At 43.9% G+C, this 57,671-nt stretch carries 63 protein-coding genes (1 of these 63 running past the window's edge); 51 read left to right on the plus strand and 12 right to left on the minus strand.

The window, feature by feature from the left end; all coding sequences use genetic code 11:
• The first annotated feature begins 491 nt into the window (after positions 1-491).
• The 6 genes from J7E35_RS12155 (at position 492) to J7E35_RS12180 (ending at position 6,546) form a co-directional block, all read left to right on the plus strand.
• Complete coding sequence (locus tag J7E35_RS12155) at positions 492-1,442, plus strand: ABC transporter permease (RefSeq protein ID WP_214780098.1); 951 nt, start codon at positions 492-494, stop codon at positions 1,440-1,442.
• Complete coding sequence (locus J7E35_RS12160) at positions 1,435-2,385, plus strand: iron chelate uptake ABC transporter family permease subunit (protein ID WP_214780100.1); 951 nt, start codon at positions 1,435-1,437, stop codon at positions 2,383-2,385. Before J7E35_RS12155 ends, J7E35_RS12160 begins: the two co-directional genes overlap by 8 nt.
• Entirely contained in the window at positions 2,382-3,143 is a 762-nt protein-coding gene (locus J7E35_RS12165; RefSeq protein WP_214780102.1) for an iron ABC transporter ATP-binding protein, read from the plus strand. The genes J7E35_RS12160 and J7E35_RS12165 overlap by 4 nt, the downstream gene beginning before the upstream one ends.
• 18 nt (positions 3,144-3,161) lie before the next feature.
• Entirely contained in the window at positions 3,162-4,106 is a 945-nt protein-coding gene (locus J7E35_RS12170) for a siderophore ABC transporter substrate-binding protein (protein WP_214780104.1), read from the plus strand.
• Positions 4,106-4,408: an antibiotic biosynthesis monooxygenase family protein gene (locus J7E35_RS12175; protein ID WP_214780106.1), complete on the plus strand. Its 303-nt coding sequence runs from the start codon at positions 4,106-4,108 to the stop codon at positions 4,406-4,408. The genes J7E35_RS12170 and J7E35_RS12175 overlap by 1 nt, the downstream gene beginning before the upstream one ends.
• A gap of 539 nt (positions 4,409-4,947) precedes the next feature.
• The gene (locus tag J7E35_RS12180; RefSeq protein WP_353050367.1) at positions 4,948-6,546 is read left to right on the plus strand and encodes an aspartate:alanine exchanger family transporter; all 1,599 of its coding nucleotides are present in this window, start codon (positions 4,948-4,950) and stop codon (positions 6,544-6,546) included.
• A 118-nt stretch (positions 6,547-6,664) separates the two neighbouring features.
• On the opposite strand, the gene J7E35_RS12185 is transcribed toward J7E35_RS12180, so the two are convergent.
• A complete protein-coding gene (locus J7E35_RS12185) occupies positions 6,665-7,105 on the minus strand; it encodes an Lrp/AsnC family transcriptional regulator (RefSeq protein WP_214780108.1) in 441 nt (146 codons plus the stop codon).
• A 121-nt stretch (positions 7,106-7,226) separates the two neighbouring features.
• Here J7E35_RS12185 and J7E35_RS12190 point away from each other — a divergent pair, with 121 nt between their 5' ends.
• Positions 7,227-7,646, plus strand: coding sequence for a carboxymuconolactone decarboxylase family protein (locus J7E35_RS12190; protein WP_214780109.1), 420 nt, complete (start codon positions 7,227-7,229; stop codon positions 7,644-7,646).
• Positions 7,647-7,712: 66 nt separating this feature from the next.
• Here the strand turns inward: J7E35_RS12190 and J7E35_RS12195 are convergent, their stop codons facing one another.
• The gene (locus J7E35_RS12195) at positions 7,713-8,162 is read right to left on the minus strand and encodes an Lrp/AsnC family transcriptional regulator (RefSeq protein WP_214780110.1); all 450 of its coding nucleotides are present in this window, start codon (positions 8,160-8,162) and stop codon (positions 7,713-7,715) included.
• Between the two features lie 281 nt (positions 8,163-8,443).
• Between J7E35_RS12195 and J7E35_RS12200 the strand changes: the two genes are divergently transcribed.
• From J7E35_RS12200 to J7E35_RS12235, 8 genes are all read left to right on the plus strand, one after another.
• Positions 8,444-10,003, plus strand: a complete 1,560-nt coding sequence (locus tag J7E35_RS12200; protein ID WP_353050368.1) for an ABC transporter substrate-binding protein — start codon at positions 8,444-8,446, stop codon at positions 10,001-10,003.
• Between the two features lie 77 nt (positions 10,004-10,080).
• Positions 10,081-11,034, plus strand: a complete 954-nt coding sequence (gene nikB, locus J7E35_RS12205) for a nickel ABC transporter permease (protein ID WP_192469712.1) — start codon at positions 10,081-10,083, stop codon at positions 11,032-11,034.
• 59 nt (positions 11,035-11,093) lie between these two features.
• Positions 11,094-11,924 carry an ABC transporter permease gene (locus J7E35_RS12210; RefSeq protein WP_214780618.1) on the plus strand — a complete coding sequence of 277 codons (831 nt, stop codon included), beginning with the start codon at positions 11,094-11,096 and terminating at the stop codon, positions 11,922-11,924.
• 63 nt (positions 11,925-11,987) lie between these two features.
• A complete protein-coding gene (locus J7E35_RS12215; RefSeq protein ID WP_214780112.1) occupies positions 11,988-13,022 on the plus strand; it encodes an ABC transporter ATP-binding protein in 1,035 nt (344 codons plus the stop codon).
• Positions 12,979-13,968, plus strand: coding sequence for an ABC transporter ATP-binding protein (locus J7E35_RS12220; protein WP_214780113.1), 990 nt, complete (start codon positions 12,979-12,981; stop codon positions 13,966-13,968). Before J7E35_RS12215 ends, J7E35_RS12220 begins: the two co-directional genes overlap by 44 nt.
• Positions 13,969-14,278: 310 nt before the next feature.
• Complete coding sequence (locus J7E35_RS12225) at positions 14,279-15,889, plus strand: gamma-glutamyltransferase family protein (protein WP_214780114.1); 1,611 nt, start codon at positions 14,279-14,281, stop codon at positions 15,887-15,889.
• A gap of 24 nt (positions 15,890-15,913) precedes the next feature.
• A complete protein-coding gene (locus tag J7E35_RS12230; protein WP_214780619.1) occupies positions 15,914-16,486 on the plus strand; it encodes a chromate transporter in 573 nt (190 codons plus the stop codon).
• Positions 16,486-17,013: a chromate transporter gene (locus J7E35_RS12235; protein ID WP_214780116.1), complete on the plus strand. Its 528-nt coding sequence runs from the start codon at positions 16,486-16,488 to the stop codon at positions 17,011-17,013. The genes J7E35_RS12230 and J7E35_RS12235 overlap by 1 nt, the downstream gene beginning before the upstream one ends.
• 380 nt (positions 17,014-17,393) lie before the next feature.
• Here J7E35_RS12235 and J7E35_RS12240 read toward each other — a convergent pair whose 3' ends face one another.
• The gene (locus J7E35_RS12240; protein ID WP_214780118.1) at positions 17,394-18,248 is read right to left on the minus strand and encodes an amidohydrolase family protein; all 855 of its coding nucleotides are present in this window, start codon (positions 18,246-18,248) and stop codon (positions 17,394-17,396) included.
• Positions 18,249-18,259: 11 nt separating this feature from the next.
• Positions 18,260-21,301: a GNAT family N-acetyltransferase gene (locus J7E35_RS12245; RefSeq protein WP_214780119.1), complete on the minus strand. Its 3,042-nt coding sequence runs from the start codon at positions 21,299-21,301 to the stop codon at positions 18,260-18,262.
• A gap of 253 nt (positions 21,302-21,554) precedes the next feature.
• Here J7E35_RS12245 and J7E35_RS12250 point away from each other — a divergent pair, with 253 nt between their 5' ends.
• The 4 genes from J7E35_RS12250 to J7E35_RS12265 all read left to right on the plus strand — a co-directional run bounded on the left by J7E35_RS12250 (position 21,555) and on the right by J7E35_RS12265 (position 24,870).
• A complete protein-coding gene (locus tag J7E35_RS12250; protein ID WP_353050034.1) occupies positions 21,555-22,058 on the plus strand; it encodes a methylated-DNA--[protein]-cysteine S-methyltransferase in 504 nt (167 codons plus the stop codon).
• Positions 22,059-22,332: 274 nt separating this feature from the next.
• Positions 22,333-22,833: a flavodoxin domain-containing protein gene (locus J7E35_RS12255; protein WP_214780121.1), complete on the plus strand. Its 501-nt coding sequence runs from the start codon at positions 22,333-22,335 to the stop codon at positions 22,831-22,833.
• Between the two features lie 98 nt (positions 22,834-22,931).
• Positions 22,932-23,483, plus strand: a complete 552-nt coding sequence (locus J7E35_RS12260) for an undecaprenyl-diphosphatase (RefSeq protein WP_214780122.1) — start codon at positions 22,932-22,934, stop codon at positions 23,481-23,483.
• 166 nt (positions 23,484-23,649) lie between these two features.
• Entirely contained in the window at positions 23,650-24,870 is a 1,221-nt protein-coding gene (locus J7E35_RS12265) for a hemolysin family protein (RefSeq protein WP_251040926.1), read from the plus strand.
• 222 nt (positions 24,871-25,092) lie between these two features.
• Here J7E35_RS12265 and J7E35_RS23485 read toward each other — a convergent pair whose 3' ends face one another.
• The 4 genes from J7E35_RS23485 to J7E35_RS12280 all read right to left on the minus strand — a co-directional run bounded on the left by J7E35_RS23485 (position 25,093) and on the right by J7E35_RS12280 (position 26,806).
• On the minus strand, positions 25,093-25,224 hold the full coding sequence (locus J7E35_RS23485; protein WP_285290787.1) for a hypothetical protein: 132 nt from the start codon (positions 25,222-25,224) through the stop codon (positions 25,093-25,095).
• Between the two features lie 36 nt (positions 25,225-25,260).
• Positions 25,261-26,124, minus strand: coding sequence for a permease (locus J7E35_RS12270; RefSeq protein WP_214780124.1), 864 nt, complete (start codon positions 26,122-26,124; stop codon positions 25,261-25,263).
• A 19-nt stretch (positions 26,125-26,143) separates the two neighbouring features.
• The gene (locus J7E35_RS12275) at positions 26,144-26,314 is read right to left on the minus strand and encodes a hypothetical protein (protein WP_214780126.1); all 171 of its coding nucleotides are present in this window, start codon (positions 26,312-26,314) and stop codon (positions 26,144-26,146) included.
• Positions 26,315-26,473: 159 nt separating this feature from the next.
• A complete protein-coding gene (locus J7E35_RS12280; protein WP_214780620.1) occupies positions 26,474-26,806 on the minus strand; it encodes an ArsR/SmtB family transcription factor in 333 nt (110 codons plus the stop codon).
• A gap of 203 nt (positions 26,807-27,009) precedes the next feature.
• Here J7E35_RS12280 and J7E35_RS12285 point away from each other — a divergent pair, with 203 nt between their 5' ends.
• From J7E35_RS12285 to J7E35_RS12340, 12 genes are all read left to right on the plus strand, one after another.
• The gene (locus J7E35_RS12285) at positions 27,010-27,381 is read left to right on the plus strand and encodes an ArsR/SmtB family transcription factor (protein WP_214780128.1); all 372 of its coding nucleotides are present in this window, start codon (positions 27,010-27,012) and stop codon (positions 27,379-27,381) included.
• A complete protein-coding gene (locus J7E35_RS12290; protein WP_214780130.1) occupies positions 27,374-28,375 on the plus strand; it encodes a permease in 1,002 nt (333 codons plus the stop codon). The genes J7E35_RS12285 and J7E35_RS12290 overlap by 8 nt, the downstream gene beginning before the upstream one ends.
• A gap of 19 nt (positions 28,376-28,394) precedes the next feature.
• A complete protein-coding gene (locus J7E35_RS12295) occupies positions 28,395-28,625 on the plus strand; it encodes a thioredoxin family protein (protein ID WP_214780132.1) in 231 nt (76 codons plus the stop codon).
• A gap of 189 nt (positions 28,626-28,814) precedes the next feature.
• Positions 28,815-29,159, plus strand: a complete 345-nt coding sequence (locus J7E35_RS12300) for an ArsR/SmtB family transcription factor (protein ID WP_214780134.1) — start codon at positions 28,815-28,817, stop codon at positions 29,157-29,159.
• 15 nt (positions 29,160-29,174) lie between these two features.
• On the plus strand, positions 29,175-30,470 hold the full coding sequence (locus J7E35_RS12305; protein WP_214780136.1) for an arsenic transporter: 1,296 nt from the start codon (positions 29,175-29,177) through the stop codon (positions 30,468-30,470).
• 19 nt (positions 30,471-30,489) lie between these two features.
• The gene (arsC, locus tag J7E35_RS12310; RefSeq protein ID WP_214780138.1) at positions 30,490-30,912 is read left to right on the plus strand and encodes an arsenate reductase (thioredoxin); all 423 of its coding nucleotides are present in this window, start codon (positions 30,490-30,492) and stop codon (positions 30,910-30,912) included.
• A gap of 59 nt (positions 30,913-30,971) precedes the next feature.
• Entirely contained in the window at positions 30,972-31,319 is a 348-nt protein-coding gene (gene arsD / locus J7E35_RS12315; RefSeq protein ID WP_214780141.1) for an arsenite efflux transporter metallochaperone ArsD, read from the plus strand.
• A gap of 14 nt (positions 31,320-31,333) precedes the next feature.
• Positions 31,334-33,106: an arsenical pump-driving ATPase gene (arsA, locus tag J7E35_RS12320; RefSeq protein ID WP_214780143.1), complete on the plus strand. Its 1,773-nt coding sequence runs from the start codon at positions 31,334-31,336 to the stop codon at positions 33,104-33,106.
• A 15-nt stretch (positions 33,107-33,121) separates the two neighbouring features.
• Complete coding sequence (locus tag J7E35_RS12325) at positions 33,122-33,544, plus strand: protein-tyrosine phosphatase family protein (RefSeq protein ID WP_214780146.1); 423 nt, start codon at positions 33,122-33,124, stop codon at positions 33,542-33,544.
• 400 nt (positions 33,545-33,944) lie between these two features.
• Entirely contained in the window at positions 33,945-34,295 is a 351-nt protein-coding gene (locus J7E35_RS12330; protein ID WP_214780148.1) for a MerR family DNA-binding transcriptional regulator, read from the plus strand.
• Positions 34,288-34,749, plus strand: coding sequence for an SRPBCC family protein (locus J7E35_RS12335; protein ID WP_214780150.1), 462 nt, complete (start codon positions 34,288-34,290; stop codon positions 34,747-34,749). Before J7E35_RS12330 ends, J7E35_RS12335 begins: the two co-directional genes overlap by 8 nt.
• Before the next feature lie 97 nt (positions 34,750-34,846).
• On the plus strand, positions 34,847-35,101 hold the full coding sequence (locus tag J7E35_RS12340) for a hypothetical protein (protein ID WP_214780153.1): 255 nt from the start codon (positions 34,847-34,849) through the stop codon (positions 35,099-35,101).
• 214 nt (positions 35,102-35,315) lie between these two features.
• Here the strand turns inward: J7E35_RS12340 and J7E35_RS12345 are convergent, their stop codons facing one another.
• From J7E35_RS12345 to J7E35_RS12355, 3 genes are all read right to left on the minus strand, one after another.
• On the minus strand, positions 35,316-35,756 hold the full coding sequence (locus J7E35_RS12345) for a hypothetical protein (protein ID WP_214780155.1): 441 nt from the start codon (positions 35,754-35,756) through the stop codon (positions 35,316-35,318).
• 3 nt (positions 35,757-35,759) lie between these two features.
• On the minus strand, positions 35,760-36,104 hold the full coding sequence (locus tag J7E35_RS12350; protein ID WP_214780156.1) for an ASCH domain-containing protein: 345 nt from the start codon (positions 36,102-36,104) through the stop codon (positions 35,760-35,762).
• Between the two features lie 212 nt (positions 36,105-36,316).
• A complete protein-coding gene (locus tag J7E35_RS12355) occupies positions 36,317-36,472 on the minus strand; it encodes a hypothetical protein (RefSeq protein WP_214780158.1) in 156 nt (51 codons plus the stop codon).
• A 207-nt stretch (positions 36,473-36,679) separates the two neighbouring features.
• Between J7E35_RS12355 and J7E35_RS12360 the strand changes: the two genes are divergently transcribed.
• The 5 genes from J7E35_RS12360 to sdaAA all read left to right on the plus strand — a co-directional run bounded on the left by J7E35_RS12360 (position 36,680) and on the right by sdaAA (position 41,269).
• Positions 36,680-37,225 carry a sigma-70 family RNA polymerase sigma factor gene (locus tag J7E35_RS12360; protein WP_214780160.1) on the plus strand — a complete coding sequence of 182 codons (546 nt, stop codon included), beginning with the start codon at positions 36,680-36,682 and terminating at the stop codon, positions 37,223-37,225.
• Positions 37,212-38,207 (plus strand): anti-sigma factor, encoded by a 996-nt coding sequence (locus J7E35_RS12365; protein ID WP_251009531.1) that lies wholly within the window; start codon positions 37,212-37,214, stop codon positions 38,205-38,207. Before J7E35_RS12360 ends, J7E35_RS12365 begins: the two co-directional genes overlap by 14 nt.
• Before the next feature lie 288 nt (positions 38,208-38,495).
• Complete coding sequence (locus J7E35_RS12370; RefSeq protein ID WP_214780163.1) at positions 38,496-39,521, plus strand: GGDEF domain-containing protein; 1,026 nt, start codon at positions 38,496-38,498, stop codon at positions 39,519-39,521.
• 149 nt (positions 39,522-39,670) lie between these two features.
• Positions 39,671-40,336 (plus strand): L-serine ammonia-lyase, iron-sulfur-dependent subunit beta, encoded by a 666-nt coding sequence (gene sdaAB, locus J7E35_RS12375; protein WP_214780165.1) that lies wholly within the window; start codon positions 39,671-39,673, stop codon positions 40,334-40,336.
• A gap of 27 nt (positions 40,337-40,363) precedes the next feature.
• Positions 40,364-41,269, plus strand: a complete 906-nt coding sequence (gene sdaAA, locus J7E35_RS12380; protein WP_214780167.1) for an L-serine ammonia-lyase, iron-sulfur-dependent, subunit alpha — start codon at positions 40,364-40,366, stop codon at positions 41,267-41,269.
• Between the two features lie 33 nt (positions 41,270-41,302).
• Here the strand turns inward: sdaAA and asnA are convergent, their stop codons facing one another.
• On the minus strand, positions 41,303-42,292 hold the full coding sequence (gene asnA / locus J7E35_RS12385; RefSeq protein ID WP_214780621.1) for an aspartate--ammonia ligase: 990 nt from the start codon (positions 42,290-42,292) through the stop codon (positions 41,303-41,305).
• A 205-nt stretch (positions 42,293-42,497) separates the two neighbouring features.
• Between asnA and J7E35_RS12390 the strand changes: the two genes are divergently transcribed.
• The 15 genes from J7E35_RS12390 to J7E35_RS12460 form a co-directional block, all read left to right on the plus strand.
• Positions 42,498-43,655, plus strand: coding sequence for a murein hydrolase activator EnvC family protein (locus tag J7E35_RS12390; protein WP_214780169.1), 1,158 nt, complete (start codon positions 42,498-42,500; stop codon positions 43,653-43,655).
• 95 nt (positions 43,656-43,750) lie between these two features.
• Positions 43,751-44,116, plus strand: a complete 366-nt coding sequence (locus J7E35_RS12395; RefSeq protein ID WP_251040929.1) for a MerR family transcriptional regulator — start codon at positions 43,751-43,753, stop codon at positions 44,114-44,116.
• Positions 44,113-45,780 (plus strand): acyl-CoA dehydrogenase family protein, encoded by a 1,668-nt coding sequence (locus J7E35_RS12400; protein WP_214780173.1) that lies wholly within the window; start codon positions 44,113-44,115, stop codon positions 45,778-45,780. Before J7E35_RS12395 ends, J7E35_RS12400 begins: the two co-directional genes overlap by 4 nt.
• Before the next feature lie 256 nt (positions 45,781-46,036).
• The gene (gene tapA, locus J7E35_RS12405) at positions 46,037-47,290 is read left to right on the plus strand and encodes an amyloid fiber anchoring/assembly protein TapA (RefSeq protein ID WP_214780174.1); all 1,254 of its coding nucleotides are present in this window, start codon (positions 46,037-46,039) and stop codon (positions 47,288-47,290) included.
• A 28-nt stretch (positions 47,291-47,318) separates the two neighbouring features.
• Positions 47,319-47,900 (plus strand): signal peptidase I SipW, encoded by a 582-nt coding sequence (gene sipW, locus J7E35_RS12410; RefSeq protein ID WP_251040932.1) that lies wholly within the window; start codon positions 47,319-47,321, stop codon positions 47,898-47,900.
• 75 nt (positions 47,901-47,975) lie between these two features.
• Positions 47,976-48,794 (plus strand): TasA family protein, encoded by an 819-nt coding sequence (locus J7E35_RS12415; RefSeq protein ID WP_214780175.1) that lies wholly within the window; start codon positions 47,976-47,978, stop codon positions 48,792-48,794.
• A gap of 91 nt (positions 48,795-48,885) precedes the next feature.
• A complete protein-coding gene (locus J7E35_RS23490) occupies positions 48,886-49,869 on the plus strand; it encodes an LPXTG cell wall anchor domain-containing protein (protein ID WP_214780176.1) in 984 nt (327 codons plus the stop codon).
• Between the two features lie 133 nt (positions 49,870-50,002).
• Positions 50,003-50,299, plus strand: a complete 297-nt coding sequence (locus J7E35_RS12425; protein ID WP_214780177.1) for a DUF5658 family protein — start codon at positions 50,003-50,005, stop codon at positions 50,297-50,299.
• Between the two features lie 82 nt (positions 50,300-50,381).
• Positions 50,382-51,944, plus strand: coding sequence for a SulP family inorganic anion transporter (locus J7E35_RS12430; protein WP_214780178.1), 1,563 nt, complete (start codon positions 50,382-50,384; stop codon positions 51,942-51,944).
• A gap of 276 nt (positions 51,945-52,220) precedes the next feature.
• Positions 52,221-53,219, plus strand: a complete 999-nt coding sequence (locus J7E35_RS12435; RefSeq protein WP_214780625.1) for an ABC transporter ATP-binding protein — start codon at positions 52,221-52,223, stop codon at positions 53,217-53,219.
• Between the two features lies 1 nt (position 53,220).
• Positions 53,221-54,009, plus strand: coding sequence for an ABC transporter permease (locus tag J7E35_RS12440; RefSeq protein ID WP_214780179.1), 789 nt, complete (start codon positions 53,221-53,223; stop codon positions 54,007-54,009).
• 11 nt (positions 54,010-54,020) lie between these two features.
• Complete coding sequence (locus J7E35_RS12445; RefSeq protein ID WP_214780181.1) at positions 54,021-54,812, plus strand: ABC transporter permease; 792 nt, start codon at positions 54,021-54,023, stop codon at positions 54,810-54,812.
• Positions 54,813-54,929: 117 nt separating this feature from the next.
• On the plus strand, positions 54,930-55,286 hold the full coding sequence (locus J7E35_RS12450) for an SCP2 sterol-binding domain-containing protein (RefSeq protein WP_251040936.1): 357 nt from the start codon (positions 54,930-54,932) through the stop codon (positions 55,284-55,286).
• Between the two features lie 172 nt (positions 55,287-55,458).
• The gene (locus tag J7E35_RS12455; RefSeq protein WP_214780185.1) at positions 55,459-56,688 is read left to right on the plus strand and encodes an ATP-binding protein; all 1,230 of its coding nucleotides are present in this window, start codon (positions 55,459-55,461) and stop codon (positions 56,686-56,688) included.
• 218 nt (positions 56,689-56,906) lie between these two features.
• Positions 56,907-57,671: the 5' portion of an HD-GYP domain-containing protein gene (locus J7E35_RS12460; protein ID WP_214780187.1), read on the plus strand. Its footprint extends 426 nt past the window's final position; only the first 765 of its 1,191 coding nucleotides appear in the window; its start codon is at positions 56,907-56,909; its stop codon lies beyond the right edge, outside the window.

The following is a 57,671-nucleotide window of genomic DNA, read 5'->3' on the forward strand; positions in this document are numbered from 1 at the left end:
AAGGCAGGTTTGGTGGAAAAAGCAGAAAAGCTGTCAGAAGTAGGCTCAACTTAAGACAGGTTTGCTGGGAAAAGAAGAAAAGCTGTCAAAAGAAAGCCCAACTTAAGGCAGGTTTGGTGGAAAAAGCAGAAAAGCTGTCAAAAGAAAGCCCAACTTCAGACAGGTTTGGATGAAAAAGTAGAAAAGCTGTCAAAAGAAAGCCCAACTTAAGACAGGTTTGGTGGACAAAGCAGAAAAGCTGTCAGAACATCGGTCGAGTTCTAATACTGCTAATCTGTTGGAGCTAATGATGAAAAATTTTCTACCACAAACCCATAGATTATATAAACCCCAAATCAAAGATATCATGACATTCTCCCACAACTTTCCAATCTAATTGAAATGAATTCTCAATTAACTATTGACTTTATTTATATAGACGATTTAATATTTAAATAGGTTAATTGATAATGATTTTCATTATCTATCGATACAGAGTAGGAGTACAGAAAATGAAAAAGCGTTACTTGATTACCTCTTTGATCATACTTTCATTGCTTTCCCTCTTTGTAGGAGTAAGCAGCATAACGCCGATGGAACTGCTTGATTTTCAATCGGAAGAAACGGAAATTTTCCTGATCAGCAGGGTACCGCGGCTGATTGCAATCCTGCTTGCCGGGGCGGGGATGAGCATAGCCGGACTGATCATGCAGCAGCTTAGCCGCAATAAGTTCGTGTCACCGACAACGGCGGGCACGCTCGATGCGACGAGGTTGGGCATTCTCGTTTCGATGCTTTTTTTTGCAAATGCGTCCACAATCGAGAAAATGCTGATTGCGTTTATGTTCGCATTGGCGGGTACATTCTTGTTCATGCAAATCCTTGACCGGATTAAGTTCAAGGACGCGATTTTCATTCCGCTTGTCGGTATGATGCTGGGTAATATCCTATCATCCATATCGACATTCTTTGCTTACAAAGCCGATGTTATCCAGAATATGTCCGCGTGGCTGCAGGGTGATTTTTCGATGATCATGAAGGGGCGCTATGAGCTGCTGTACATAAGCATTCCCATCCTGGTGATTGCCTATCTGTTCGCCAATCGCTTTACGGTGGCAGGAATGGGAGAAGATTTTTCGAAGAATCTTGGGCTCGCCTACAAACGGGTCGTCAATATTGGATTGGTCCTTGTCGCTCTGATTACGGCCACAGTCGTGCTTACGGTCGGAATGATTCCGTTCCTCGGGCTGATTATCCCGAACATCGTCTCGATTTTCAAAGGCGACCATCTGCAAAAAACATTGCCGCATACGGCTTTGCTAGGAACGAATTTTCTCCTGGTTACAGACATCCTGGGACGCGTGCTGATCTACCCTTACGAGATTTCGATCTCCCTGATGGTCGGCGTCATCGGCAGCGGAATTTTCTTGTACCTGTTATTTAGGAGGAAGGCATATGCGTAACTCAACAAAATTAATCCTCCTTGCTTTAATCGCAACTGGTGCAAGCATGCTGTATTTATTCCATGACCTGAATGGCAGCTTCGATTATGCTCTGCCAAAGAGGGCGATGAAGGTGGCAGCGATGGTGATCACCGGAGTGGCCATCGCCTATTCAACCGTCGTTTTTCAGACGATCAGCCACAACCGCATCCTGACACCGAGCATCATCGGACTAGATTCGCTTTACATGCTGCTGCAGACCGTGCTGATATTCTTCCTCGGTTCTGGCCATGTGACAGTCGTCAATAAACAGGTGAACTTCATTTTAACTGTTGCCATCATGGTTGTATTCGCCTTGCTGCTTTACCGGCTTCTTTTTAAAAAAGGAAACCAGCCAATCTACTTTTTGCTGCTGGTGGGAATCATCGTTGGAACCTTTTTCTCCAGCATTTCCACGTTCCTGCAGGTGCTGATCGACCCGAATGAGTTCCAGATGGTCCAGGACAGAATGTTCGCAAGCTTTAATAATATCAACACTGACCTGGTGTGGCTGGCGATAGGCCTGATTGTCCTGCTGATCTTTTATGCCTGGAGGTTTACAGCCTATCTCGATGTGCTGTCACTCGGCAGGGAAAATGCGATCAACCTTGGAGTTTCCTATGATTCTATTGTAAAAAAAATGCTGGTGCTCGTTGCCGTATTCATTTCGATTTCCACCGCCCTTGTCGGACCGCTGACTTTTTTAGGCTTGATTGTCGCCAATCTATCCTATCAAGCTTTCAAAACCTACAAACATAGCATCCTGATCAGCGGAGCGATTTTAATCAGCGTGATATCGCTAGTCGGTGGCCAATGGGTTGTGGAAAGGGTCTTCACATTCTCCACCACGCTTAGTGTCATCATCAACTTCGTAGGTGGCGTATATTTCATCTACTTACTGCTGAAGGAGAGTCGATCAACATGATCACAGTTCGTTCACTGTCCAAATTTTACGGAAAAAAGAGTGTCGTTGAAGATGTGACTGTCAACATACAGAGAGGGCAGATCACTTCCTTCATTGGACCAAATGGTGCCGGGAAATCGACGCTGCTCTCGATGGTCAGCAGGCTGCTCGATGCTGACTCCGGAGAAGTGCTCATCGACCAGACCGATGTCTGGAAGATGAAGTCGAATGAATTTTCCAAGGTTGTTTCCATCCTGAAACAGTCGAATTATATGAATGTTCGCCTGACGATTCGCGAGCTCGTTTCCTTTGGCCGGTTCCCTTATTCAAAGGGAAGGCTGACGGAGGAGGATGAGAAGTTCGTCGACCAGGCGATCGAGTACATGCATCTGACCGAGATGCAGGACAGTTATCTTGACGAACTGTCAGGCGGTCAGAAGCAGCGGGCATTCATCGCGATGGTCATTGCCCAGGATACAGAGTATATCCTGCTTGATGAACCGCTGAACAACCTGGACATGAAGCATTCGGTCCAGATCATGAAAATCCTCCGCCAGCTTGTTGATGACCTGGGGAAAACCGTCGTCATCGTCCTGCATGACATCAACTTTGCTTCCGTCTATTCGGACCGCATCGTCGCACTGAAGGATGGGAAGGTCGTCAGGGATGGCCCAACAAGGGAGATCATCCAGTCAGACGCGCTAAAAGAAATCTACGATATGGATATCCCAATCCAGGAAATGAACAATTGCAGGATTTGTGTGTACTTTAATTCTTAGTAAAAGGGGAGTTTAACCATGAAAAAACTTAGTTTACTAGCACTTGTATTAGCGATGGTATTTGCATTGGCAGCATGTGTCTCTGAGGAAAAAGCAGAAACGACAGCAGCAGCAGGAAAAGACGAAGCGAAGGAAATGACGATCAAGCATGAGTATGGGGAAGCGACTGTCAAAAAGAGTCCAGAAAAAGTTGTCGTGTTTGATTTTGGTGTATTGGATACACTTGATGAGCTAGGCGTAGAGGTTACAGGTGTACCACAGGCAATCGTTCCTGAATACCTGGAAAAATACGCGGGTAAGGAATACACAAATGTCGGCAGCTTGAAGGAACCAGATTTTGAAGCAATCCATGCAATGAAGCCAGACGTCATTTTCATTTCCGCTAGACAGGCTGAACTGTACGACCAGTTCGAGGAAATCGCACCCACCGTGTTTGTTGGCTTGGACTATACAAAATACATGGAATCCTTTGAAAAGAACATGAAACTGATCGGTGAGATTTTTGAAAAAGAAGATGTTGTGACTGAAAAATTAGCGGAAGTCAATAAGAGTATAGATGAAATCAATACAGAAGCTTCCGCAGCAGATGAGAAAGCATTGCTTATGCTGGCGAATGAAGGCAAGGTCAGCGCTTATGGTGCCGGTTCCCGTTACGGTTTTATCCACGATGTATTCGGATTCAAGGCGGCAGATGAAAAAATCGAAGCATCCACCCACGGCCAGAGTATCACATTTGAATATGTCCTCGAGAAAAACCCTGGAATCTTGTTCGTCATTGACCGTACCGCAGCGGTAGGTGGCGAAGTCGGTGCGAAGGAAACAATCGAAAATGAACTTGTGAAAAAGACTGACGCCTTCAAAAACGGCAAGATTATTTACCTTGACGGTACGAACTGGTACTTGAGCGGCGGCGGTTTGCAGTCCATGCAGTCAATGATCGATGAAGTGAGGTCTGCATTATAATGTTCTATCAAATCAAAAGATTGGTCGTCAAAGAGGGACATTCCAGCCAGGTCATTGAGCGCTTTTCGAAAAGAGGCATGCTGATCGAGCAGCAGCCAGGTTTCCTCGATAAACAGGTCCTCGTAAAAAAGAGCCGTAGAGGAAACGAAGAAGTCATGGTCATGATCAGCTGGCAAACCGAACAGGATTGGAAGAACTGGGAGAAGCATCCTGATCATATCGCCGGCCACAAAGCCAAAATCGGCCAGCCAAAATCTGATTATATTTTAGAATCCTCCCAGGATATCTATGATGTGATTTAAACTGCAAGAGACTCAGCGATGGGTCTCTTTTTCGATTGGTAAAAAAGAGCGATATTTTCCAATTCGCTATAAAAAAGGAGAAGTCGCTATAAAAAAGAAAAAGTCGCTATAAAAAGTGAAAAATCGCTATATAAATGAGAAACTCGCTATAAAAACAAAAAAGTCGCTATAAAAAAGTTTTTTCGCGCTGGTATTGCTATAAAAAAGCTATTGCATCAAGTTTTCGCCGCTAAATAATTCGAAAACTCCTAAAATCTAATCTTCGGTCGCCCCAATAACCGTTTATACATTCATTCTTTGAGGAAAACGCATAAAAAGCATTCTTTTTAAAGATAAGAAAACGTTTTCACCAGCAAGGTGTTGTTTTGTACTAAATTCGTCACTGACTGGTTAAAAATAATTTAGGCATCATGATATTCTAAGTTGTGTAGATTTTCACAATCGCAATCATAGTAAGGATCGCAATCACATTGCATTCGCAATTGTAATCATAATTACAATCAATCAACAAACTATTGCAATCATTGGAGGAATCATTTGTGGACGGCATAATAGGTTTGCTGGAGGAACCGTTAATTTTATTATTCGTCATTTTATTTCTTGGCTCAGCGCTGGGGGAAATCAAAATACGGGGGCTTAGTCTGGGGACATCCGGGGTGCTCCTGGCTGCTATGGTGTTCGGCCATTTCGGCTATCAGGTGTCCCCGGTCATCCAGCAGCTGGGTCTCGGTTTATTTATCGTGGCAGTTGGCTTATCCGCAGGGCCGCGCTTTTTCCGGATGATGAAAACGAGCGGTGCAGTTTTCGGCATTATTAGCCTGCTGATCGTTCTCGTCGCATCTGTTACGACAATCGCTGTGTCCAAGCTGTTGAATCTATCTCCGGCATTAAGCATTGGAATTATGACTGGAGCACTTACGAGTACACCCGGACTTGCGGCAGCCCTCCAGGCAACCGGCGACCCGCTGGCGTCTGTCGGTTACGGAATTGCCTATCCATTCGGCGTCCTCGCGGTTGTGCTGTTCGTACAGCTTTTGCCCCGCGTGCTCAAGGTGGATTTAGCGGAGGATTTAGTAAAGAAATCTGGCCCCGTACGAAATGATGAATCGCCAGAAGTCATCACCATCGAGGTGACGGATCCATCGATCAATAAAAGAACCTTAAAAGAACTGGAGTTCAATCGATATAATACTGTCGTGATCAGCCGCGTCATCCGCGGGGACCGGAATATCATCGCTCTCAATGATACGGTCATCCTTGTTGGGGACAGGCTTGTTGCTGTTGGTCTCCGGAATGATTTGACTAAACTTTGCGAAGACATCGGCAAAGAAGTCGAAACAAATGTCCAGAACCATGACAATGTGGAGCTTCGCAAGGTGACCGTGGATTCACTTGAATTGATCGGGAAGACGATCAGGGAGCTTGAATTAAGACGGACATATGGTGTCACGATTACGAGGATTGAACGAGGGGGATTTGAATTCAACCAGAACTCGAAATGGCGGCTGGAACGCGGTGACGTCCTGACACTTGTCAGCAGTGAAGACCGGTTGGATGACGTCGAAAAGCTGTTCAACAGGAAAAAGCTGACGGTTACCAATATCCATATCCTGTCGCTCAGTCTGGTATTGCTGCTGGGTGTGCTGGCCGGTATGATACCATTCCACTTTCCGAAGCTCGGCACGATTACATTCGGCGTCGCCGGCGGTCCGCTGTTCATCGCTTTGATCATCGGACATTTCGGGAAGCTTGGTCCCATTCATGCGCGCTATTACCAGCCGTCGAACCAAGTCATTCGCGACATCGGTCTCGTTTTATTCCTGGCTGGTGCCGGTACTACAGCTGGAAAAGGAATTGTTCAGGTCATCCAGCAGGAGGGCTTCAATCTTGTCATCGGCGGTGCGATTATTACAATCCTGCCAGTCGTTGCCGGTTTTTTCATCGCAAGGAAGCTTTTCCGGTTAAGCATCATTCACTCATTAGGAGCACTGTGCGGCGGAATGACAAGTACACCTGGACTCGGGGCAACCAACCAGTTGATGGATTCCGAAGACCCAGCGATCGCCTACGCTGCCGCCTATCCATTTGCGCTCATATCGGTTGCGGTGGCATCACAGATTTTGGTGTTCTTTTTATAAAAATTCAAAAAAACAATGACCAGACTTGTAAGCACTTTGTTTCTGGTAAAAAAAGGGGTCATATATTGAGGAAAGTTCGTCATAATATCTTGACGAACTTTTTTTATGTGAAATGGAATCATTGAGAATCAATTCTCAAACTTGTCTGGACTTCTGAAAAGATAAAGTGTGTAACAGTTGAAGCATATGGATTTACAGTGTTAATGAATTCTTCTGCCTTGGAAAAACTCTCAAATTGCATTTTAAGCATATAGCAAGCATTACCTGCTATTCGGTAACAAAAATCAACATTAGGAAGACTTTCTATGTAATTCTTAAATCGTTTATAATCCCCATTTTTAACTGTTGCCTCTATTATGCATTGAATAGGCAGTCCTAACTTTTCGTAGTCAATTTCTAAAGTATACTTTTTAATGATTCCAAATGACTCCATTCGTCTTACTCGTTCCGTTACGGATGGAGAGGATAAATTAATTCTTCTTCCGAGTTCGCTCATTGATAAACGACTATTTTTAGAGAGTTCAACTATAATTTTTTTATCAATATCGTCTGTTTTCATTTTTAAATAAATTCCTCTCTTTTTTATTAAATTTTAAAGGAGATAAGGAAATATCGTTTTATACTTAATGTGATTAAGACGCTGCATCCTTTATATTTAAAATAACAAGGAGGTAGGATAAATGGCAAGAATTAATCAATCAAATTTCGGGGAAACACCCTTTCAAAAGCTGCTGGGTCATAACATAAAGGTTATGAAGGTGTGGTCTGAGTTAGGAGAAGTATTAGGACAAGACGGGCTATTGTCGTCCAAATTAAAAGAGCAAGTAAGAAGAACATTGGCACAAAATAATGGATGTGAGTATTGCAAAGCAAAAGGAAAGCCTGAGTCCGATACGTTTGATGAAAAAACATCTGTTGCAGTAGGTTTTGCGGAGGTGTTTTTGAACTACCCGAAAGGAATGGTCCCGGATTTCGCATTTGATATATTAAACGAGTATTTTTCTGAGAATGAAATTAGTGAACTCTGTGCTTTCATTTGTTTTACCGCAGCTCAACAATATTTTGGGGCAGTAATGAAATTAGAACCAAACAGGGGCTAACTTAAGAAAAGGAAACATAAAAAACACTTGGATAATTATTCCGAGTGTTTTTTGTTTTTGGCGAATTTACAATTTCAAACCAGTACGGCTCTTGAATCTCCTGAGTAAAATATGGCTTTCCACTCTGGTGATTCCTTCCAAACTGTAGAGTTCCTCGTTGATGAAATTTTCCAATCTAATAAAATCCTCTACCAGGACATGCATATGTAGTGTGCTTGGACCAGTCATCTGGTAGCAGCTTGCTACACTTGGATTATTCGCAAGTGTCTCAGCAACCTTTACAAGGGATGAAGGCTCGCAATCCACTTCGAAGAATGCGGAAACAGCTTTCCCCACTTTTTCCGAATTGATGACAACAGAAAATTTCTCGATCACACCACCTTCAATTAATTGATTGACTCTTTCCCTGATTGATACCCTTGATAAATTCAACTGTTTGCCGATGTCCACATAAGACATCCTGCCGTTTTCGGATAATAGTTGAAGGATAAGGCGATCAGTTTCATCGATTACCATTTAAACACCACTCTTTTATAAATGTATGTAAATGTATCTTAGCTTACAATTGATAACATTTTCAACGAAAATTGGAAAAACCAAACAGAAAATTATACCAGTAAAAAATATTTTAATATTTTCTGAATATTGTATAGATTTTTTAAATTGAATATAATATAATAATACGAAATTCGAAATGATATTAAATTTAGTGAAACGCTTTCATAAAGTAGTCTGATGTTACCTTTAGCCTACTTATGTTAGGAGAGTTGTTTTGCGAAAAAGGGGGACAAGCAAAGGTGAGTAAGAAAGTAAAAGTATTTGCAGCAGTATTTATGAGTTTATTATTAATTTTGACTGGATGTAACAATAGTAATTCTTCCGGTACGGAAGGAGAGAAATCGGCAACGGCCAGCGCTCCTGCGAAAACGGACAACACAGAATTAGTAGTTGGACTGGATGATGATCCGCCGCAGCTGGATCCTCATTTCTCAACAGCAGCAGTTGACCGACAAGTATTCCATAGTATCTATGACAAGCTGGTTGACGTGGATGAAGAGCTTAACTTCGTTCCTATGCTTGCGGAAAAATGGGATATCTCAGAAGACGGTAAAACATATACCTTCACTTTACAAAAGGGAGTTACATTCCATGATGGAACTCCGTTCAATGCAGAAGCAGTAAAATTCAACTTTGAGCGCATGATGGATCCAAATTCAGGTTCACCTCGTGCATCCGAATTATCATCCATTGAAAAAATTGAAGTGGTTGACGAAACGACATTGAAGGTTGTGCTTTCAGAGCCGTACAGCCCATTCCTGGCAGCATTGTCTGACCGTGCCGGCATGATGGTTTCTCCTAAAGCTGTACAAGAAAAAGGCAAGGATTTTGCCAACTCACCTGTAGGTACAGGTCCTTTCAAGTTTGTATCACGAGTGAAGCAAGACAAGATCGAAGTCGAAAAAAATGCAGAGTATTGGAACGGGGCACCAAAGTTTGAAAAAATCGTCTATCGCCCATATTCAGATGAAAACGTCAGGCTGACAAACCTTACATCAGGCGATGTTGACATTATCAGCAAGGTTCCGCCAAAAGATGTCGAGAAGCTGAAGAAAGATTCAAACCTAACATTATCTGAGACAGGAGCTCTTGGCTTCCAGGGTCTATATTTGAACCACAATAGTGAGCCATTCAATAACAAAGCGCTTCGCCAGGCATTGGACATGGTCATTGACCGTGAAGCCATTATAAAGGTTGCGCTTCGTGATACTGGTGTACAAGCTGCGGGAGCTATTCCTCCTGGAACTTGGGCATATGACGATTCCATTAAACCAACTAAGAAGGATGTAGAAAAAGCCAAGAAAATCATGGCTGAAGCAGGGTATCCTGATGGATTTGAATTTACATTGCAGCTTTCTCCTAAGCCAGTGGAAGAGCAAATCTCGCAAATGATCCAATCAATGGCTGCGGAAGCGGGTATCAAGGTTAAGCTTGAAATCGTCGAGTTCGGAACGATGCTTGATAACATGGATAACTCTAAATTTGATGCAGTCCGCTTAGGCTGGAGCGGAAGAACAGATCCAGATGGAAACATCTACGCCCTGTTCCACACTGACGGCTCTATTAACTACGGTTATTCTAACCCGGAAATGGACGAGCTGCTGGAACAGGCACGTGTTGAAACCGATCAAAAAGAACGTAAGAAAATTTACAGCAAAGCAACTGAACTTGGCAAGGAAGAAGTACCGTTCATATTCATCTACCACGAAAAGGATTACAAGGCATACAAAAACAACTTACAGGGCTATAAACACATCTCGGATCAAATGATGCGCTTCCACGACGTTTCATTTAAATAAGCATTCTACTTGATTCGGCTTGGAGATCCATCTCCAAGCCGATGTATTTTAAAAGCTGGAGAAAGGGAGGGAGCAGCGTGGTAAAATTTTTAATTCGCAGATTGGGACTTATGGTCGTTATTTTATTCTTAGTAAGCATCATCGTTTTTTCTTTAGTCCATCTTACTCCAGGCGACCCTGCAAGGATGATTCTAGGACAAGAGGCTACAGAGGAGTCGCTGCAGGCATTGCGTGAACAAATGGGATTGAATGACCCTTTATACGTGCAATATTTTTCATGGGTCACGAATGTCCTCCAGGGAGACCTGGGAAATTCCCTGAAGGATAACACGCCAGTTCTTACCGTGCTGCTGCAAAAGCTGCCGGTCACGATCCAGCTGTCAATCATGTCATTTTTCATAGCGATGCTGATTGCCATCCCGGCTGGCATTATTTCAGCGACAAGAAAAGGAACGTTCTGGGACTACTTTGGCACAACCTTTGCCTTATCCGGAGTATCAGTTCCCCCATTTTTCTTAGGTATTTTGCTCATTTTCATTTTTTCTATCTCGTTAGGGTGGCTGGCACCTTCAGGTTATGTCGAGCCATGGAAGGACTTTAAACAAAGTATGCTGTTAATGATCTTGCCTGCACTGGCAGTTGGTGTCCGATTGAGTGCTGAAATTACGAGGATGCTGCGTTCGAGCATGCTGGAAGTGCTGGAGGCGGATTATATCCGGACGGCCTATGCAAAAGGTGTATTAGAAAGAGGAGTCGTTATTGGCCATGCTTTGAAAAATGCACTTATACCGGTTGTAACCGTTAGTGGATTGCAGTTAGCTACCTTCCTCGGCGGTGCGGTCATCACAGAAACGATTTTTGCGATACCAGGGATTGGGCGATTAGTAATTGATGCGATCTTGACAAGGGATTTCCCGGTGGTGCAAGGAGCCGTTCTCTTCATGGCAATCGCTGTTGTCGTCGTTAACTTCTTTATTGATGTCCTATATTCCATTCTTGATCCAAGAATCAAGCTGACAGGGGGGCAGTGACCATGGAAGCACAGTTAGAACAAAAAGTCATCGTCGTTGAGAGCCCAAGAAAACGCAGGATGAAAGAAATGGGCTCCCGTTTCTTCCAGAATAAATTAGCCGTTGTTGGCGGTGCCTTTACACTTCTCCTTATTCTTATGGCTGTGTTCGCACCGCTCGTTGCGCCTTATAATCCAACGGAGCAGAATTATGCAAAGTTCCTCCAGAGTCCCAATTCAGAGAATCTGCTGGGCACGGATGAACTTGGCCGCGACATTTTCAGCCGGATCATCTTTGGAGCAAGAGTTTCAATCCAGGCTGGGATTATATCGGTAGGAATCGCACTATTGATCGGTATTCCGATTGGCCTTTTCTCAGGATATTACAGAGGCGTTTTAGATGAGTTCGTTGTCATGCGTTTTACGGATGCATTGCTTTCATTCCCGCCGCTGGTACTGGCACTTTCACTGGCAGCGGTGCTCGGAGCTGGATTGCAGAATGCGATGATTGCAATCGGGATTATATTCACGCCAAACTTTATCCGGCTGGTAAGGGGAGAGGTGCTGAGCCAGAGGGAGCGTGAATATGTTACAGCGGCAAAAGCTTCTGGAATCAGTGACCTTAAAATCATCTTCAGGCATATCCTGCCGAACTGTATGCCACCGATATTAGTCCAGGCAACACTCGCGATTGCGGCAGCGATCATATCGGAAGCTTCTTTAAGTTATCTTGGGCTGGGGACTCAGCCGCCAACACCTAGCTGGGGAGCAATGTTATCTATGGGACAGGGCTACCTTGGAGACGCACCCTGGATTTCTCTATTCCCGGGCCTGTTTATTTTTATGACTGTCCTATCCATCAACTTATTTGGTGATGGACTGCGTGATGCATTGGATCCCAAGCTGAAGTGAGGTTATTAGAATGACATTTCCATACACTGCTAATCTAGTAAAACGAAAGGAGGAGGCAATCAAATGACACAGCCGTTATTGGAAGTTAAGAATCTGAAGGTCAGTTTTGCAGGGAAAAAGAAGAGTACAAATATAGTAGCGGGATTATCCTTTAATGTGGAAAAAGGGAAAACCCTTTGTATTGTTGGGGAATCAGGCTGTGGAAAAAGTATGACTTCCCTTTCGGTCATGGGCCTGCTTCCTAAGACCGGGGAAGCGGAAGGGGAAATTTTATTAAAAGGCGAAAACCTGACAGATAAGTCGATGAAACAGATGAGCAAGATTAGGGGCAACCAGATTTCGATGATTTTCCAGGAACCTATGACTTCGCTTAATCCCGTACAGACAGTTGGAAAGCAGATTGCCGAGACCATTATTCTCCACCAGAATGTAACCAAGAAGGAAGCGCGCCAGAAAGCGATTGAGATGCTTCAGCTAGTCGGCATCCCTTCACCGGAAAAACGGATCGATGCCTATCCCCACGAACTGAGCGGCGGAATGAGACAGAGGGTCATGATTGCGATCGCCCTTAGCTGCAATCCGGAACTGCTGATTGCGGATGAACCGACCACAGCTCTTGATGTAACGATCCAGGCACAGATTCTTGACCTGATGAAGAACCTGCAAAAAGACCTGGATATGGGAATTATCATGATCACCCATGACCTGGCGGTTGTTTCTGAGATGGCGGATACAGTACTGGTCATGTATGCGGGAAAAGCGGTTGAATATGGCACCCGAAAATCCATTTTCAACAATCCGATGCATCCCTATACACAGGGGTTGATGAAGTGCATCCCCGATGTAGATGCTGAAGAAGATGTGGAGGAACTTTTTGTGATAAAAGGTTCTGTGCCATCTCCGGATGCCATGCCAGCAGGCTGCAGATTTGCCGATCGCTGTCCGCATGTACAGGAAATCTGCAGGGCAAAATCCCCGGGTCTTGAGCAAGTCGATTTAGATCACACCGTAAGCTGCTGGAAATACACTGATTTATGGAAGGAAGGTGAGGCAAATGGGCCAGCCATTAGCGAAGTTGCCGTCGGAAAATCTTCTTGATGTACAGGACTTGAAGAAACACTTTCCTGTCGGTGATCAAGGATTCTTTGGAGAAAAACAGGTGGTAAAGGCATTGGATGGTATCACCTTTACTCTAAAAAGAGGCGAAACGCTGGGCATCGTAGGCGAATCTGGATGTGGCAAATCTACGATGGGCCGGGCCATCCTCAGGCTTCACGAACCAAGCTCAGGAACAATCGTTTATGACGGAAAGGATATCACCAATGTTTCCAAGCGGCAGATGCGTGATAACCGGAAGGATATGCAGATTATTTTCCAGGATCCATATGGTTCCCTGAATCCAAGGATGACTGTGGGCACGATGCTGTCAGAAATCGTTGAAACCCATAAAATTGTTTCGAGAAAAGAGCTGTATGATTATGTTTGCAATCTGCTCGTAGAAGTTGGGCTTTCGGAACAACATTATTACCGCTTCCCGCATGAGTTTTCCGGCGGGCAACGCCAGAGGGTGAGTATCGCGCGCGCGCTATGCACGAATCCGAAGCTGATAGTTTGCGATGAAGCGGTCTCCGCGTTGGATGTATCAGTCCAGTCACAGATCCTGAACCTGCTGCAGCGCTTAAAAAAGGAGCATCAGCTGACCTATCTGTTTATATCCCACGACCTTAGCGTAGTGAAGCATGTAAGCGATCGTGTTGCCGTCATGTACTTAGGGAAAATGGTCGAACTGGCTGATAAGAAAGATCTTTATGATAATCCGCTGCACCCTTATACAAAGGCCTTACTTTCTGCCATTCCTTCAACCAAGGAAGAGAAGAAACGGGAAAGGGTTATTTTAAAAGGGGATGTACCAAGCCCGATCAATGTTCCGAGTGGCTGCCGTTTCCATACAAGATGCCCGCTTGCTACCGATCGATGCAGGGCAGAAGAGCCGGCATTCAGAGAAGTTAGCGAGAACCATTTTGCATCCTGCCATTATGCATAACTTGGGAAAGTCCTTGCCTAGTTGGTAAGGACGTTTCTTTCGAGATAAAAAAGGAACGCGGTTATAAAGAAGCTCTTTTCGGATTGGTTGTTGCTTTTCGGACATATTTCCGGGGCTCTTTTCGAAGGTGCTTCAACAACTGATATGCGAAAACATTCGTGAAAACCCAGAAGCCGGTTTTTACTTTGGATGTGAAAGCTACAAGGTTTACGAAAAGAGCTTAACAAAAAGAGAATATTTCATTTGTAAGGCTAATAAGTTAAATTGACTTACAAATGAAAGTTACCATCTTTGAGGGGGAGATCCATTCATGAACGTAGATTATCTAAATTATCCATACCAATCACAAAGAACCGTAACCTTTGCCAGGAATGGCATGGTTGCCACTTCTCAGCCGCTGGCAGCTCAAGCGGGACTGGACATTTTAAAAAAGGGCGGAAATGCCATTGATGCAGCGATTGCGACAGCAGCATGCCTGACAGTTGTTGAGCCAACTTCCAACGGAATCGGCGGCGATGCCTTCGCATTAGTGTGGGTAAAAGGGGAACTACATGGCCTGAACGCCAGCGGCCCGGCACCAAAAAGCATCTCGATTGATGCGGTCAAGGAAAAGGGGCATGAAAAAATGCCGACCTTCGGATTGGTTCCTGTTACCGTTCCAGGTGTACCGGCAGCATGGGCTGAGCTGTCGAAACGATTTGGCAAACTGCCTTTAACAGAGGTATTACAGCCGGCGATCGACTATGCAGAAAAGGGATATCCTCTGTCACCGGTTCTCGGCAAGTACTGGAATATTGCTTATGAAAAGTTTAAAGAAATTTTTACGGGTGATGAATACAAAGGCTGGTTTGAAACATTTGCACCTGACGGTAAGGCGCCTCAGATAGGGGAGGTCTGGAAATCTGAAGGCCATGCAAGCACCTTGCGCCAGATTGCCGAAACAAACGGAGAAAGCTTTTACCGTGGGGAACTGGCAGAAAAAATTGATGAGTTTTCAAAACAGCATGGCGGCTTTATCTCAAAAGAGGATTTAGCTGCATACAAGCCAGAATGGGTACAGCCGATTAAGGTCAATTACAGAGGCTATGATGTCTGGGAAATCCCGCCGAATGGGCAGGGCATTGTTGCCTTGATGGCGCTGAATATGCTGAAGGGCTATGAACTGAATGGAAAAGAGTCTGTAGATACATACCACAAGCAAATCGAAGCGATGAAGCTTGCATTCACGGATGCAAAGAAATATGTAACCGACCCCGAGAGAATGACAGTCACATCTGAGCAGCTTTTATCTGAGGAGTATGCAGAAGCAAGAAGAAGCTTGATTGGTGAAAACGCCCGCCTGCCAGAGCCTGGAACACCTCCAAAGGGCGGAACCGTTTATCTGGCTGCAGCGGATGGTGAAGGAAATATGATTTCATTCATCCAGAGTAATTATATGGGCTTTGGCTCCGGAATTGTCATTCCTGGAACAGGTATTGGCCTGCAAAACCGCGGAGCTGATTTTTCACTGGATCCGTCTCATGATAATCGCCTTGAGCCAGGCAAAAAGACGTACCATACGATCATTCCAGGATTCTTGACAAAGGATAATGAAGCAGTTGGTCCATTCGGAGTAATGGGCGGCTACATGCAGCCACAGGGCCATGCTCAGGTGATCATGAACACAATTGACTTCAGCCTGAACCCGCAGGCTGCGCTGGATTCGCCTCGCTGGCAATGGATGGAGGGCAATAAGGTAGTTGTTGAGAATACTTTCCCTGCTCACATTGCCCAGGCGCTGGCCAGGAAAGGTCACGATATCCAATTTGCATTGGATGGAGGCGGATTCGGCAGAGGCCAGATTATCTGGAGAGACCCTGTAACCGGAGTGCTTTCCGGCGGCACAGAGTCAAGGACGGATGGGGCAATCGCAGCTTGGTAATCTCAAAAAAGGTGTTGAATGAAAATGAAACAGCTTGATCTATTCCTGGCATTTTTCCGAGTTGGAATGCTGGGGTATGGCGGCGGCCCATCATCGATCCCGCTCGTTCATAAAGAAGTAGTCGAGAAATATAAGTGGATGAATGATGATGAGTTTGCTGATGTTTTAGCCCTGGGCAATACCCTTCCAGGACCGATTGCCACCAAGATGGCGGGTTATATCGGGTACAGGGTTGCAGGTTTTACAGGAATGGTGAATGCCGTGATGGCAACAATTGTCCCGACCATACTGTTGATGATTGTTTTACTGACCTCGATTTCTTCATTTAAAGATCTGCCCTGGGTTGCTGGCATGACAAAAGCAGTCGTTCCAGTCGTAGGTGTCATGCTCGCAACCTTGACTTGGGATTTCTTTAAGAAATCAAATGAAACGCTGGGAAAGGTGAACGCGGGTTTAATGGTTGTTGGCGGACTTATCCTGATGGAAGTATTGAATGTCCATCCAGCCATCCTGATCCTCGTGCTGTTAATTCTGGCTATAGCTAAAAAAGATAAGACTCCTAAGGTGGAGAAAAAGATTGAAAGAGGTGTAGGCTGATGATTTATTGGCAGATATTCCTCGCCTTTTTCATCCCGGGAATCGTTGGTTACGGGGGAGGTCCTGCATCGATTCCCCTGGTGGAAAATGAAGTGGTCGACCGCTATGGATGGATGACGGTACCCGAATTCAGCGAAGTGCTGGCGATTGGAAATGCATTGCCTGGACCAATCGCGACAAAAATGGCAGGTTATATAGGATATGAGCAGGGCGGGATACTAGGTGCTGTTGTCGGCATTTTCGCAACGGTTGCTCCTTCACTGATCTTAATGATTTTCCTCCTTGGAGTATTGTACCGTTTTAAAGATTCGCCAAAAGTCAAAAGAATGACGAATTATATCAGGCCGATCATTGCCGTATTGCTCGGTGTCATGACTTTCAACTTTTTCTTTAACTCTTATTTAGACACAGGCATTATACAAACGATCTTTTTGATTGTTGCCAGCTACCTGCTGCTTGAAAAATGGAAGGTTCATCCTGCCTATGTCATCACAGCTTCGTTAGCGTATGGCGGTTTATTTTTATAATGGTAAAGAGCCCATCCAGGGAAAGGATGGGCTTTTACTGTATATGAAACTCCGACATAAGGGTACGATTCGGGTCTAAAGGTACCCTTATAGAAAGGGTAGCTCCGACATAAGGATACGATTCGGGTCTAAAGGTACCCTTATAGAAAGGGAAACTCCGACATAAGGGTACGATTCGGGTCTAAAGGTACCCTTATGGGAAGAAAAGCTCCGTCATAAGGGTACGATTCGGGTCTAAATGTGCCCTTATGAGAAGAAAAGCTCCGGCATTAGGATACGATTCAAGCTTAAAGGTACCCTTATGGGAAGGTAATCTCCCTTATAAGGGTACTTTTAGTGTCAACTTTTGATGTGCAAGAAAGAAAATTTCCGGCAAGAACCTACTCCAAAAACGTCTTGATCTTCGGAAACACCTTCAGAGCTGTATTGTAAAATACATCCTCATGGTGCTCGGGAGGAATCAGGTCTTTGATGAACTCGATATACGGACCGACAGGAATCAGCGGCCAGTCTGTGCCGAACAACAGCTTGTCGTACGAGTCGGCAAACTCAAGCGCATGGCGCAGGTGGTCAAGAAAACGTCCCTGGCTGCGTTTATCCAGTTCTGACTTCGTGCCGACAATCAACCCTGACAGATCAGCGAATACATTCGGATTTTTATAGATGATCTCCGCTCCGGTCAATGTCCATGGATCCCCAAAGTGGGCCATCATGAAATTTACATCCCGATGGTTGACCGCGACCTCGTCAATCGCCATCGGATGGGAATATTTCAAATAGCCGCGTTCCGAATAGGTGTCGCCGGTATGGAAAACGACAGGAAGCTGGTATTTTGCGGCCAGCTTGTAGACCGGTTTGTACACTTCGTCATACGCATAAAAAGGATAGTACCCCAGATAGATTTTGATACCGACTGTCTTCGGATTTTGCAGTTCTCTTTCAAGGCGGGCAAGGGCTGCTTCATCCAGGTTATATGGATTGACCCCGGCACAGCAAAAAATGTTGGCCGGGAGCTCGGCTTCCATATCGAGCCCCATCGGCGTCCGGGCTTCGTAATCAGGGAACCCCATTTTATCGGTTTCCGTCAGGCCCATTCCGATTCCGAGCACCACATTGGCTTCCTTGAACTCCTTTAGGATGCCGGCTGTGGAATAGTCAACGAATGACAGCTTCTCGGCCGTTTCATAAAAGGATTTAATATTTGATAGATGTATATGGGCATCGATGATTTTCATGTTTTCTCCTTTTAAAATTGGACTTTTCTCAGCTTTTTCAGCAGGTTGCCTGTAAGTTTTCGCTCATCGAAAAGCAGGAAAAGCGGAGTGCTTTTTTCGAATTCGCCTTTGTGCCTTGAGACAAGCTGCAAAACTTCTTTATTTGTATAAGCTTCGGTTGGCCCAGCATCATTGTTTGCAATTACGTAAAACTTATCCTCTGAACTGTTGTTGCTAAAATATGAATCTTCATCCATAAGCAATGGAATTTCCTCGCTGCCTGCGTGATAAGTATGTGCCTGTTGGCTGCCACTGACTGAAATCCGCACATCGGTCAGCTCGCTATCACCGACGAACAGGTCTGTGACCCAAACCTCATCGACAAGGTTTTTCCCGCCAGCATCCTTCACTTCTGCAAACGATGCGACAACCGGCACGCCTGGAAGCATCAAATAATATTGCGTGTACCGAACGCCGTTCCACTGCTTATGTTCTTTAAACTCGGTTGTGATCGCCAGTCCGGCCCACTTATTGCCTTCTCTGTCCTTCTTTTCAACCACTTCAGCATGGCTGGTTTCTTTTAACAGTGAGAAGGTGTTGATTCCATTTGGTGCGGTCTTCATTCCGCCTGCCCATGGATTCCACCAGCTCTTCGCTGTCAACTCTGGATAGCAGTGGTCGAGCCATTCGTGCCCATTCACTTCCATTGAATAGATTCCAGGATAGAAGTTTGGGTCTGCCTTCAGTGTGATGGCTCCGTTATCGATGATGAAATTGCCATCTGCCGTTGAGGAAGTAACTGTTCCAGATTGAAAGAGCAGCAATTCTTTGAATCTAGCTTCCGTCCCATTGCCTTTGTATGAGGCTTCGACAATGGACAGTGGTTTTAGGGCAGGAAATGGCACTGTCATAGAATGAGAGGTTTTCTCCATTTTTGCGGGAATTTCATGGACCTCATTCCCAATCTTTAATGTCCCATCCAGGTAGCTGTTACGGTACGTTTTCAAAGTGAAATCCAGGTCAGCATCAGGCTTGATTACGAGCTGACCAGCTTTAAAGCTTAGCTCACTGCCCTTTTCAGGGTTCTTATCGACCGGCACTTGCTCTGCATAGGCGATGAACTCCTCAACATTCTGGAAAGCTCCAAGTGACAGGGTAATGGTTCCTGACACAGCTTTTGCTCCTGGCCCAAGCTTTCCGAATTGGTCCTCGATGATAAACTGCCAGCTCTCAGGCCCGGCGCTGCTATCCTTAGACCAGGCCAATCCAATCGGACCGTACTGCCCTTCGGAAAAATACCAGTTCCCAGTGATTCTCTCAGAATCCAGCTCGCCAATCTCCATAAGTCGATTTTCGGTAAAATGAACAACCTCGCCGTCGAGCGGGAAATAAACCTTCTCGAGTTCATGGTAGACAGGCTGGCTGAAAGCGACCTCAGGGTGAATGCTTCCGCCTTTATTCTCAACCTCTGCCCATGTGTGGATGATTCCATCACCGAACAAGCGGTACGTCTGCATTAAAAACAGGCCCTCCAACTCAGCCGATTCCAGGCTGATCTTCATATCAATCGAGGATTCATTAATCTCCCAGGTGACAGAGGAAGGCTTTTTCTTGGTGAACTCCAGTGAATATGGCTTTCCAAGCTTAGGTGTCATAAAGGCAAAAGGCTGATTTTTTTTGTTGTTTCTGGCAGCTGACGTCAGCAGGTCCCGTTTACGGACATTGATCTGACCCAGTCCGTTGAAAATATGCCAGAAATCCTTCGATTCACCGCCGAACTTTTCGCCAAGACCTTTGAAAGCAACCGAGATGTCCTGCTCGAAGGTCAGCTTTTGTCCGTCCGCTTTTGTTGCTGTAGTCATAAGCTCAGGATTGTAAAATCCATGCTGTTTTACCGTTAAAGGCACAGACACCGTCTTCCGTCCGCGGGCAGGAACTTCCACGGTGAATGTTTGTCTTGCTAAAACGACCAGCTCATTTACAGGGAAGTCCAATTGGAACTCCGCATTCTCTCTCAAGTTATTGGTAATTTCAACATCAATAGAGGTCTCTTTTTCCAGGAAAGAGAGATTGCCAGAATAGCTGGCTTCTATCTTTGCCGGATTGATCGGAAAGACGCCAAGCTTCAGCTCGCATTCAAGCCCATTGATCGATACGATGGCCTTGATGCCAGGGTGCGTCCGCCAGTGGCTTGGTTCCTCCCCTTTTTCAACGGTAAAAGTGCCAGATATAGTAGATTCATTATCTACTAATTTTTCGGCGGCGAAATCATACTTAATACGCCCATTACTGATGCCGCTTGCTTTGAAGTTGAGTGGTGCTCCGCCCTTGTTCACGACCGTTATTTTAAATTCCCGTTCTTCCTTCTGGATGACTTCATGGTCAGCCAATTTCATTTGCAGGATGAACTCATCCGTTTCAATCAAGCTGATGCCGCGGCTTGTTCGTTCGAATTGGACCCTTGCACGCGTGTCGGCATTCTGCCAGCTATATTCATAGAATGTAAAGCCATTTTCCTTTACGCCGTCCGGCTTCACTTCTATCAATCTAGTGCTGTCCTCGTACCAATCTAATTTTTCAAAGACGGGTTTTAATAGCGGTGTGTTCAGGACCTGCGGAATGAAATTCATCAAATGGGTCGAGTCATCCCGGTCCTCCCAGAAAAAGCCACACTTTTTATAAAGCGGAACGGCCTTCGTGTTCCCGGCCCAGGTGTAAAGGTCAAGCCGCGGCCAGCCCAGCTGCACCGTTTTTTCCAGCGCCTGAAGCACGAGCTTTTTGCCGATCTTATGCCCATGGTAATCAGGCCTGACATTGAGCAGCGGGATATACAAAGATCCCGTATCCTCCTTATACTCAGACAAGCCGCAGTAACCGACGACTTCTTCACCGTCCAGCGCCAGATAAAGCTCAATGTTGTCAGAGTTGGCTTCCTTCTTTTTCACCTGCTCCTCCGTCATGACGCGCGTATCTCCACCCCAGCCGTCACGACTCAGATTCCACATTTTGGCGACCCCACCCGCCAATCCTTCATGATATTTCTCGATTTGAATAACCTTGTTCAATTGTGCCATTACCCTTCTCCTCCTTGGCTATGGGCCATCTTCCTTTTTAGTTAAAATAAGCTTCTTTTTTGAATTGTCCATCCTACTGAACCTCCTTTGATTTAATGGGAGTGTTTTGGCACTCCATATCCATCGTAAAGGGAAATTTTACTAGTGTAAAGAAAATTTAGAATTCAATATTTTTTAAAAATATCCCTTATAAATATAGTGGTTTCCATTCTTTAGTTATAATGAGGAAAAGACCGTAAAAGGAGTGGGAGTTGTGGAGCAGAAAATCTATTATGACATCCTTTATTTTAATGGAGACGAAATTTTTATTTCGGCGACCGACAAAGGCGTATGCTATGTCGGGTCACCAGAAGAAGATTATGAAGTTATGGCTAAACGTTTTCCCGCTGCTGTATTTGAAAGGAATCCGGAAGCCTTAAAACCATACAGGGATGAGTTGGCTGAGTATCTTGAAGGGAAGCTCAGACAATTTTCCTTGCCGGCCGATGTAAAAGGAACAGCATTCCAGGAAGCAGTCTGGACAGCCTTGAGGGAAATCCCTTATGGCGAAACCTGTACATATTCAGATATTGCAGAAAAAATCGGCAAGCCCTCGGCAGTGAGAGCAGTCGGAACCGCGATCGGCGCCAATCCAGTCCTGATTTCTGTCCCCTGCCACCGGGTTATCGGCAAAAATGGCTCCATCACAGGCTACCGCGGCGGAATCGCTATGAAGCAGCATTTGCTGGAGCTGGAGAAAGTACATTGTAGGGGGTAATGTGCATCTAAAGAGGATGCAGCGAAGATTATCGTCACATAAAAGGGGTTAATGTGCCAATAAAGAGGGGTTAAAGTAGTTTCCGTTCACATTCAATCATAATGTGAGCTGGTTGCCGCAGAAACTTCATCTGGGAATCACCTCATCACGACAAACTCAAATTGTTAGAAAATTGCCATACAACTCTCACACTTTTTCTTCAGCTAAAAGCTATAATGAACCCAAATGGACTATGAACGGTTTGGAATACCAGAGGGCTGATGGGGGCGATCTAATGAAGAGTTTGATTGTTTACTGCTCAACACATGGTACGACAGCAAAAGCGGCACATCTTTTACGAAAGCGGATTGAAGGTGATGTCATTGCCATCAATCTGGATAAAACAAAGCTTCATTCAGATTTGGAGCTGTTTGATTCTGTGATGATCGGCGGATCGATCCATGCCGGCAGCATCCAGGGAAAAATCAAGAAATTCATGAAAGAGCATGAGGACGTGCTGCGAAGAAAAAACCTCGGCTTGTTTCTTTGCTGCATGAGGGATGGGCAGGAAGCATACTCTCAGTTTGAGAATGCATTCCCGTCCTATTTGAGGGAAGCGGCAATCACAAAAGGATTGTTCGGGGGTGAATTCATTTTTTCAAAAATGAATTTCTTCGAGAAAATGATTGCGAAAAGCGTAAGCGGATCGACAGAAGAAATTTCGCATCTCGACCTGGGATCCATCAATGAATTCGCCGAAACTTTTAATACAAATAAGAAGTATGTACCTGTCTAAAAATCGGAGGCTATCTTGGCCTTCGATTTTTTTATTTTGGACGGAGGAAAATATTGTATAATCAAATTAATTTGTCAGGGGGAGAGTGTTTTATCGGAATGAATATTGAGCTTTTCAGAATGATCAATGACGCAGGAAAGGAATTCGAGGCCTTGAATCCGGTCATCGTCCTTATTGCCAACAATGCGATTTACCTTTTAGCGGCGGCTGTCCTTGTATACCTGTTCAGCCGAAACCAACGGAATCGATTGATGGTGGTGAGTGGTTTGACAGCACTTTTATTGGCAGAGATAGCCGGGAAGATTGCGGGCATGCTTCACTCGAATCACCAGCCTTTTGCAACGCTTCCCGATGTTAATCAATTGATTGAGATGGAAGTGAACAACTCATTTCCAAGCGACCATAGTATTATCTTTTTCACAATGGCGGTTACCTTCTGGCTTTTTAAAAGGAAGCATACATATTTATGGATCTTGCTCGCCGGGATTGTTGGTTTTTCACGGATATGGGCAGGGGTGCATTATCCGGCGGACATCGTCGCAGGTGCATTTCTTGGATCGGCGTTCGCTTATCTTGGCTACCGCCTGATTCCAACTATCAATTTATTTAATAAGAATAAATTGACAGGCAAGGAAATGAAAAATCTCTGATTATGAAACCTTTGCGCTGGGTAAACCGTACATAAACAAGGCTGAGATAGAGTATTTGATTTATAACCGCCAGAACAGTAAAATATATTCTGACAAATATTTTTTCGGAGAGTGAATTTTTTTGGAAGTTCCCATAGGTTTAGTCATTTTATTAGGTGTTTTAATTTTGTTATCTGCCTTCTTTTCTTCGGCAGAGACCGCTTTTTCCAGCGTCAATAGAATCAGGCTGCGCAATTATGTGTCCGAAGGCCGCGCTGGAAGCAAGAATGCTTTGCATATTTCCGAGAATTTCGATGATGCTTTGTCTACGATTCTAGTAGGAAACAATATCGTCAATATCGCCGCAGCGAGTATATCATCCAAGGTAGCCGTCGACCTGTTCGGCGCGAGCACGGGTCTCCTCGTGAGCACCTTTGGCATGACGGTGCTGATCCTGATTTTCGGCGAGATACTGCCAAAATCGATGGCCAAGGAAAATGCAGAGGAGTATTCGTTGAAAATATCCGCCATTCTGCTGCTGCTGATTAAAATCCTGACTCCGGTCAACTTCGTGTTCAGTAAATTGAAGGCATCCGTATCGAGGATGTTCTCGAAGGATGGGGAAGTCCAGCCATCTGTCACCGAAGAAGAAATCAAGGTGATGGTGGACATCAGTGAAGAAGAGGGCGTCATCAACAACGATGAGAGGGAGCTTGTACACCGTTCCCTGGAATTTAACGATGTTCTTGTCGGCGAAATTTTAACGCATCGAATGGATATGATTACAATCGAAGTAAACCAGCCTCTCGAGGAAATCAAGCAGATTTTCCTTGAGGAACGTTTTTCGCGAATCCCGGTTTATGAAGACAATATAGATAATGTCATCGGATTTTTGTCCGAACGTGAATTTTTCGCTGAATTGATTCAGCATAAAGAAGTGAATGTCCGCGAGATGCTGCGTCAGCCGATGTTCGTCGTGAAGTCAATGAAAATCGCAACCCTCCTGCCTGAGCTGCAAAGGACGAAAAGCCATATGGCCATTGTCGTCGATGAATTCGGCGGAACGAGCGGCTTGATTACGCTTGAAGACATCCTTGAAGAGCTCGTCGGCGAGATTTGGGATGAGCACGATGAAAAGGTCAACATTATAACAAAGATTGATGAGAGCACGTATGAGTTTGATGCAGCCTATGATCTAGATGATTTTGCCGAATTATTCAATGTGCCAATGCCGGAGACATCGTACCATAACCTAGGCGGCTGGATTTTTGAAACATTGGAAAGCATTCCGGTAAACGGTGATACATTTGTTTACGAAAACCTGCGGATTATCGTTAAGGAAGTAGAAAATCATCGTATCCGTAATATTAAAGTGGAAATCATGCCCGTTTTAGAGGTAGAAGAATAAAAAAGAAGGTGGAATCAGGCTGTTTAGCTGCCTGGCTCCACCTTTTTGTTGTTTTACGATGCTATAAAGGTGTGCTGGAAAAATTATTCTCTTAACCAAGAGCCTTATTCTTCCGAAGAAACACCATAATTGCCCTGAAAAAGGTGATAATCTCTCGATAATGCGCGGTAATTGCCCGAAAAAGAACAATAATCGTGCCGTCTTCCTATTATTGTAAAAATATTAGCAGCAAGAAGTATCACCGCCGCAGCAAGCTTCGTTTTTCTCTTCTGTTTCCTGCACTTCTTTGATTTCCACGCTGCAGCAATCAGACTTTGAGTTACTGCCCATCAGGATTTTGATAAAATTGGCCATTGAGTTCACCTCCTTTCATCAAGATAATTTGATTAATCAAACGAAATAGAACACAAAACCAGAGATAGTAGACATCGTCACAACTGATGCGATAAAGGCAATCACAAGCTGCTTTTTAAAAATCGACTTTAACAGGATTACTTCCGGCAGGCTGGCGCCGGCTGAGCTGATCATCATCGCCATCACAGGACCAAGGGCCATTCCTTTTAAAATCAGCATTTGTGAAATCGGGATCATACTTGATAAACGGATATACAATGGAATTCCCGCAACTGCCGCGACTGGGATCAGCCACCATGCATCGTGTCCAAACCATTTCGTAATGATCTCAGTTGGAACAAGTCCGTGGATGACAGCGCCGATTGCGGCACCAATGAGCAGATAAGGGTAAACACTTTTCATCAGCGACCAGGTTTCACTTAAAGCGTAGCGCCAATTGAATTTCTCATTCTTTTCTTCATAACCTGACATAATGACATTTTTGACATACCGCTGGAAGCCAAGCTTATCGAGTGTAAAGCCGATGACAATCGAGAAAACACTTGTGATGATTGTGTAAATGATTGTTACTTTCCAGCCCATGACGACACCCATGATCGTTAAAATTGTTGGGTCCAGCACCGGAGAAGCGAAGAGGAAAACCATAACGATTGAAAACGGGATTTTCTTTTTCAGCATATTGACGACTACTGGAATCGTGGAGCAGGAGCAAAAGGGTGTGATAAACGCGAACAGGATGGCGGCAAAGCTGGCAAGCACTTTATTGCGTCCTGTCAGTTTCTTTTCGATTTTTTCGTATGGAATGTATCCCTGGAGCAGGCTGATCAAGAAGGAAATCCCGATAAAAAGCACCGTCAATTCAAGGGCTATCCATAAAAAGCTTTTTAGAAATTCAATCATTATCCTCTACCTTCTTCCTTTAGCAATTAACTGGAACTGGGCAGCATTTAGGCTGCTGTTTTTGTTTACGGGAAATCCAAGGGGATCGCTTTGTTTCCGGCTGTTCAAAGAACTTCCATGCGTGTCTGGCTTTCCTTTCAACTTCCTGCTGCTTTAGTTGCGCCATTGCTTGATAATCATGATAAAACATGTATATCCTCTCCTTAATCAAAATATGTTGATTTATTTATCAAAAAAAATTGATTAATTCTCTGAAAAAAGAGACCTTGCTGGATCTGCTCTTTTCGAATGGTTGTTAGATTAGACAATTTACTCTAGGCAGCCAAATCTAATTGTGTACGAAAAGAGCTTAACAACAGTTGCTAGGTCTGAAAAGGCAGCAAAGCTCTGGAGATAATAGATGGTTGATTTCTTTGGTGTTTATTGTGTAATAGCTCCAGGTTCCCTTTGTTTCTTTTTGGATCAGATTGGCATCAAGCAAAATCTTCAAATGATACGACAATTTTGATTGGGGCATGTCAATCAGTTCACTGAGATCGCAAACGCAGCTGGAGTCTTGCTGGCATAGAAGATTGAGGATGTGCAGGCGTTTTTGGTCGGCAAGGGCTTTGAATTTTTTTTCATATTTTTCAAAGGTGCTTTGAAGCGGCGGTTCCTTGGCTACTTTGGTGTCAGTTGTCAGGTCTGTTAAAGGAATGAATGTTTCCACTTTCAACTCTCCTTAATCAAAATCTCTTGATATATTGTATTATATTTCCTGTAAAACCATTTTGCAACTGTTAAATCAAAAATTTTTGATTTATTTTTTAAAGGTCATAAAGTTTTCAAAAACAAAACTACAAAACTAGAAAAATAGTTATAAGATAAAAGTGGGAGGTGCATTTTATGACTTGCAGAACAGGATGGGAAATAAAATCATCAGACAGCATGAAGAGGATTGTTGATGGGGTTAAAGAAGAATTTCCGCTCGTTAATGCTGAGGAAGAGCTTAAAAGAACGGCAGCGTTTTTCAAGGCACTCGGTGATGAGACGCGAATTAAAATCATGAGCTTGTTATGGTTCGAGGATCTATGCATGTGTGAGATCGTCGATGGCCTGTCGGGAGCATCCTCAACAATCAGCCACCATTTGAAGATCATGGAAAAGGGTAAGCTCATCAAATCCAGAAGAGAAGGTAAGTTCACTGTCTACAGCCTGGATAAAGAAAAGCTGGCACCTCTGATTCCGTATATAAAAGAAGGCGATTTAAATGTTTAATCAACTGGCCACTTGGCTTGTCGTTGATGTCCTGAATATGGAGCTAACGTCAAGACTTGGCGGGGCGCTCCACTTTTTCATTTACGACACGACGAAAATCTTGTTTTTGCTCGCGGTGATGATTTTTTCGATTTCATTCATCAGGAGCTTTTTTCCGCCGGAAAAAGTAAAGGAATGGCTCGAGGGCAGAAGGAAGGGAGTTGCCAGTGTGATGGCGGCTGTCCTGGGTGTCTTATCCCCGTTCTGCTCCTGTTCGACAGTGCCTTTATTTATTGGCTTTGTCGAGGCTGGCATCCCTTTAGGTATCACATTTACGTTCCTGATTTCATCGCCAATCGTCAATGAAATCTCATTGGTCATGCTGTTTTCTATTTTTGGCTGGAAAGTAGCTTTAATCTATGTGCTTGCCGGAATGACTCTGGCGATTGTCGCTGGGGCCATCATTGGCAAGCTGAAAATGGAAAAACATGTGGAGTCATATGTCTATGAAATTGTGGCTGGCCAGGAACGAATTCCTATGCCTGAGGGAGGCTCCAGAACGCTAACTGAAAAAATCAAATCCATATTCACTTGGGAGGAGCTTAAGGAAAGAACGACTTTTGCGGCCCGGAATGTAGTGGAGACGGTACAGAAGATTTGGCTCTACCTTTTGATTGGGATTGGCATTGGGGCGTTCATCCATGGATATGCTCCGCAGGACCTGCTAGTCAAATATGCCGGAGAAGGGAATTTCTTCGCTGTGCCGATTGCGACGATACTAGGCGTGCCTCTTTACTCTAATGCCGTCGGTTCCCTGCCTATTGTCGAAGCATTATTAAACAAAGGTGTAGGAGCAGGTACTGCGCTGGCATTCATGATGGCGATCACCGCCCTGTCTCTGCCGGAAATGATTTTGCTCAGGAAGGTAATCAAACCAAAGCTGATTGCTGTATTCGTCGGTGTTGTCGCCACAGGAATCATCCTAATTGGATATGGCTTTAATGCAATCTTATAATTATGAGGAGGAAATGAAGATGAATATCAAAATACTAGGTACAGGATGCAAAAAATGCCAGGAGCTTGAAAAAAACACTCGCATGGCGGTTGAAGAACTGCAGGTTGAAGCACAGGTAGAAAAAGTTGAAGACATCAAGGAAATCATGAAATATAAAGTAATGAGTACGCCCGCGCTTGTCGTCGACGAAAAGGTGGTTTCCACAGGGAAGCTGTTAACAGTCAAAGAGCTGAAAGGCATGCTGGGTTAATATCAAATAACATTGAACGCCAGGGGTAAGTCCCAGGCGTTTTTGGTTGGATAAAATAAATTCTAGATCAACTGCTTACAATAAGGACAAAGACACTTTACAAAATCTTAATATTTTTTACATACTATCACCCTTGAACATATAAGCAAATTATTATATGATGATACCGTCATTGGAGGTGGAGAGTAATTGATTAAGCAAAGTATTGAAATGGACCAGGCTGCTGCAATATTAAAGCTGCTTGGTGATAAGACACGTTTGACGATGATGAGAATTCTCGCTGATCACGATTGCTGTGTCTGTGAGTTTGTAGCGATGTTCGATACCAGCCAGCCGGCGATCAGCCAGCATATCCGCAAGCTTAAGGATGCAGGTTTGGTAAAAGAGAGCAGGAGGGGACAGTGGGTATTTTATTCACTGAACCGGCAGTACGAGCATTTTGAATTTGTTCAATTGCTCATGGATGCACTTCCAAGCCAGGAAGAAAAATTAACAGAACTTGAAAAGCAGGGAAAACGGATTTCCTGTGATTAACGGAGGTGTGTGGATTTGTCATTACCGATTATCGCTTCACTGATTTTTCTTGTGACGCTGACACTGGTCATCTGGCAGCCTAAAGGGCTGGGAATTGGCTGGTCAGCGGTAGGGGGAGCAATTTTAGCATTGATCTTCGGTGTTGTTGACTTCCAGGATGTGATCGATGTTACCGGAATCGTCTGGAATGCAACACTCGCTTTTATCGCTATTATTATTATTTCACTTATTTTAGATGAGATTGGATTTTTTGAATGGTCTGCCCTGCATATGGCGAGGGCTGCCAAGGGGAACGGCGTCAAGATGTTTGTGTACGTGACCCTGCTTGGTGCTGCTGTTGCTGCATTGTTCGCAAACGACGGCGCCGCACTGATTTTAACGCCAATCGTTCTGGCGATGGTGAGGAACCTGAAATTCGAAGAAAAAATGGTATTTCCCTTTATCATCGCGAGTGGATTCATTGCCGATACGACGTCATTGCCGCTGGTTGTCAGCAACCTGGTGAATATCGTTTCTGCTGACTTCTTTGATATTGGATTCGTCGAATATGCGTCCCGCATGATCGTGCCGAACTTCTTCTCATTAGGTGCAAGTATTTTGGTCTTGTATTTATTTTTCAGAAGGAGCATTCCGAAAAATTACGAGATGTCTGATTTGAAAAAGCCTGTTGAAGCTATTAAGGATGAGAAGATGTTCCGCTTATCTTGGATGGTACTGGGAGTGCTGCTTGTCGGGTACTTTGCAAGTGAATTCCTGAACATCCCGGTATCATTCATTGCGGGTATCGTCGCGATCTTCTTCTTGATGATGGCAAGGAGGAGCCCGGCTGTCCATACGGCTACCGTCGTAAAAGGGGCGCCATGGGCAATTGTATTCTTCTCAATTGGTATGTATGTGGTCGTCTACGGTCTGCGTAACGCTGGATTGACGAACATCCTTGCCGATGTCATCCAGGCTGCAGCTGACCAGGGCTTGTTTGTCGCAACAATCGGCATGGGCTTCATCGCAGCGATTCTTTCTTCTGTCATGAACAATATGCCAACAGTCATGATTGACGCCCTGGCAATTGCGGATACTAACACGACGGGTGTCATCCGCGAAGCACTGATTTATGCGAACGTCATCGGATCCGACTTAGGTCCGAAAATCACGCCGATTGGTTCACTGGCAACACTGCTGTGGCTGCACGTCCTTTCCCAGAAAGGCGTCAAGATTTCATGGGGCACTTATTTTAAAACAGGAATCATTTTAACCATTCCTACTCTGTTCATTACATTAGTAGGCCTATATATTTGGTTACTCATTATTTAAAACAAGGGAGCGAATCTAAATGTCAAACAAAAAAACAATCTACTTCTTATGTACAGGAAACTCTTGCAGAAGCCAAATGGCTGAAGGCTGGGCAAAAAAATATCTAGGCGACGAGTGGGAAGTGAAGAGTGCGGGTCTTGAAGCGCATGGCTTGAACCCTAATGCAGTAAAAGCAATGAAGGAAGTGGACATCGATATCACGAATCAAACTTCAGATGTGATTGATCGAGAAATCCTGAACAATGCTGACCTAGTCGTTACACTTTGTGGCCATGCAGATGAGCACTGCCCGATGACACCTCCTCATGTGAAACGCGAGCACTGGGGCTTTGACGACCCGGCAAAAGCCGAAGGAACAGATGAAGAAAAGTGGGCAGTATTCCAACGCGTGCGGGACCAAATCAGCGATCGCATCAAGACGTTTGCTGAGACTGGAAAATAAACAGGAACTAACAGCCAAGGGGAAACTCTTGGCTGTTGCTCTAAGGGAGGAGAAAAGAGATGAAAACTATCAAAATCTTTGACCCGGCATTATGTTGTCCTACAGGCGTCTGCGGCCCTAATGTGGATCCGGAATTAACTAGGGTAGCCTCTGCCATTTTTATCCTGGACAAAAAAGGTTATCCAATCAGTCGCTTTAATCTTGCCAATGATCCAGCTGCGTTTGTTGAACATAAAGAAGTGAACCAAGTATTGCATGAAAAAGGACCAGAGGCACTGCCGCTAGTAATGGTGGACGGAAAGGTCGAAAAAGCAGGCAGCTACCCTTCTAATGAAGAATTTGCAAGCTGGCTTGGCGTGGATGTCAAAGACCTGACCCCTGAGAAGCCGCGCAAAACGCTGCTTTAGAAAGGAGAATAGCCATGTTCCAAACTTTCCATCCAAAATATGTAGTCAACACGCCTTATCTCTTTTTTACCGGAAAAGGCGGAGTAGGAAAAACATCCACTGCCTGTGCAACAGCGGTTGCGCTTGCGGATACAGGTAAGAAAGTATTGATTGTCAGTACAGATCCGGCATCAAACCTGCAGGATGTATTTGATATTGAAATCGGCAATGAGCCAATCGAAGTTAAGTCTGTTCCGAATTTATCAGCCTGCAATATCGATCCCGAGGAATCCGCAAGGCAATACCGCGAAAAAGTGATTTCTCCTTATCGAAGTGCACTGCCGGAAAGTGTCGTCGCGACGATGGAAGAACAGCTTTCCGGTGCGTGTACCGTGGAAATCGCAGCTTTCGATGAGTTCTCCAATTTGCTCACCGACGAGGATTTGATCAGTCAGTATGACCATATCTTGTTCGATACGGCTCCGACAGGACATACTCTTAGGCTCCTGCAGCTGCCGACCGCGTGGAGCAGCTTTTTAGAGGAAAGCACTCACGGAGCATCCTGCCTTGGTCCGTTGTCTGGGCTTGGAGAAAAGAAGCAGCTGTATACTTCCACGGTAAAAGCGTTGTCTGATCCAAACATGACGACACTGATTCTTGTGTCACGGCCGGAACCATCATCCATGCTAGAAGCGGAAAGGGCTTCTGCTGAGCTAAAGGAAATCGGCATGCAAAATCAGGTTGTCATCATCAATGGGCTTTTGCATAGTCACGTAGAAGAAGACCCTATTTCAAAAGCATTCTATGACCGGCAGCGGAAAGCGCTGGTGGATCTGCCGAAACCCCTGAAACAGGTGGGAATGTTTTCGATACCTTTTGTTCCTTTTTCATTGACCGGTGTGGACAATCTCCGCAAGATGTTCAAGCCGGCGACGTATTCTGCTGAAAGAAGCGAAGTGGATTTGTCTAAAGCAAAATTACATTCGTTGCAGACACTCATTGATGATTTTGCCGAAAAGGATATGAGGATCATTTTTACGATGGGGAAGGGCGGAGTCGGCAAGACGACGATGGCCTCAGCAATCGCTGTTGGACTGGCCGAAAAAGGCTTGAAGGTCCATTTGACGACAACCGACCCGGCTGCTCATCTGGATTATACATTCCAGAGGAAGGATGCCCACAATAACCTGTCCATCAGCCGCCTGGATCCGAAAAAGGAAGTTCAGGCTTACAAAGAAACAGTCCTGTCTCAAAATAAGGATCAGTTAGACGAGGATGCTCTTGCTTATCTTGAGGAAGACCTTAATTCTCCTTGTACAGAAGAAATTGCCGTATTCCAGGCATTTGCCGATATCGTGGAGAAGTCGAAGGATGAGGTTGTCGTCATCGATACAGCGCCAACAGGGCATACCTTACTGCTGCTCAATTCTGCTGAATCGTACCATAAAGAAATTTCGCGCTCGACGGGTACGGTCTCTGAAAGTGTCCAGAACTTATTGCCGAAATTGCGTAATCCTGAAGAAACAAGCGTGGTCATTGTTACCTTGCCGGAAGCCACGCCTGTTCTTGAAGCAACGCGGTTACGTGATGATTTAAACCGGGCATGTATCCAGCCGGTATGGTGGGTGATCAATCAAAGCCTGTACGCGCAGCAAACGACTGATCCGATTCTGCAGAGTCGAGCACATGCTGAAAAAGTCTGGATTAAGAGAGTCAGTGAGGAGATAGCCGGGAAGACCAGCATTGTTCCATGGCAGCCTGAAGAAAAAATTGGGTACGATAAAATGAAGGACTTGATCAATAATTGAAAGGTGGATTCATAGATGAGTGAATACCAGGAATTAATCCCACAGCGAATTTACATTGGCGGAGCCGACGCCATTCCTGAATTGCTAAAGAAGGAAAAAATTGATGTTGTGTATGATTTGCGTGCAGAAAACGCAGAAGGCGATTATGATTATAATCGGAAGCACCAGCCAATCGTCGACAATGCCGAGAACCAGGATGAGTCTGTCAAGCAAGCCATTGATGAGGTAATCAACGCATATGAATCTGGAAAAAATGTTTATTTCCACTGCTCAGGCGGGAAGAACAGGACAGGCACCGTAGCGATTGGAACCTTGCTAAAGCTTGGTGAAGCCAAAAACATTGAAGAAGCGGAAGCGAAGGCGAAGGGAATCCGCAGTGTCATCAATGTGAATCCCGAAATGAAAGCAGCGCTCGGGAGATTATTCCCTGGCGCTTAAGATAGGAGGAAGTTTTCTTGAAAATCACCGATCAAGCTCGTGACAGCCTAAAGCAGCTGCTGCAGGAGCAAAATGCGACCGGCATCCGTGTGTTTTTTGCCGGTATCAGTTGAGGAAGGCCAAAGTTAGGACTGGCTCTGGATGAGCCGGAATCAGATGATGAAGTCATTGAATCAAATGGAATCAGAGTAGCAATCGACCCATCGATCGAAATCGAAGCGAAGGAATCGACACTCGATTTTGACGAGCAGGGAAACGGATTCGTTTTATCTGGGAATGAGAGAGATTGCTGTTAGAAGACAGAGCCGGTGCATGAAATCATGCGTCGGCTTTTTCGATAAAAAAATTTGACCCTGTAGTGCACTACATAGTTTAAGATGTTTCTATAAGGGGGGCCGCAATGTACAAGGTAAGCGAATTCTCCAAAATGACGGGGCTCAGCAAGGAGACGCTCAGGTATTATGCGGAAATCAAGCTGCTCGAGCCTGTATTCATCGACCCGAATAATAAGTACCGCTATTATGACAACGGTTCCTATTTGGTTGCGCTGTTATTGGTGCATCTGAGACGGTTCAATTTTACCATCCAGGAAATGCTGACCGTGGTGAACGATGAATCGTTTGAAAATCTCGAACAAATATTATTGAAAAAAAGACAGGGACTTGTGAACCTGGTGCAGGAGTTAAATGAACTCATTGAAGAGATGGATGATTTCTTTGAATTTGGGGTGGAGGGTACAGAAGATGATTAAATGGTACGAAGAGCGGATCATTCCGGTCAATATCGAGACAATCTGGACATTATTTCAGCTGGAGAACATCCAGAGAATCATGCCGAATGTGGTAGAGAACAAGGTGATTGAAAAGAAAGAAGGAGTCGTCGGCAGCAAATACGAGCAGAAATATAAAGAAGGCAAACGGATCGAAACGTATATCGTTGAAGACCTCGAATACCTAAATACTCCTGATAAAAAACACAACAAAATCGGTTTCACGCTAGCCAAAGCCTTCCAGATTGAAACGGCATTCACGTTGGTCAAGGCAGGGGAGGATGAAACCAGGTTTATTTATCAAGGCCAGAATACGGGGCTCAATTTCCTGGGTAAGACTTTGTTGAAGTTGGGCGGCGAAAAGAACAATAAGAAGGTAGTTACCGATTTTATGGATCGAGTGGAAAGTGAAGCTTTAAAGGAAGCGGAGAAATGATGGGAAGGCTGCCATAATAGGATGGCAGTTTTTTTCGTTGAAACCTTTTTAGAAAACATGCGTCTTACATAAGGAATCTTAAAGGGAGAATTAAGCCATGTTTTCAACAATCTTACTTGGTACAATCTTGCTCAGCCCAATCATTATACCTGCTTTAAGGAAAAAATGGACTGCGTTTTGGATAGCGTTGTCAGGATATGCATTATACTTTCAGTGGGGAATGTATCTTTATTTTACAGAAGACATTCAGGAATACGGGACAGGTTACGGGATTTTTATCGTTCCATACGTAATTTTGGTTACAATCATTAGCACTTATATACAAAAAGGAGCTGATCAGAAAGGATTATAGCAATTATTTGGGGTTTAACAGTTTTTTTCGCGGGTCTCCGTTGCAATTACATCAACAGCCAAAACATATTAGTGAAAGTTAAAATATATCGGCCACATTTTAGACTTTATCAGCGGATTATAAATTTTATCGACCACATTTCCAATTATATCGACCAAGTCGCTGATTTCCCCAATTTTAAAGCCCGGGCAACACCGCCCGGGCTTTAACTTCCTCACCACAAATTCGGCTTCACAACCATGAACCAGAGCATCGACATCAATAAGATGATGTAGGTCCAGATGGTACGCTTCAGTTTTGCGGAGAGTTCTATTTTGTTCGCGCCTTCTTCGGCAAATTTCCTGAGTGTCGGCGAGAATGCCCTTGCGAGGAAAAAGAGCGAAGCAAACAGCAAGGCCAGTGTTGCGATGATCCACGGTGTTTTCCATGTCCATGGCCCGAGGATGACGAGCAGCACTCCTGTGCCAATCAGTACATGGCCAGCGTGCTTTGACAGCCGGACAGCTGATTTCAATGTACCCAGATAAGCCTGCAGTTCTTTCCCCACTGCATCAGGCAGTTTTTTTACAATTGGCATCAAAATGAAGAATGGGCCAATTGACATGATCACGCTTGCGACGTGAAGATAAATAATCGCTCGATATGCTAGATTCATTTTTTATTCTTCGACAGGACTGAATTCGTGCACCCAAACTCTCATTTGCGGAAGCCATGGCATTCCAGGGTGGTAAGACAGGATTGACTGCTTGTACTCCTCTACTGTTTCAAAGCCTTCGCGCTGTGCGTCAGCGTCTGTCAATTCACCAAGAGATTGTGAGTAGACATTGTCCACAACGAATTTCTTTCCTTTTAACTCCATGACTTCGCCCACATCGGCATAACGGCCGTTACGGCGAGTCGCTGTTTTTTTGCCTTCCACAACCTTATTTACGTCGTCTTCCATTGTAACAAGACGCTCGATTTCACATGTTTTTGGCGGTAAAGTATTATTCTGTTCTGTCATTGGAAAAACTCCCTTCCTTTTGTGCAATCAAAAATAATAAAATTCACATAGAGAAATGTCCAGCTCCAGCGCCTAGCCCCTCGAGTTGCTTGTCTAGCTGCGGCTCCTAACTCCTCGAGACGTTTCGGTCCTGCCAATGAAGTCAAAGAGCGACTTCACTGTCAGGCCCTCCAACGCTTGTCGGAGTTGGGCAGTCGCCTTCGCTTTTCGAATTATTTAGTGTCGCCTCCTAGAAACTCCGAAACTTCAACTCCGCCGGCAGAAGCAAAAAGCACTTCTTTGTCGGAGTCTCCAGTTTCTGCGTTTCTGGGCAGTCGGCTATACATTTCGGTTTCGGTCCGCCCACTGAAGTCAAAGAACGACTTCACTGGTCGGACCTCCAGCGCTTGTCGGGGCTGATCAAGGCGCTTGCGCTTTTCTCTATATAATGTACCATACTTCGAAAATAGAAAGCCAAGCCATTCACCGTGAAAATAGTGTTTTGAAAACTTTTTCACAAAAATACTTATATTGAGTGTAACATTTTACATAGTTCATCGTTTTAGTATCGAGATTTGAAAATGAGGGGCAGTTGTATGGACGACGGCAGAAGGAATGAACTTGATAATTTGTATAGGAAGTACACGAAGCCCCTGTATTATTTTTTACTGAAGCTTTCGGGGTCGCATCAGCTGGCAGAGGATTTGACGCAGGAAACCTTTGTCCGGGCAACGATCTCACTTTCTTTTTACCAGAATGAGGATGTGAGGGCCTGGCTGTTCAAGGTGGCGCGCAATGCTTATCTGGATGAATGGCGCCGGCGACAGAGAAGAAGGTGGGTTCCGTTCGCTGATTATTTGTTTTCAAAGGATGAAATGGTGAGTCCATACGGGCTTCCGGAGGACGAGGCCATTCAGGCTGAGACTTCCGATAACCTGCAGCAGCTGATGACCTATTTGCCGGAGCAGTACCGGTCGATCCTGTATCTGCGTGAGGTCGAGATGTTCAGTTACCAGGAAATAGCGGAAGCGCTCGAGCTGACGGAGAGCCAGGTCAAGGTCACGCTTCACCGGGCGCGCAAACGGCTTGCGCAAATAGCGGAAAAACATGGATGGAAGGACGATGAACATGGAATGGACTAAGGACAAGGAAAAGAAAATCCTTTTTAAATATCGATTTGCATTGACGGTGAAGGTAATCAGGGTCATCCTGGCCACGCTGTTTTTCTTCTGGCTGTATATGTTGATTGTTTCGATCAGCTATGACGCCCTGGGGCTGGACAAGAAACATCTTTTTTACAGCCGGGTGGCGATGGACTGGACGCAGCCAAATGTGCAGGAGGACTTCGGCAGCATCGACTCAGCCGAAATCACACCTTTCTTTACGCAAAAAATTTCCTATCCAGTCTACAAGATGATTGGGAAAGAGCCGGAACTTATAGGCACAAAACAGTTAGCCAAACGGTTGGTTCCAATGTATTCAACGAATCAGACGGATTACCTAAAGCCTAAAAACGAGCAAGAATACATCTTTTACCTGCCAGAACATCCAAAGACAGGCAACAAGCTGGAAGCGAACGAAGATCCAGCGGTCTGGACAAAGCTGGATAAGGTTCACGAAGGCACGGTTGCCGAGCTTTCCTTCTCGACGAAATCGTATATGACACCTGAGGAAATGCTGAAATTTTTGAAGCCATACGACCTCGATGTTCTATGGATGCCGCTGTATACCGGTGAGTTAAATGAGTATGAAGAGAGCTGGTGGGGGAGCACGCGTTCCATGTCTGTCGCACCTTTTGGGTTCACCGGCGGCCGGGATGCACATGATGGCTACACTTCAATAAGTAAGAACCTCCTTGTTGAAAACTTAACTCAAGAAAATAAGAAAAGGATGCTGAAGCAAATGAAAAACCTAATTGAAAATGAATCAACCAGCTACCGGGAGAATTTCCTTGGCCTCTCCCATCTTGAGGAGCGCTACGATTACCTTATGAAGGAAGGATTCCAGGTCTATGGTGCTGTTGTGACCGGGCCGGTAAAAGAGTTGCTGAAGCTGAAGGAAAACGAACAAATCCAGGGTGCCAACCTCGGGGATATGTCTTACTGGAACTGGTCTGAGGAGTAAAGCACTTCCATCGTAAAAATATTTTATTAATCTTAGAAGAAGCAAGATCTTTTCTGGGACTTTTGCTTCTTCTTTTGCTATTGGAAATATACTAAAATAGAGTTTTCTAGTACAATGGAAGTATAGGGTGGACCGCTGTTTTATGCTGTGACGCCGCCTTCCACAGATATTTATTTCAAATTCAAAATAATTACTTTCGAGAAAAAATCTTGAACCTAAGGGCTGCTGAATAAGGCGAAGCGAGCAATATGGATTTGCCGATGTCTTATAGCTGGGGAGATGAGAAAGATGTTTAATAACTTTGAAACGATTGAGGAACTTAAACGAAGCGTGTACATGTGGATGCTCCCGATTATTACGGTTGCCCTGGTCATCAATAGTTTTTTAAATAATAACAGCCAGTTTGATACAGTAATCAATACAACGCTGATTATCTGGTTTTCTATCAGCTGGATTATAGCATATACAAATCGTGGGATTCGCATAGCGGAATATGTCACGCTCTTTTTGGTGAGCGTGTATCATATCACCACGATGTTTGATGTCGTTTCCAATGATCTTGCGGAAAGAGGCGGGTCATTGGGAGATTTCATTGTCTGGATGCCGCTCATCATCATGTTTTTCTTTTTAGCACTCGGCATAAAAAAGGGACTGTATTATTCGATTTTCGTTTTCATGGTAACACTGACAATCGGAGTGATTTACAGCGGGCAGATGACCTCCGAATCAATCGATTCGCTCACGCAGTTTCATGCGGCGAATATCGTTTATATACTGGTTCTCTACTACGCGCAAAGTATGTTCCGTGCTTTTACAGAAAGAGATTTGCTTAAGAAGTACGCCTATCTCGATTCCCTGACCCGAGTGGCCAACCGGCACCAGATTGATATCTGGCTAGAGGAAAGGCTCGAGGCTGCTGAAAAAGAGGGCAAACCGTTTTCCATTATCTTTTTTGATATCGACCATTTTAAAAAGGTAAATGATGTTTTTGGTCACAAAATCGGTGACTGTGTTTTGAAGGAGCTGTCCGCGATCGTCTCTGGCAATCTGGCGGATAATGACCGTTTCGGCCGCTGGGGCGGAGAGGAATTCATGCTGATCACCAATAGTACCGGTGGACAAGCGTATGAAAAAGCTGAGCATTTCCGCAAGATGGTCGAGAATCATTGCTTTAAGGGGGCTGGCAGTTTGACAGCTAGCTTTGGGATAACAGATTACCAGAGCGGTGACAATATCGATTCCCTGCTAAACCGTGCCGATGAAGCATTGTATCGATCAAAAAACAGCGGCAGGAATAGAGTCAGCATGAATTAGCCATCCTGTTTGGTCGGGATGGTTTTTAAATTCCAATAATTTATGATTAAACTATATAGAGAATGTGGTAAGATAACTATGGTTAGGATTCTTCAAAATTATTTATATATGAAATCGCTTTCAATAGATTGGTAAAGGGGCAGTGCACCATGAAATATCGTTCTGCATTTGATATTATAGGTCCGGTGATGATCGGGCCATCGAGTTCACATACAGCCGGCGCTGCAAGGATCGGCCGAGTGGCACGCACATTGTTCGAGAAGCAGCCGACAAAGGCCGTCATCTCTCTGTACGGCTCTTTTGCTAAAACTTATAAAGGGCATGGAACAGACCTTGCGCTCGTAGCTGGGATCATGGACTTTGATACATTTGATGAGAGAATTCCAGATGCTTTGAAAATCGCGGAGCAATCAGGAATCGAAGTGGAATTCATTACAGAAGATGCTGTTATGGAGCATCCGAACACTGTAAAAATAAATTTATATGATGGACAGGGAAAGGAGCTTGAAATCGTCGGGATTTCCATTGGCGGCGGAACCATTGAGATCATAGAAATCAATTCGTTCAAGCTGAAGCTGTCCGGGGCCAACCCGGCAATCCTCGTCGTCCACCATGACCGATTCGGGCTGATTTCAGCCGTAACAACCGTTTTATCAAAGCATCAGATCAACATCGGCCATATGGAGGTCTCCCGCAAAGACAAGGGAGACACCGCTGTCATGGTCATCGAAATGGACCACAAACTCGAAGACGGAGTTTATATGGAGTTAACTGCCCTTGATGGCGTTGACCAAGTTATCCGTCTCGTTGACTAAAATTGAGTTACATCAGGAGGGCTAGCCATGTTTCGTAATGTTGCGGAGCTTGTTGAATTAGCTGAAAAAAATAACGTGAAAATCGCCGAAATCATGATTCGGCAGGAAATAGAAGTATCAGGCCGTTCCCGCGAGGAGATCATTGCCCAGATGGACAATAATCTTCAGGTCATGGAACGCGCTGTGGAAAGAGGTTTGGCTGGCGTTAAGTCCCAAACAGGTTTGACCGGCGGAGACGCGGTCTTGCTGCAAAACTATATCGCCAGTGGAAAGTCCCTGGCTGGCAATCTATTATTGGATGCAGTCAGCAAGGCAGTTGCAACAAATGAAGTGAACGCAGCAATGGGCATCATCTGCGCGACACCGACCGCAGGATCAGCAGGCGTCGTTCCGGGAACACTTTTTGCCGTAAAGGAAAAGTTGAACCCGACACGCATGGAAATGATCGAGTATTTGTTCACGACCGCTGCATTCGGCTTTGTCGTTGCCAACAACGCTTCAATTTCCGGTGCAGCAGGCGGATGCCAGGCAGAAGTCGGATCCGCTGCGGGAATGGCTGCAGCCGCAATCGTTGAAATGGCTGGCGGAACTCCGCAACAGTCATCAGATGCCTTCGCAATCACGCTGAAAAACATGCTTGGATTAGTCTGTGACCCTGTTGCAGGACTAGTCGAAGTTCCATGTGTAAAAAGAAATGCGATGGGTGCTTCGAACGCCATCACTGCGGCCGACATGGCACTGGCAGGCATTACAAGCCGAATCCCATGCGACGAAGTCATCGGTGCGATGTACGCCATCGGCCAGACAATGCCGTCAGCACTAAGGGAAACAGCAGAAGGCGGACTCGCCGCAACACCAACAGGCCGCCGGTTGGAAGAAGAAATCTTTGGGAAGCCAAAGACGAAGCTGGTAGATTACTTGATTCAGAAATAAGACGAAAGCCACCTAATAGAGGTGGCTTTTTCGTTACAATAAATGAATGTTCCGTTTTCGACAATCCGCTAAGGTTTCTTCATCCCACACAGAAACCTGGACTTCACCAATATGGATTTTTCGCAGCAGGAACATACATAGCCGCGATTGGCCGATTCCGCCGCCGATGGTATATGGCAGCTCTTTGTTCAATAATGCCTGGTGATATTCTAATTGTGATCGCTGCTCCTGGCCGGCAAGCTTCAATTGTTCTAGAAGAATTTTCTCATCGACTCTGATCCCCATTGAAGTCATTTCGATTGCCCTGCCTAAAGGCGGGTACCAGAGCAACAGATCTCCGTTTAAATTCCAGTCATCATAATCAGGTGAGCGGACATCATGCTTCACCCCTGACCGCAGTTCATGGCCAATTTGGGTAATAAAAACTGCTCCAAACCTTTCTGCAATTTTATCTTCCCGTTCCTTTGGAGATAGCTCGGGATACAGATCCTCCAGTTGCTGTGAAGAAATAAAGCTTATTTTTTCCGGCAGGATCCTGCCAAGGGTAGGGTAAAGATTTGCCAGGAAACTTTCCGTTTTTTTCATCACATCATAAATTTTTTCTACTGTTGCCTTCAGCACCTTCGCATTCCGTTGCTTTCGGGAAATCACCTTCTCCCAGTCCCACTGATCCACATAAAGGGAGTGTAGATGGCTGAGCGTTTCGTCGCGCCGAATTGCGTTCATGTCGGTATAAAGTCCTTCCCCCGGAGTAAATCCATAGCGCTTCAACGCCATCCTTTTCCACTTGGCAAGAGATTGGACAATTTCCATAACATCGTTTTCCACACCAGGTGCATCAAAGGAAATCACCCGTTCATTCCCAGCCAGATCATCATTGATTCCCTTCCCGCCCCTCACAAAAATCGGCGCCGAAACCCTTGTCAGCTCCAATGCGTCAGCAAGGTGATTTTCAAAAAAATCCTTCGTTTTCTTAATCGCTATTTCGGTTTCCCTCAAATCCAATTTAGACTGATACTTCATTGCAGCATGGCTCAATTTTCCTCATCCCTCCAGATTCATTTAGCACTTTAGTGTATTTACGCAAACATCCATTTACTTTATGACAGAAGGAAGTGAAAGTTGCTACTGTCCTTCTGCAAAAACGAAAAGCGACAACAGAAGTCGACAGGTTTAGTAGCTTCGTAGAGATATACTAGTTGATAGAATCAAGCTCAGGGGGCGTGTGATGAGGAAAAATGCTTATATAGCCGCAATAATAGCCGGACTAGTCATAACAGGCGTTCACCCTGCAGAGTCGGCAGAGCAATCGGAAATCCGCAAGCAGCGCCTTCAGCTTAAGGATAATGTCACTGAAAAAGAAAACCAAATTCAAGCAATGGACAAGGCTGAGGATAAATATCTTTCTGAACTGAAAGCGCTGGATGATGAGATGTCAGAGCTGAATCAGAGAATCAGGGATCTTCAATTCGTCTTGGTTGATTCCGAACAGGCTGCAGAGGAGATGAAAAAGGAAATCAACAAGCTCAGCTTCAACATCGAACACAGGGAGCAATTAATCAAAAAACGCCTGCGTTCGATGCAGGAAAATGATGGTTTGGGTATGTATGTGGATCTGATTTTTGATTCAAAAGACTTATCCCAGTTGTTCGATACCGCAATTGCGGTCAGTAAAATCATTAAGGCAGATAAGGATTTGCTAGCAAAACACAAAATTGATTTGGAGTCGCTGATGGAACAGGAAAAAGCGCTACAGGACAAGGTGATTCTGCTGGAAAAAGACCAAAAGGAAATGATGTCACTGAAAGCTGACTTGGAGAAGAAGGCGGCGGAGAAGCAGAGCCTGCTTAAAACCGTTCATGCCACTAAGGAGGAAAGTGAATCGCAGCTGATGGAAATGTATGAGGTCTATGTCAACCTCGCATCCCAGGAGATTGCAATTTTAAAAGAAAACCAAAGAATCGAGTATAGTAGTGCTAAACCAGAGGACGTTTTTATCATGCCAGCGAAGGGAGAGATGACCTCAGGCTATGGTCCAAGGTGGGGGAGGCTCCACGCAGGAATCGATATCGCCGATGAATCATCCGAAACTGAAGTGATCGCAGCCGCATCCGGAACCGTTATCCGCTCCTATTATTCCGCAACCTACGGGAACTGCGTGCTGATTACCCACAAAATAGGCGACAGAACCTTCACCACCCTTTACGCCCACCTAGAAAAAAGCACAGTCACTACAGGTCAGCCCGTTAAGAAAGGCGTGTTGCTGGGTTTTATGGGCAACACCGGCGACAGCAGGGGAAAGCATCTGCATTTTGAAATCCATGAAGGCCAGTGGAATTATGAAAAATCAAACAGCGTTGACCCGCTGCTATATGTGAAAAAATAAGCCAGGTTTCCATTGGGAATCTGGCTTGCTCTTTACGTTAACGTCAATGGTATAATAAATTTACTGACTATTCTGTTAAAAATGAGGTTGTGCTGATGTATACGATTTCTGACCTGGCGGAGCAGTTTGGAGTTACAACCCGAACAATCCGCTATTATGAAGAACTCGGTTTGCTGTTGCCATCGAGGACTGAAGGTGGCCGGAGAATTTACACTGCTAGTGATGTAACACGCTTAAAACTCGTATTCAGAGGGAAGCGGTTTGGATTCTCGCTAGATAAAATCAAGGAAATGGTACTGCTATTTGACGAGGATCGGACTGGTGAAAAACAGCTGAAGGTGACGATACAGTATGGAGAGGAAAAGCTCGCAGAAGTGAATGAAAGGATTTGTGAACTGGTTGAGATCAAGGAAGAAATCGAAAGGCTATTAACCGAATTCAAAGGGAGGCTAAGTGAATGAGCTTTTATCAGGAAGAACCGCAGTTTCGGGCATTGCTGAAGGAATTACTGGATGAAAAGTTTTTTGAGTACGCAGATCGAGAGCTGCTGAAGTTTGGTGAAAAATGCGCCAACGAAATCGACCAGCGCGCCAGATTCACCGACAGCGAAGGACAGCCGAAGCTGATCAAGTTCGATGCCTATGGCGACGATATCTCGGAAGTGTGGGTAAATGACGGCTACCGGAAAACAGTAGAAGATTCCTACAACACTGGGATTGTCGGCTATGTTCATAAGGAAATTCCAGAATTGGGACGCCGGGGGAATTATGTCTATTCCTACGCTCAGGGATATCTCTTGTCACAAACCGAGGCCGGCTTTTACTGCCCGGTCACGTTGACAATGGCCACGGCTTATTTATTGGACCAGTACGCATCCCACGAGGTAAAAGAGAAATTCCTGCCTCATGTTTTATCAACAGGAGAAACAACATTATATGAAGGCGCAACCTTCCTGACCGAACGCCAGGGCGGATCCGACGTCGGTGCGAACGTGGTGAAGGCAGTTCAGTCCGCTGACGGCTTCAAGCTTTACGGTGAAAAATATTTTGCCTCCAACGCAGGAATGTGCGGTGTCGCCATGGTGCTGGCAAGGAAAGAAGGAGCCCCACCCGGCACAAAAGGCCTGACATTATTCGCTGTCCCATGGCGCAAAGAAGACGGAAAACTGAACGGCATCAAAATCCGCAGACTCAAGGATAAACTCGGAGTACGCGCAGTCCCATCCGCCGAAGTCGAGTTCGACGGAGCAGAAGCTTTTGTAGTAGGTGACCCAACAAAAGGCTTCTACTACATGATGGAAGCATTGAACCTCTCCCGCGTCTGCAACACCATCGCCTCACTAGGCATCATGCGCCGCGCCTATAGCGAAGCACGTGAGTATGCACTAAAGCGCGACGCCTTCGGCAAGAAGCTCGCCGACTTCCCAATGATCAAAGACTCACTGGTAAAAATGGCTGTTAAGTTAGAAGTCGAAACCAGAACCGTCTTCAAGTACCTGCCACTGTTTGAAAAAGTGATGAGGAACGAGCAAGGAGTAACAGAAAAAGACATCGTATTGAATCGACTCTACATCGCTCTCTTGAAAAAAGAAACCGCAGAACAAGCCGTCCACTTCACACACGAAGCCATCGAAATGCATGGCGGGAATGGATATGTCGAAGACTTTGTCACGCCAAGATTGTTGAGGGATGCGCAGGTACTGACCGTATGGGAAGGTACAGCCAATATCCTCGGACTGGAAGTTTTGAGGTTGATGGAGAAGTTTGGTGCTGGAGAGTTGTTTTTGGAGGAGGTGAAAGATCGGATTGCTGTGATGGAGGGAAAGCTAGTAGATCAGGTCCGTGGCGCGATCGAGCAGCTGGAGAAACTGCTGGTGTCTCTGCAATCAGCTTCCCATGACCATAAAACGTTTCACTCCAAGCGGGTGGCAGAATTGATGGTGAAGATTTTTGAGAGTGTGAATGCTTTGGAGTATGCTGCAGGAGGGGATGACCGGGCCCAGAAGGTGATGGAAGTCTATATAGAAGAAACTTGGAAATCAGGACATGAATTTGCTGATCAATTAAAACCAGTGGATTATTTTTCTGAGATAATCAGCGAAACCCTCAACAAAAATCTCTGGTAAAATAGCCATACTAAAGCGTCTCCTAATGCAGGAGGCGTTTTCTGTATGTTTATTGTTCTATATATAAAACAAAATGTTCTTTTTAATTACAAAAGAGTGAGGAAATCGGAGATATAAAGAGATAACGAACGATTTTTGTGCGTTATTAAGAAAAAACAGCCAAATTTGAGGTTTTTCAAAGATAGCTGGTTAGAATATACTCACATCATGAGGTTCGTTAAAAAGAACAAAAAGTTCTCTAAGGAAGTTGATAAAAGTGAGAAAAACAATCACCAACTTCGTTCTCAAACTAATACATAAAAGAAAAGCAGAGTGGGAGGGGAGTATTATTCGATCCAGCAGACTTAGGAAATTCAAAAAAAGAAGTAAAGGCATTTCCATTGCTGCCCAAATCATTGCTATCTGGTATCTCTTTATCCTTGCAGGCTCATATTTAACTTCATATACAGGAGCTTACTTCAATGATATAGAAACGATCGAAAACTTCCTGGGCGCAGCTGATGAGTTTCCGGGGGAACCAGATGAGTGGGATAGAAGTTCACTCAGCTTTACAAACGTTGGTGGTTTTTGTACCCAAGGATTTGAGGGAAAGCTTTATTCAGAACTGGCTAACGTAGGTGATGAAGACATGGAGGGACCTACAACTTTTTATATTTATAAAAAAACACAGGGAAGTCCTAACAGGAACGATCCGGGGGAATTAGTACATAAAGGAGAAGTGCCACCAATAGAAGGTAAAGATTCTCCAAATAATAAAACCATTCTTGTTTTTAGTCCTGATTTATCAACCATGACACCAGGAAAATATAAATTCAAGGCAGATCAAAGACCAGGTCATAGCAATCCTAATAATAACCAGGATGTTGATAGAGAACAAGAAACCTGGGGAGAAGAAATCACTGTCACTCAAGCAGATATAGACTCATGCAAGGTAACTTCTCCTGCTCAACAAGAACCTCCAGAAGAAACCCAAACAATATCAGAAATTGAGGGGTTAACGGAAACACATACTAGTAATTCAATTACTTTAAATTGGTCAAATCCTATCGAAAACTTCTCGCACGTAAATATATATCGTAACGGGCAGTTGCTTGAAGATAATATTTCTGGTAACAGCTATGAGGATAAAGGATTAACTCCATCTTCTGAATATGAATACAAAATTATAGTGGTGGATGAATCTGGAGTAGAGACGAATGGAGTTAAAATAACTGTTTCAACAGATGCTGAAATAGTAGAAGATAAAATTCCTCCTTCAGCGGTAACAAACACAAGCTTGACAAGAAATGGGGAAAGTCCGAACATCACACTTGTCTGGCAGAACCCAGGTGATGAAGATTTTAGTCATGTGAAAATTTATAAAGACGATGTATTGATACAAGAAAAATTTGAAGGAACGGAATATCTAGATGAAACTAGCGAAGTTAATCATAACTATAAGATTGTTACCGTAGACAAATCAGGAAATGAGTCAGTAGGCGTTGAAGTTACTGTTTCAACCATAGATTAACTTATAAATCTTAGAAAGGAAGAAATCTATGAATATTAAAAAAGCCAGAAAAATAATGAGTAACTTAATTACAACAATCCTGTTTTTACTACTAATTCTAATGATATATATAGTTGTCTCAACAAAAATATCTGGTGGGGAACCCCAATTTTTGGGATATCAGTTAAAAACAGTATTATCAGGATCAATGGAACCTACATTCCAAACTGGTTCCATTATAGTTGTAAAAAAGACTGCGAATTCTGAGTCTCTAAAAAAAGGTGATGTCGTTACTTTTAAATCTGGTCCATATAGTCTTATAACTCATCGGATTAAAGATGTAATACAAAAAGACGGAAAGCTAATGTACCAAACAAAAGGTGATAATAATAAGCATGCTGATATGAATGCGTTATTGCATGAAAATATTGTAGCTAAATATACGGGTATAACAATACCTTACTTAGGATATTTAATGAATTTCGCTGGATCATCAAAAGGTGCAATATTTTTCTTGATTATTCCAGGGCTATTTTTTCTGGGATATTCAGCACTCACTATTCGAAAGGTTTTCAAAGAAATAGAACAAAGAGCAATAGAAGCAGAACAGGGAATTAATAAGTCAATGTAGCGGTTGCTATCCTTTTATAGGATTCAATATAAAATTACATACCTCTAATAAGAGGGGAAACTAGGAGGAGAAAATATGAGTATTAAGAAAAAATTAGGTTTAAGTGCAGCATCGGCAGCACTAGGATTATCTTTAATCGGTGGTGGAACTTGGGCTGCATTCAACGATGTAGAGAACACTACGAATTCTTTGGCTGCAGGTACGCTTAACTTAGGTCTAAACACAGCAGAGGATGGAGTGCTTACAAATTTTAATCTTTCAAATTTAAAACCAGGAGATCAATTTACACGTAAATTTAAAATCTCCAATGATGGCTCTTTAGCTATCAAACAAGTATGGTTGGATGTTTTACCAAGCGGCTTTACCCAGGGGATTAATGAGTATGTTGGAACACATGGTGCAACAGACAATAGTCAATTGGATTTTCTTGCCCAATTTGCAGTAGAAGTATTTAGAACTGGTGTAGAAGGAGGAAGTCCTGGTCCACAGTTTAACATGATTACAAAAGCTCACAATGTAACTTTAAAGGATTTAGTTACCGGTGAGAATATTCCAACTGGAATAGAAAGAGAACTCGATGCTGATGGGAAAGTTACTCGAATTAACTTAGCACCTACTAATACCACTCAACCTAATTGGAATGGGCTACCAGCTAACCCAAGAGATTATGAAGTAGTTGAAATTGTTATTTCTATGATTAATGATTCATCAAAAGATGCCCGTGGAGAATACACTCAAAACGTATACCAGGGAGATAGCATTAATCTTGGATTCCAGTTTGAGGCTACACAATGGGAGGGTAGAAAGATTGATGGTAACGATACAGGTGATGTAGATGGAAATGATACATCGAATCCGGGTACACGTAATAATGAGGAAGTAACAAGACCATAATTGAACAATCAAAAGGTGGGTAATACCCACCTTTTGATTACTCACCTATTAACAATGTTTCAGTAGCTGGATTAAACAAGAGAGGTATGCCATGAAAAATAATAAGTGGCTTTTTAAACCCCTAAAGCTTTTCATCTTAACGTTGATTCTTTTCATTTTTACTATAACTTCTGTCAGTGCCAATACAAAAGAAATTGACATCAACATCACCCCAAATGGCTATCTGTTTAAGGTTTCTAACATCAAACCTGGCGACTGGATGCCACGCGATCTGGTTGTTAAAAACGATGGCAAACAAGATTTCAAATACACAGCACAGGTTGGTGAAACGAAGTCCTACAAAGGTCTGCTTGAGGAACTTTTGCTTTTGGTCAAAAAAGACACCCATGTCCTCTTCGACGGAAAGCTTAAAGATTTCAAAGGTCTTAATCCACGTGTGTTATCTAAGGGTGCGCAGGAAACTTTATTTTTCCAAGTAACTATGCCTTACGAGCTAGGTAATGAGTTTCAGGGTTCTGCTGCTGAATTTGAAATCATTTTCTATGCTGAGGGAATTACCGATACTCCCCCAAGTTGCGAGGAAGATCCATCGCAGGTAGGTTGCGAACAGCCACCAAGCTGTGAAGAAAATCCAAGCCAGCCGGGATGCGAACAGCCACCAAGCTGTGAGGAAAACCCAAGTCAGCCAGGGTGTGAGCAGCCGCCAAGCTGTGAGGAAGACCCAAGTCAGCCAGGATGTGAACAGCCGCCGAGCTGCGAGGAGGATGCAACTCAACCGGGTTGTGAACAGCCGCCTAATTGTGAGCAGAATCCGGATCAGGATGGTTGTGAACCGCCAGGCGAAAATCCAGGGGATCCTGAAGATAACGAATCACCTGTACCTGGTAAAAATCCAACGAAGCCTGATACTGGGAACCCAGATGTTAAAGATGTTGTTGTGATTCCTAAGGATGTTAACCGACTGCCGAATACGGCTACTAATAATTATAATTTACTTCTTGTTGGCGGAGTTTTATTGGGCGGAGGAAGCGTTCTGCTTTTACTCAACCGCAGAAGAAGCCGCCGCGATAACTGATTAAGGCCTGTAGTTTTTTACTTCAAGGCCTTAATTAGTTTATCTTGATTAACTAATGTAAGGTTAACTATCCCTTTTGTTTGGGAATACTATGAAACAATATCGCTCTAACTAGTTCTTTGAGGTGATTCCTTTGACATTACTCTTCCATTATCTAATTATCCTTAATCTATTTGACGCTGCGGTAACTTGGATCGGCTTAAAGAATTCTTTTATCTCTGAACTGAATCCGTTTATGCAAGCTGTGTATGAAATCAATCCCTTTATATTCATCCTCATAAAAGTCACTCTGTCAATTTTCCTTTTATTATTTGTTCTTTTTAAAGTAGTCCCTCAGTCTTCATTTATCAAGGGCATCACAATTTTTGCATCAGCAGCTTATACTGCAGTTGTCTTCATGCATGTTTTCTGGCTTGTCCTCGTCTTTTGATAGCTCCAACTTGAAAAGTTCCACAAATTTTTATTTATTTCATATTCAATATCGCTCTAACAGGCGTATAATTTTCTTATAAATGTATAAGAAAGAAGGCGTATCATTCATGTTTCAAACTTTGAAGCGTGAGCTCTTGGCCGGGATTACGGTTTCGGTTGTTGCGCTGCCGCTTGCGTTGGCTTTTGGGATGCAGGCGACGGGTAATTCGGATGGTGCCATCATTGGTTTGTATGGTGCTATCATTACTGGTTTTTTTGCTGCTTTGTTTGGCGGAACGAAGGGACAGGTGACTGGACCGACTGGACCGATCACGATTATCTTTACTGGGATTGTGGCGACGCAGGGGCTGGAGTATGCGTGCATTGCCGCGTTTATGGGCGGTCTATTTCAAATTGTATTTGGGTTACTTAAAGCGGGCAATTACTTGAAATTCATTCCCTTGCCGGTAGTCAGCGGTTTTATGAATGGGATCGCCATCATCATTATCATGGGGCAGCTGCAGTATGTGACGGGCAGCTTTTTAGTCGTGCTGTTGACGATTGTTTTTATGCTGTTTGCAATGAGGTGGATTAAGATTATCCCGCCAAGCTTGATGGCGCTGATTTTAGGAACAGTGGCGGTAATCCTTTTGGAAAAAGTACTGCCTGCGGTCCATTTCACATTGCCATTCATCAACGACTTTATTTTCTTCGACAGCACAGAAAGGATTGGCGAGATTCCAAAAGGGCTCCCGCAATTCCATCTGCCAATTGCCGACTTGGGTGTCATCATCCAACTGATTCCAGCAGCGTTAAGCATCGCGGTTCTTGGATCAATTGACTCATTGCTGACATCGGTTGTCATGGACAATATGACAGGTTCAAAGCACAAAAGCAATAAAGAATTAATTGGCCAGGGGATAGGTAACACTCTTGCCGGTTTGTTCGGCGCGATGCCGGGTGCCGGAGCGACAGTCAGGTCTGTTGTCAATTTGCGAAGTGGTGGACAGACTGCTCTTTCAGCGATGGTCCATAGCGTCGCCTTACTGCTGTTCATGCTAGTATTCGGACCACTTGCAGAAGAAATTCCACTCGCAGTCCTAGCGGGGATTTTAATCATGACCGGAATCACGATGTTCGATTATGACAGCTTGAAAATTCTCAAGGATGAGCCTCGTACAGACGCTGCAGTGATGCTGGTGACGATGATTTTAACAGTAGCTATTGACCTTATGGTTGCCGTCGGTGTCGGAATTGTGATGAGCGCGCTGATTTTCATGAAGCGGATGAGTGAGGAAGGCTTCAAGATTAATAGTAAAAATGATAATGGTTTAAAGGTATATAGCTTGGAAGGCCCGCTTTACTTTGGGGCTACAGAGCTCATAACCAAAACAATCAGCTCGGATAGCAGTCCTGATATTGTTATAGATATAGAAAAAGTAACGGTTGTTGATGCATCTGGTGCACTGCTTCTGCTGCAGCTCAAAGACCAGTTGAAAGAACGGGGGCAGAATCTTTATCTAGTCGGTAACGACCTTGATCTTGGCAGCATACTGCGAAAGATGAATATATTCCATAAATTTGGTACAACCGGACACTTTGAAACCCTTGAAGAATTAATCACTTATTTAAAGTTTAATAACAAACAAGTTCACGGTGCCTGAGTAAAATCAGGCACCATTTATTTTTCATTATAATATTGCCAAATTTTTCTTTTGCAGGTACAATATGAAAGTATTTAAATCTAAAGGAGGCAGTCGAAATGATTGATCGTAATCTATCAACTAAATCAATTTCATATTTTTTAACTTCGGCCTGCCTGTATTGTGTGTAGTAGCGCTTATTTTTGTCATGTTAAAATAACTGCGTAACCACGGACTGGGATGTCTGTGGTTTTTTTGTGCCTAAAAATCGAATGTATGTTCTTGGAGAGTGATATTGTGATTACAGTTGAGAATTTGAAAAAGGAATATAAATTGGTGAAGCGTGACCCAGGTCTTAAGGGTGCAATCAAGTCGCTTTTTAACCGGAAGTATGAGATGAAGCATGCGGTGAAGGGGATTAATTTTACCATTGAGCAGGGTGAGACGGTTGGCTATATTGGTGCGAATGGTGCGGGCAAGTCGACGACGATCAAGATGCTGACGGGAATTCTGACACCGACTTCGGGAAAGGTGACGGTGAATGGGCTGGTGCCGTATGAAAACCGGCAGAAGAACGCTGTCAATATCGGGGCGGTCTTCGGGCAGAGAACGCAGCTGTTCTGGGATATACCAGTTCGTGAATCTTATAATCTGTTAAAACATATTTACGAGATTCCGGAGCAGGAGTATCAGGAAACAGTCGCCATGTTTACGAAGGTCTTGAACCTGGAGCCCTTGCTGGGTATTCCGGTCAGACAGCTTTCGCTTGGGCAAAAAATGCGCTGTGAACTGGCTGCGGCTTTTCTTCACAGGCCTAAAGTTGTTTACCTTGATGAGCCGACGATTGGTTTGGATATTGCAGTTAAAGTAAAAATCCGCAAATTTATTAAGGAAATGAATCAGCGCTGGGGCACAACAGTGCTGCTGACTACACATGACATGCAGGATATTGAGGAAATTTGTGACCGGATCATCATCATTGATGGCGGTACAATTCTATACGACGGAGGGCTGGATCAGATTAAAAAGCAATTTGGCCAGCAGCGGGTAATCCATTTTGAGCTGCCGGATAAGGAAAAGTTCGTACTGCCTGCGTCCCTCATCGGCCAGGCAGAAGTATTAACGAACGAAGAAGAAACAAAGGTTAGCTTATCGTTTGACCATGAGACTGTTAAAAGCTCGTTTGTCATTTCGGAAATGATGAGCATGTATGAAATTGGCGATTTGAATATTGCGGACCCTAAGATCGAGACGATCGTAGAGGAGCTGTACAACAAGCAGGAACAGGGGGGATAGCATGAGAAAGTATTGGCAAATAGCTAAAGGGCGGATGCAGGAGAATACTGCCTATTCGGCCTGGTACTGGGCCGGGACCGTTTCTTCGGTGATGAAGCTGTTAATTATTTACTTCTTTTGGCAGGCGGTCTACGCAAACCAGACGACGATCGAAAACATTAATCTGGAAACGATGCTGACGTATATCGTGATTGCGATGCTGCTTCAGGGTTTTGTCGGCGGAGTCGGGAATGAGCTTGCCGAGAATATCAAGGAGGGGCAGGTTGCAATCGAGCTGATGCGTCCTTACGATATGATTTTTAAAATGTTTGCGGTTGATATTGGAGAGAAAATCATGTACTTGATTCAGGGAACGATTCCGATGATCTTGGTAGCTTACTTCTTTATGGACCTTAGCTTCCCAGAATCACCCGAGACCATTTTGCTATTCATAGTGAGTGCGATGGTGGGAATCTGGATCGGTACGTTCTTCGATTTCCTCGTTGGTGTCCTCGCGTTCTGGACAGTCAATGTCTGGGGAGTAAGGGTTCTGAAGGAATCGCTGATCACCTTTTTCTCAGGGGCGCTAGTGCCAATTACGCTTTTCCCGGATTGGCTCAGAACGATCACTGAATTCCTGCCGTTTCAGGCGATGGTGTATCTGCCGGTCTCGATTTATTCCGGATTGATTAGCGGAACAGAAGTTTACATGGCACTAGGAGTCCAGTTGTTCTGGCTTATTTCATTATATGTTTTGGTAAGGGTAATCTGGTCGCAGGCGATCAAACAGATTACGATTTTTGGAGGTTAGGAGGCGATTCAATGCGTCGTTATACGAGATTATATTGGGAGTTTGCGAAGAGCCATATGAAGGTGATGATGGAGTACAGGATCGACTTTCTGATCGGTGTCGCCTCGGTTATGCTGGAGCAGTTCGCTTCGATCTTTTTTGTGAAAATAGTGTTCGACCATATCGAGCAGATCAATGGCTGGTCATTTTACGAGATATTGTTCATTTACGGAATTGCGGCAACGGGCCGTTCGATCCACCAGATTTTCTTTGATAATTTATGGACGCTCGGCTGGCAGTATATCAGGCCGGGGAAGTTGGACCGTTTGCTGATCAGGCCGGTCAATCCGTTGTTCCATGTCGTTGCGGACCGTTTGCACCAGGACGGTTTTGGCCAGCTGATCATCGGATTGATCATCCTGGGAACGGCAATTCCGCAGCTTGATCTTGTCTGGGGAGCGGTAGAAATCGCCATGCTGGTCATTATGATCATCTCGTCCGGGCTGATTTTTGTGGCGATCAATCTATTTTTTGCGACATTCAGCTTCTGGATGATCGACAGCCTGCCGATTGTCTGGGCAGTCTTTAACCTGAGTGACTTTGCGAGATACCCGCTGACCATCTATCACAAAGGAATCCGCATGTTCCTGACATGGATCATTCCTTACGGTTTCACGGCATTCTATCCGGCGGCCTATTTTATCGACAAGTCCGGATACAAGGAATTTGCGCTCTGGACCCCGGTTGCAGCAATTGTTTGCTGTGTCCTTGCTTATGCATTTTGGAACAGAGGCCTCAAAGCCTTCGCAAGTACGGGCAGTTAGGATAAAGTCAATCCGTTGAATATAGGGAAATTACAGATTATCCGTGCGGTTTCGGATTGTCACTTGGGACTTCCGTCAGGTATGATGGAAATAAATAGGTTGATAGGGGTGGCGAAGATGTTGGAAAATAAGTCGGTCAGAGAAGTATGGCAGGAGATCGAAAGGGTAATGAGAGAAAGGCCTGAGCCGATTCAAGGCATGAATACGGTCTATCAATATGACATCACTGGTGATGACATCGGAACATTCCAATTGCTGATTACAAATGGAACTGCCCGTGTAGTTGAAGGAACTGAAGCAACACCAGATTGTACCCTGAAGCTGTCAGATAAAAACTTCAAAAAGATGATCATGGGCAAGCTCAACGGCACAGCCGCCTTCATGACAGGAAAGTTGAAAATCCAGGGCAGCATGGGGCTCGCACTCAAACTAGAAGGAATACTTAACGAATACAACCTAAGCGAAACCGCATAACCACTTTGGACCAGGCATTCAAGCCTGGTCCATTTTCCTGTCATAAAAGATTTCTTTCCATCTATAAAAAATATTTATTAAAAATACATTGCACAATGAGACAAATTATAACAAGATGTGACACATCCTGATATAATAAGGCTATCAAGTTTTCAGATATAAGGAGATTCGTATGGATCCAATCGAAAAAAATTCGGTTTTAGTATATGAAGAAGTAAAAGCAGTAAAGTTCTTTCTTTGGATATTTTATCTCATTCTTCTGCCGTATGATCTTTCATATTACTATTTAATTCCATCTTTCAATGAAACTGATATTGGACTTCCTGCTCATGGTATGGGCTTTTTCTTTCATATTTTTCTCTTTGCATTATTACCTATAGCAATGTATATGGTTACAAAGGGTAACCCAGAAAAAGTGAAGTATATTTATTTCTTTGCTTTTATTTTAATAGATTTTGTTAATAACTTCTTAATCTATTGGGGAACCGCACATGAATTCAAAAGTGGCCATGTACTAGAAATCTACTTTATTCTTTTCTCCCCAATTTTTGTAAGTGCACGATTCTTTTGGACCATGACCCTTGGCTTTTTTGTTAAATATATGGTAATGGGAGTAATCTTCCAATCTCCTAAAGTATTGGTTCCGATGGCATTAATTATTTTTATTGCAGCTATCGCCTGGATATTGTTGACCCGTTTTCAGTCATATATCAAAGCTATTAAATCTATATATGAGGATATGAGACAAAAAGAGAAGTTGGCAGCTATTGGCCAAATGGCAACAGCAATTGCACATGAGATTAAGAATCCTTTATCCTCCCTAAAAGGGTTCACGCAGCTTCAGCAGGAGAAAGACAAAGAGGATGGTCATTATTACCCAATAATGCTAAGTGAAATTGATAGAATTAATTCAATCGTAACGAACCTCATGATCTTAGGAAAACCTAATACAGCCGTAAAAAATACTAGGAATTTGAGAGAAATCATTGAGTATGTTCTCGTGGTTATTGTTCCTTATGCCGATAGAATGAAAATTGACATTGAACTGGATTTAATTGATTCGCCAGGTTTACTATGTGATGGGAATCAATTGAAACAGGTATTCATCAATTTAATCAAGAATGCCATGGAATCAATGCCAGAAGGAGGCACAGTAAGAATAACCTCAAAAAATGAGGATGGTTTTGCTATTGTTTCGGTTCAGGATGAAGGATGTGGTATTGAACCAGCTAAATTACAAAAACTCGGTGAGCCATTCTATACAACCAAAGAAAATGGTAATGGATTAGGTTTGATGGTTACTAAAAAAATTATTGAAGAACATAGCGGAATATTTAATATTGAAAGCGAGCTAAACAAAGGTACGACAATAACAGTAAAATTACCTGTTTATGATTTTTAATAACTTTTAAAAAATAATATATTTAAATAAATAAACCAAAAGGACTATTTTTCAGATAGTCCTTTTGGTTTATAATGGAGAAAAATGTCGATTTTTAGCGGAAGCGAATAGGTAATAAGACCTGTGTTTTGTTGATAGGGAATTATCCTATTAAATTTCATTTATTTTAGGCGATATGAATATAAAGGGAAGAATCAGAGATTCGCGAGGTATAAAATATGTATAGACAAAAAGAAGATCCAACTCTTATCAATGAGGAACAACGAGCGGTTAAATGGTTTTTAGCACTTTTTTATTTCATATATACTTTTTATGAAGTTTTTTATCATATGATCTATAAGAATATAGACTTAACTCTTCCTAGGGAAATTAATATTTGGATGTATATTAGCTTGCTATTATTATTGCCACTATCTTACTACCTAATGAAGAGAGAGAAATTATATCTAGTCAAATACTTCTTTGTTGTGGGATATCTTCTAATCTCGGTTGTAAACGAATCGTTGATATTTTCAGGTGATAACCTCGAATATCAGAGTGGAAACGCTGTTGAGATATTATTAGTGCTATTTTCACCGTTTTTTGTTAATACTCGATTTTTTGTGGTTGTCACGACAGGGCTTGTTACTAAATATGTTTTTTTCGGCGTATTACTTCAGTCAGTACAAGCGATTTTACCTGTCACTTTGGTAATTGTTTTAAGCGGTATTGCTTACATTCTACTTAGGAGATTCCAAAGTTACATAGATGCTATTAAAAAATCTTATAATTATCAGCTAGAAGGAATTGTAAAAGGGGTAATTGCCACAATTGAGTTAAAAGATCCTTATACCAGAGGCCATAGTGAAAGGGTTGCACATTACGCAAATTCATTAGCTCGAGAAACTGGAAAGTTTACTAATGAAGAATTAAATTCAATTAATTATGCATGCCTGTTGCACGATATAGGAAAGGTAAATATTCCAGACTCTATACTTATGAAG

Source organism: Bacillus sp. ISL-45 (assembly GCF_018613195.1).
In the GTDB taxonomy this organism is placed as follows: Bacteria; Bacillota; Bacilli; order Bacillales; family Cytobacillaceae; genus Mesobacillus.

Bases quoted from the DNA above. Each gene is read 5' to 3' on its own strand.
- arsD (WP_214780141.1), top strand. From the start codon at position 30,972: ATGAAAACTATCAAAATCTTTGACCCGGCATTATGTTGTCCTACAGGC.
- J7E35_RS12270 (WP_214780124.1), bottom strand. From the start codon at position 26,124: ATGATTGAATTTCTAAAAAGCTTTTTATGGATAGCCCTTGAATTGACG.
- J7E35_RS12230 (WP_214780619.1), top strand. From the start codon at position 15,914: ATGAAACAGCTTGATCTATTCCTGGCATTTTTCCGAGTTGGAATGCTG.
- J7E35_RS12415 (WP_214780175.1), top strand. From the start codon at position 47,976: ATGAGTATTAAGAAAAAATTAGGTTTAAGTGCAGCATCGGCAGCACTA.
- J7E35_RS12190 (WP_214780109.1), top strand. From the start codon at position 7,227: ATGGCAAGAATTAATCAATCAAATTTCGGGGAAACACCCTTTCAAAAG.
- sdaAA (WP_214780167.1), top strand. From the start codon at position 40,364: ATGTTTCGTAATGTTGCGGAGCTTGTTGAATTAGCTGAAAAAAATAAC.
- J7E35_RS12430 (WP_214780178.1), top strand. From the start codon at position 50,382: ATGTATAAGAAAGAAGGCGTATCATTCATGTTTCAAACTTTGAAGCGT.
- J7E35_RS12340 (WP_214780153.1), top strand. From the start codon at position 34,847: ATGTTTTCAACAATCTTACTTGGTACAATCTTGCTCAGCCCAATCATT.
- J7E35_RS23485 (WP_285290787.1), bottom strand. From the start codon at position 25,224: ATGGCCAATTTTATCAAAATCCTGATGGGCAGTAACTCAAAGTCTGAT.
- J7E35_RS12185 (WP_214780108.1), bottom strand. From the start codon at position 7,105: ATGAAAACAGACGATATTGATAAAAAAATTATAGTTGAACTCTCTAAA.
- J7E35_RS12220 (WP_214780113.1), top strand. From the start codon at position 12,979: ATGGGCCAGCCATTAGCGAAGTTGCCGTCGGAAAATCTTCTTGATGTA.
- J7E35_RS12155 (WP_214780098.1), top strand. From the start codon at position 492: ATGAAAAAGCGTTACTTGATTACCTCTTTGATCATACTTTCATTGCTT.
- arsA (WP_214780143.1), top strand. From the start codon at position 31,334: ATGTTCCAAACTTTCCATCCAAAATATGTAGTCAACACGCCTTATCTC.
- sdaAB (WP_214780165.1), top strand. From the start codon at position 39,671: ATGAAATATCGTTCTGCATTTGATATTATAGGTCCGGTGATGATCGGG.
- J7E35_RS12440 (WP_214780179.1), top strand. From the start codon at position 53,221: ATGAGAAAGTATTGGCAAATAGCTAAAGGGCGGATGCAGGAGAATACT.
- J7E35_RS12360 (WP_214780160.1), top strand. From the start codon at position 36,680: ATGGACGACGGCAGAAGGAATGAACTTGATAATTTGTATAGGAAGTAC.
- J7E35_RS12240 (WP_214780118.1), bottom strand. From the start codon at position 18,248: ATGAAAATCATCGATGCCCATATACATCTATCAAATATTAAATCCTTT.
- J7E35_RS12365 (WP_251009531.1), top strand. From the start codon at position 37,212: ATGGAATGGACTAAGGACAAGGAAAAGAAAATCCTTTTTAAATATCGA.
- J7E35_RS12245 (WP_214780119.1), bottom strand. From the start codon at position 21,301: ATGGCACAATTGAACAAGGTTATTCAAATCGAGAAATATCATGAAGGA.
- J7E35_RS12235 (WP_214780116.1), top strand. From the start codon at position 16,486: ATGATTTATTGGCAGATATTCCTCGCCTTTTTCATCCCGGGAATCGTT.
- J7E35_RS12165 (WP_214780102.1), top strand. From the start codon at position 2,382: ATGATCACAGTTCGTTCACTGTCCAAATTTTACGGAAAAAAGAGTGTC.
- J7E35_RS12345 (WP_214780155.1), bottom strand. From the start codon at position 35,756: ATGAATCTAGCATATCGAGCGATTATTTATCTTCACGTCGCAAGCGTG.
- J7E35_RS12350 (WP_214780156.1), bottom strand. From the start codon at position 36,104: ATGACAGAACAGAATAATACTTTACCGCCAAAAACATGTGAAATCGAG.
- J7E35_RS12400 (WP_214780173.1), top strand. From the start codon at position 44,113: ATGAGCTTTTATCAGGAAGAACCGCAGTTTCGGGCATTGCTGAAGGAA.
- J7E35_RS12195 (WP_214780110.1), bottom strand. From the start codon at position 8,162: ATGGTAATCGATGAAACTGATCGCCTTATCCTTCAACTATTATCCGAA.
- J7E35_RS12450 (WP_251040936.1), top strand. From the start codon at position 54,930: ATGTTGGAAAATAAGTCGGTCAGAGAAGTATGGCAGGAGATCGAAAGG.
- J7E35_RS12330 (WP_214780148.1), top strand. From the start codon at position 33,945: ATGTACAAGGTAAGCGAATTCTCCAAAATGACGGGGCTCAGCAAGGAG.
- J7E35_RS12275 (WP_214780126.1), bottom strand. From the start codon at position 26,314: ATGTTTTATCATGATTATCAAGCAATGGCGCAACTAAAGCAGCAGGAA.
- J7E35_RS12285 (WP_214780128.1), top strand. From the start codon at position 27,010: ATGACTTGCAGAACAGGATGGGAAATAAAATCATCAGACAGCATGAAG.
- J7E35_RS12325 (WP_214780146.1), top strand. From the start codon at position 33,122: ATGAGTGAATACCAGGAATTAATCCCACAGCGAATTTACATTGGCGGA.
- J7E35_RS12455 (WP_214780185.1), top strand. From the start codon at position 55,459: ATGGATCCAATCGAAAAAAATTCGGTTTTAGTATATGAAGAAGTAAAA.
- J7E35_RS12170 (WP_214780104.1), top strand. From the start codon at position 3,162: ATGAAAAAACTTAGTTTACTAGCACTTGTATTAGCGATGGTATTTGCA.
- asnA (WP_214780621.1), bottom strand. From the start codon at position 42,292: ATGAAGTATCAGTCTAAATTGGATTTGAGGGAAACCGAAATAGCGATT.
- J7E35_RS12445 (WP_214780181.1), top strand. From the start codon at position 54,021: ATGCGTCGTTATACGAGATTATATTGGGAGTTTGCGAAGAGCCATATG.
- J7E35_RS12295 (WP_214780132.1), top strand. From the start codon at position 28,395: ATGAATATCAAAATACTAGGTACAGGATGCAAAAAATGCCAGGAGCTT.
- arsC (WP_214780138.1), top strand. From the start codon at position 30,490: ATGTCAAACAAAAAAACAATCTACTTCTTATGTACAGGAAACTCTTGC.
- J7E35_RS12175 (WP_214780106.1), top strand. From the start codon at position 4,106: ATGTTCTATCAAATCAAAAGATTGGTCGTCAAAGAGGGACATTCCAGC.
- J7E35_RS12210 (WP_214780618.1), top strand. From the start codon at position 11,094: ATGAAAGAAATGGGCTCCCGTTTCTTCCAGAATAAATTAGCCGTTGTT.
- J7E35_RS12215 (WP_214780112.1), top strand. From the start codon at position 11,988: ATGACACAGCCGTTATTGGAAGTTAAGAATCTGAAGGTCAGTTTTGCA.
- J7E35_RS12260 (WP_214780122.1), top strand. From the start codon at position 22,932: ATGAATATTGAGCTTTTCAGAATGATCAATGACGCAGGAAAGGAATTC.
- J7E35_RS12390 (WP_214780169.1), top strand. From the start codon at position 42,498: ATGAGGAAAAATGCTTATATAGCCGCAATAATAGCCGGACTAGTCATA.
- J7E35_RS12335 (WP_214780150.1), top strand. From the start codon at position 34,288: ATGATTAAATGGTACGAAGAGCGGATCATTCCGGTCAATATCGAGACA.
- sipW (WP_251040932.1), top strand. From the start codon at position 47,319: ATGAATATTAAAAAAGCCAGAAAAATAATGAGTAACTTAATTACAACA.
- J7E35_RS12255 (WP_214780121.1), top strand. From the start codon at position 22,333: ATGAAGAGTTTGATTGTTTACTGCTCAACACATGGTACGACAGCAAAA.
- J7E35_RS23490 (WP_214780176.1), top strand. From the start codon at position 48,886: ATGAAAAATAATAAGTGGCTTTTTAAACCCCTAAAGCTTTTCATCTTA.
- J7E35_RS12370 (WP_214780163.1), top strand. From the start codon at position 38,496: ATGTTTAATAACTTTGAAACGATTGAGGAACTTAAACGAAGCGTGTAC.
- J7E35_RS12395 (WP_251040929.1), top strand. From the start codon at position 43,751: ATGTATACGATTTCTGACCTGGCGGAGCAGTTTGGAGTTACAACCCGA.
- J7E35_RS12290 (WP_214780130.1), top strand. From the start codon at position 27,374: ATGTTTAATCAACTGGCCACTTGGCTTGTCGTTGATGTCCTGAATATG.
- J7E35_RS12160 (WP_214780100.1), top strand. From the start codon at position 1,435: ATGCGTAACTCAACAAAATTAATCCTCCTTGCTTTAATCGCAACTGGT.
- J7E35_RS12225 (WP_214780114.1), top strand. From the start codon at position 14,279: ATGAACGTAGATTATCTAAATTATCCATACCAATCACAAAGAACCGTA.